At 65.0% G+C, this 55404-nt stretch carries 54 protein-coding genes and 6 pseudogenes (2 of these 60 cut by a window edge); 39 read left to right on the forward strand and 21 right to left on the reverse strand.

Translation table 11 applies throughout. The features are described 5' to 3' along the window. Together NWE53_RS00805 and NWE53_RS00810 are read left to right on the forward strand one after the other, a co-directional pair. Positions 1-107 carry the 3' end of a heme lyase CcmF/NrfE family subunit gene (locus NWE53_RS00805; protein ID WP_265055047.1) on the forward strand. The gene continues 1870 nt to the left of window position 1, outside the view, so 107 of the gene's 1977 nt are visible here — the last part of the coding sequence; its start codon lies off the left edge, out of view; its stop codon occupies positions 105-107. Between the two features lie 4 nt (positions 108-111). Further along, the gene (locus NWE53_RS00810; RefSeq protein ID WP_265052507.1) at positions 112-582 is read left to right on the forward strand and encodes a cytochrome c-type biogenesis protein; all 471 of its coding nucleotides are present in this window, start codon (positions 112-114) and stop codon (positions 580-582) included. Here NWE53_RS00810 and NWE53_RS00815 read toward each other — a convergent pair. After that, complete coding sequence (locus tag NWE53_RS00815; RefSeq protein ID WP_265052508.1) at positions 579-1112, reverse strand: hypothetical protein; 534 nt, start codon at positions 1110-1112, stop codon at positions 579-581. The genes NWE53_RS00810 and NWE53_RS00815 overlap by 4 nt on opposite strands. A gap of 183 nt (positions 1113-1295) precedes the next feature. Between NWE53_RS00815 and NWE53_RS00820 the strand changes: the two genes are divergently transcribed. From NWE53_RS00820 to NWE53_RS00835, 4 genes are all read left to right on the forward strand, one after another. Further along, complete coding sequence (locus NWE53_RS00820; protein ID WP_320109545.1) at positions 1296-2468, forward strand: trypsin-like peptidase domain-containing protein; 1173 nt, start codon at positions 1296-1298, stop codon at positions 2466-2468. Positions 2469-2591: 123 nt separating this feature from the next. Then, entirely contained in the window at positions 2592-3275 is a 684-nt protein-coding gene (locus NWE53_RS00825) for a response regulator transcription factor (RefSeq protein ID WP_265052509.1), read from the forward strand. Continuing rightward, positions 3259-4761, forward strand: a complete 1503-nt coding sequence (locus NWE53_RS00830; protein ID WP_265052510.1) for a HAMP domain-containing sensor histidine kinase — start codon at positions 3259-3261, stop codon at positions 4759-4761. The genes NWE53_RS00825 and NWE53_RS00830 overlap by 17 nt, the downstream gene beginning before the upstream one ends. A gap of 13 nt (positions 4762-4774) precedes the next feature. Further along, a complete protein-coding gene (locus NWE53_RS00835) occupies positions 4775-7729 on the forward strand; it encodes a bifunctional [glutamine synthetase] adenylyltransferase/[glutamine synthetase]-adenylyl-L-tyrosine phosphorylase (RefSeq protein WP_265052511.1) in 2955 nt (984 codons plus the stop codon). Positions 7730-7910: 181 nt separating this feature from the next. Here the strand turns inward: NWE53_RS00835 and NWE53_RS00840 are convergent, their stop codons facing one another. From NWE53_RS00840 to NWE53_RS00850, 3 genes are all read right to left on the reverse strand, one after another. Then, on the reverse strand, positions 7911-10208 hold the full coding sequence (locus NWE53_RS00840) for a PAS domain-containing sensor histidine kinase (RefSeq protein WP_265052512.1): 2298 nt from the start codon (positions 10206-10208) through the stop codon (positions 7911-7913). 227 nt (positions 10209-10435) lie between these two features. After that, positions 10436-13081 (reverse strand): aminopeptidase N, encoded by a 2646-nt coding sequence (pepN, locus tag NWE53_RS00845; protein WP_265052513.1) that lies wholly within the window; start codon positions 13079-13081, stop codon positions 10436-10438. A 181-nt stretch (positions 13082-13262) separates the two neighbouring features. Beyond that, the gene (locus NWE53_RS00850; RefSeq protein ID WP_265052514.1) at positions 13263-14708 is read right to left on the reverse strand and encodes a cation-efflux pump; all 1446 of its coding nucleotides are present in this window, start codon (positions 14706-14708) and stop codon (positions 13263-13265) included. A 92-nt stretch (positions 14709-14800) separates the two neighbouring features. Here NWE53_RS00850 and NWE53_RS00855 point away from each other — a divergent pair, with 92 nt between their 5' ends. The 8 genes from NWE53_RS00855 to NWE53_RS00890 all read left to right on the forward strand — a co-directional run bounded on the left by NWE53_RS00855 (position 14801) and on the right by NWE53_RS00890 (position 20497). Continuing rightward, positions 14801-15250 (forward strand): VOC family protein, encoded by a 450-nt coding sequence (locus NWE53_RS00855; protein WP_265052515.1) that lies wholly within the window; start codon positions 14801-14803, stop codon positions 15248-15250. A gap of 66 nt (positions 15251-15316) precedes the next feature. After that, positions 15317-15562: a type II toxin-antitoxin system VapB family antitoxin gene (locus tag NWE53_RS00860; protein WP_265052516.1), complete on the forward strand. Its 246-nt coding sequence runs from the start codon at positions 15317-15319 to the stop codon at positions 15560-15562. Then, positions 15562-15972 carry a type II toxin-antitoxin system VapC family toxin gene (locus NWE53_RS00865; protein WP_265052517.1) on the forward strand — a complete coding sequence of 137 codons (411 nt, stop codon included), beginning with the start codon at positions 15562-15564 and terminating at the stop codon, positions 15970-15972. The genes NWE53_RS00860 and NWE53_RS00865 overlap by 1 nt, the downstream gene beginning before the upstream one ends. Further along, complete coding sequence (locus NWE53_RS00870) at positions 15962-16873, forward strand: PfkB family carbohydrate kinase (protein WP_265052518.1); 912 nt, start codon at positions 15962-15964, stop codon at positions 16871-16873. Before NWE53_RS00865 ends, NWE53_RS00870 begins: the two co-directional genes overlap by 11 nt. A 119-nt stretch (positions 16874-16992) precedes the next feature. Then, entirely contained in the window at positions 16993-17331 is a 339-nt protein-coding gene (locus NWE53_RS00875) for a hypothetical protein (protein ID WP_265052519.1), read from the forward strand. A gap of 154 nt (positions 17332-17485) precedes the next feature. Next, positions 17486-18358, forward strand: a complete 873-nt coding sequence (locus tag NWE53_RS00880) for a DUF1003 domain-containing protein (RefSeq protein ID WP_442864923.1) — start codon at positions 17486-17488, stop codon at positions 18356-18358. A 261-nt stretch (positions 18359-18619) separates the two neighbouring features. Beyond that, the gene (locus tag NWE53_RS00885) at positions 18620-19657 is read left to right on the forward strand and encodes an ABC transporter substrate-binding protein (RefSeq protein WP_265052521.1); all 1038 of its coding nucleotides are present in this window, start codon (positions 18620-18622) and stop codon (positions 19655-19657) included. Positions 19658-19768: 111 nt separating this feature from the next. Then, complete coding sequence (locus tag NWE53_RS00890) at positions 19769-20497, forward strand: urease accessory protein UreE (protein ID WP_265052522.1); 729 nt, start codon at positions 19769-19771, stop codon at positions 20495-20497. A gap of 168 nt (positions 20498-20665) precedes the next feature. On the opposite strand, the gene uxuA is transcribed toward NWE53_RS00890, so the two are convergent. Further along, positions 20666-21862: a mannonate dehydratase gene (gene uxuA / locus NWE53_RS00895; protein WP_265052523.1), complete on the reverse strand. Its 1197-nt coding sequence runs from the start codon at positions 21860-21862 to the stop codon at positions 20666-20668. Between the two features lie 47 nt (positions 21863-21909). Then, positions 21910-22605, reverse strand: a complete 696-nt coding sequence (locus NWE53_RS00900) for a GntR family transcriptional regulator (RefSeq protein WP_265052524.1) — start codon at positions 22603-22605, stop codon at positions 21910-21912. Positions 22606-22759: 154 nt separating this feature from the next. Between NWE53_RS00900 and NWE53_RS00905 the strand changes: the two genes are divergently transcribed. The 5 genes from NWE53_RS00905 (at position 22760) to NWE53_RS00925 (ending at position 27814) form a co-directional block, all read left to right on the forward strand. Next, positions 22760-23950, forward strand: coding sequence for an extracellular solute-binding protein (locus tag NWE53_RS00905; protein ID WP_265052525.1), 1191 nt, complete (start codon positions 22760-22762; stop codon positions 23948-23950). Between the two features lie 87 nt (positions 23951-24037). Next, positions 24038-25111 (forward strand): ABC transporter ATP-binding protein, encoded by a 1074-nt coding sequence (locus NWE53_RS00910; RefSeq protein WP_265052526.1) that lies wholly within the window; start codon positions 24038-24040, stop codon positions 25109-25111. Beyond that, positions 25108-25998: an ABC transporter permease gene (locus NWE53_RS00915; RefSeq protein WP_442864924.1), complete on the forward strand. Its 891-nt coding sequence runs from the start codon at positions 25108-25110 to the stop codon at positions 25996-25998. Before NWE53_RS00910 ends, NWE53_RS00915 begins: the two co-directional genes overlap by 4 nt. 4 nt (positions 25999-26002) lie before the next feature. After that, positions 26003-26833, forward strand: coding sequence for an ABC transporter permease (locus NWE53_RS00920; protein WP_265052527.1), 831 nt, complete (start codon positions 26003-26005; stop codon positions 26831-26833). A 78-nt stretch (positions 26834-26911) separates the two neighbouring features. Then, positions 26912-27814, forward strand: a complete 903-nt coding sequence (locus tag NWE53_RS00925; RefSeq protein ID WP_265052528.1) for a DUF72 domain-containing protein — start codon at positions 26912-26914, stop codon at positions 27812-27814. 3 nt (positions 27815-27817) lie between these two features. On the opposite strand, the pseudogene NWE53_RS00930 reads toward NWE53_RS00925, so the two are convergent. From NWE53_RS00930 to NWE53_RS00945, 4 genes and pseudogenes are all read right to left on the reverse strand, one after another. Continuing rightward, a pseudogene (locus NWE53_RS00930) lies at positions 27818-28039 on the reverse strand (PPC domain-containing DNA-binding protein); the annotation flags it as partial. 23 nt (positions 28040-28062) lie between these two features. Continuing rightward, positions 28063-28283: pseudogene (locus tag NWE53_RS00935) on the reverse strand (transposase); the annotation flags it as partial. 113 nt (positions 28284-28396) lie between these two features. Then, positions 28397-29191, reverse strand: a complete 795-nt coding sequence (locus NWE53_RS00940) for an IclR family transcriptional regulator domain-containing protein (RefSeq protein ID WP_265052529.1) — start codon at positions 29189-29191, stop codon at positions 28397-28399. A gap of 80 nt (positions 29192-29271) precedes the next feature. Further along, positions 29272-29835, reverse strand: coding sequence for an oxidoreductase C-terminal domain-containing protein (locus NWE53_RS00945; RefSeq protein ID WP_265052530.1), 564 nt, complete (start codon positions 29833-29835; stop codon positions 29272-29274). On the opposite strand from NWE53_RS00945, the pseudogene NWE53_RS00950 reads away from it, so the two are divergent. From NWE53_RS00950 to NWE53_RS00965, 4 genes and pseudogenes are all read left to right on the forward strand, one after another. Then, positions 29807-30417: pseudogene (locus tag NWE53_RS00950) on the forward strand (branched-chain amino acid ABC transporter permease); the annotation flags it as partial. The gene NWE53_RS00945 and the pseudogene NWE53_RS00950 sit on opposite strands and share 29 nt — an antisense overlap. 13 nt (positions 30418-30430) lie before the next feature. After that, a complete protein-coding gene (locus NWE53_RS00955) occupies positions 30431-31420 on the forward strand; it encodes a branched-chain amino acid ABC transporter permease (protein ID WP_265052531.1) in 990 nt (329 codons plus the stop codon). Beyond that, entirely contained in the window at positions 31417-32181 is a 765-nt protein-coding gene (locus NWE53_RS00960; RefSeq protein ID WP_265052532.1) for an ABC transporter ATP-binding protein, read from the forward strand. The genes NWE53_RS00955 and NWE53_RS00960 overlap by 4 nt, the downstream gene beginning before the upstream one ends. Then, positions 32162-32886 (forward strand): annotated as a pseudogene (locus NWE53_RS00965) (ABC transporter ATP-binding protein). The gene NWE53_RS00960 and the pseudogene NWE53_RS00965 overlap by 20 nt, the downstream one beginning before the upstream one ends. 6 nt (positions 32887-32892) lie before the next feature. Here the strand turns inward: NWE53_RS00965 and NWE53_RS29945 are convergent. Both NWE53_RS29945 and NWE53_RS00970 read right to left on the reverse strand, forming a co-directional pair. After that, positions 32893-33014: pseudogene (locus NWE53_RS29945) on the reverse strand (IS481 family transposase); the annotation flags it as partial. A gap of 130 nt (positions 33015-33144) precedes the next feature. After that, the gene (locus NWE53_RS00970; RefSeq protein WP_265052533.1) at positions 33145-33669 is read right to left on the reverse strand and encodes a YybH family protein; all 525 of its coding nucleotides are present in this window, start codon (positions 33667-33669) and stop codon (positions 33145-33147) included. A 108-nt stretch (positions 33670-33777) separates the two neighbouring features. On the opposite strand from NWE53_RS00970, the gene NWE53_RS00975 reads away from it, so the two are divergent. Beyond that, positions 33778-34677: a LysR family transcriptional regulator gene (locus NWE53_RS00975; protein WP_265052534.1), complete on the forward strand. Its 900-nt coding sequence runs from the start codon at positions 33778-33780 to the stop codon at positions 34675-34677. Between the two features lie 439 nt (positions 34678-35116). Here NWE53_RS00975 and NWE53_RS00980 read toward each other — a convergent pair whose 3' ends face one another. Further along, on the reverse strand, positions 35117-35575 hold the full coding sequence (locus NWE53_RS00980; RefSeq protein WP_265052535.1) for a hypothetical protein: 459 nt from the start codon (positions 35573-35575) through the stop codon (positions 35117-35119). A 115-nt stretch (positions 35576-35690) separates the two neighbouring features. Here NWE53_RS00980 and dusA point away from each other — a divergent pair, with 115 nt between their 5' ends. Continuing rightward, positions 35691-36683, forward strand: coding sequence for a tRNA dihydrouridine(20/20a) synthase DusA (gene dusA, locus NWE53_RS00985; RefSeq protein WP_265052536.1), 993 nt, complete (start codon positions 35691-35693; stop codon positions 36681-36683). A gap of 29 nt (positions 36684-36712) precedes the next feature. Here dusA and NWE53_RS00990 read toward each other — a convergent pair whose 3' ends face one another. The 3 genes from NWE53_RS00990 to NWE53_RS01000 form a co-directional block, all read right to left on the reverse strand. Further along, positions 36713-36934 (reverse strand): hypothetical protein, encoded by a 222-nt coding sequence (locus NWE53_RS00990; RefSeq protein WP_265052537.1) that lies wholly within the window; start codon positions 36932-36934, stop codon positions 36713-36715. 196 nt (positions 36935-37130) lie between these two features. Next, entirely contained in the window at positions 37131-38813 is a 1683-nt protein-coding gene (locus NWE53_RS00995; RefSeq protein ID WP_265052538.1) for an isocitrate lyase, read from the reverse strand. A 215-nt stretch (positions 38814-39028) separates the two neighbouring features. Beyond that, on the reverse strand, positions 39029-39247 hold the full coding sequence (locus NWE53_RS01000) for a hypothetical protein (RefSeq protein WP_265052539.1): 219 nt from the start codon (positions 39245-39247) through the stop codon (positions 39029-39031). Between the two features lie 235 nt (positions 39248-39482). Between NWE53_RS01000 and NWE53_RS01005 the strand changes: the two genes are divergently transcribed. Then, on the forward strand, positions 39483-40871 hold the full coding sequence (locus NWE53_RS01005; RefSeq protein ID WP_265052540.1) for a helix-turn-helix domain-containing protein: 1389 nt from the start codon (positions 39483-39485) through the stop codon (positions 40869-40871). Positions 40872-41029: 158 nt separating this feature from the next. On the opposite strand, the gene NWE53_RS29950 is transcribed toward NWE53_RS01005, so the two are convergent. The 3 genes and pseudogenes from NWE53_RS29950 to NWE53_RS01015 all read right to left on the reverse strand — a co-directional run bounded on the left by NWE53_RS29950 (position 41030) and on the right by NWE53_RS01015 (position 43237). Beyond that, complete coding sequence (locus tag NWE53_RS29950) at positions 41030-41413, reverse strand: sensor histidine kinase (RefSeq protein ID WP_442865068.1); 384 nt, start codon at positions 41411-41413, stop codon at positions 41030-41032. A gap of 148 nt (positions 41414-41561) precedes the next feature. Then, a pseudogene (locus NWE53_RS29955) lies at positions 41562-42128 on the reverse strand (HAMP domain-containing protein); the annotation flags it as partial. A 314-nt stretch (positions 42129-42442) separates the two neighbouring features. Next, positions 42443-43237 carry a response regulator gene (locus tag NWE53_RS01015; protein ID WP_265052542.1) on the reverse strand — a complete coding sequence of 265 codons (795 nt, stop codon included), beginning with the start codon at positions 43235-43237 and terminating at the stop codon, positions 42443-42445. A gap of 149 nt (positions 43238-43386) precedes the next feature. On the opposite strand from NWE53_RS01015, the gene NWE53_RS01020 reads away from it, so the two are divergent. The 8 genes from NWE53_RS01020 to NWE53_RS01055 all read left to right on the forward strand — a co-directional run bounded on the left by NWE53_RS01020 (position 43387) and on the right by NWE53_RS01055 (position 48596). Then, a complete protein-coding gene (locus NWE53_RS01020; protein WP_265052543.1) occupies positions 43387-43605 on the forward strand; it encodes a hypothetical protein in 219 nt (72 codons plus the stop codon). A gap of 56 nt (positions 43606-43661) precedes the next feature. After that, complete coding sequence (locus tag NWE53_RS01025) at positions 43662-45128, forward strand: TolC family protein (RefSeq protein ID WP_265052544.1); 1467 nt, start codon at positions 43662-43664, stop codon at positions 45126-45128. Positions 45129-45142: 14 nt separating this feature from the next. After that, complete coding sequence (locus NWE53_RS01030) at positions 45143-46576, forward strand: multicopper oxidase family protein (protein WP_265052545.1); 1434 nt, start codon at positions 45143-45145, stop codon at positions 46574-46576. Positions 46577-46612: 36 nt separating this feature from the next. Beyond that, positions 46613-47095: a cupredoxin domain-containing protein gene (locus tag NWE53_RS01035; protein WP_265052546.1), complete on the forward strand. Its 483-nt coding sequence runs from the start codon at positions 46613-46615 to the stop codon at positions 47093-47095. A 26-nt stretch (positions 47096-47121) separates the two neighbouring features. Beyond that, the gene (locus NWE53_RS01040; RefSeq protein WP_265052547.1) at positions 47122-47400 is read left to right on the forward strand and encodes a copper-binding protein; all 279 of its coding nucleotides are present in this window, start codon (positions 47122-47124) and stop codon (positions 47398-47400) included. Beyond that, the gene (locus NWE53_RS01045) at positions 47397-47690 is read left to right on the forward strand and encodes a hypothetical protein (RefSeq protein ID WP_265052548.1); all 294 of its coding nucleotides are present in this window, start codon (positions 47397-47399) and stop codon (positions 47688-47690) included. Before NWE53_RS01040 ends, NWE53_RS01045 begins: the two co-directional genes overlap by 4 nt. Before the next feature lie 75 nt (positions 47691-47765). Continuing rightward, a complete protein-coding gene (locus NWE53_RS01050; protein WP_265052549.1) occupies positions 47766-48032 on the forward strand; it encodes a heavy-metal-associated domain-containing protein in 267 nt (88 codons plus the stop codon). A 69-nt stretch (positions 48033-48101) separates the two neighbouring features. Continuing rightward, positions 48102-48596 (forward strand): DUF411 domain-containing protein, encoded by a 495-nt coding sequence (locus NWE53_RS01055; RefSeq protein WP_442864925.1) that lies wholly within the window; start codon positions 48102-48104, stop codon positions 48594-48596. A 232-nt stretch (positions 48597-48828) separates the two neighbouring features. Here the strand turns inward: NWE53_RS01055 and NWE53_RS01060 are convergent, their stop codons facing one another. Further along, complete coding sequence (locus NWE53_RS01060) at positions 48829-49962, reverse strand: MlaD family protein (RefSeq protein ID WP_265052550.1); 1134 nt, start codon at positions 49960-49962, stop codon at positions 48829-48831. A 249-nt stretch (positions 49963-50211) separates the two neighbouring features. On the opposite strand from NWE53_RS01060, the gene NWE53_RS01065 reads away from it, so the two are divergent. The 5 genes from NWE53_RS01065 to NWE53_RS01085 all read left to right on the forward strand — a co-directional run bounded on the left by NWE53_RS01065 (position 50212) and on the right by NWE53_RS01085 (position 54752). Next, the gene (locus NWE53_RS01065; protein WP_265052551.1) at positions 50212-50466 is read left to right on the forward strand and encodes a hypothetical protein; all 255 of its coding nucleotides are present in this window, start codon (positions 50212-50214) and stop codon (positions 50464-50466) included. A gap of 158 nt (positions 50467-50624) precedes the next feature. Beyond that, positions 50625-51401 carry an exodeoxyribonuclease III gene (xth, locus tag NWE53_RS01070; protein ID WP_265052552.1) on the forward strand — a complete coding sequence of 259 codons (777 nt, stop codon included), beginning with the start codon at positions 50625-50627 and terminating at the stop codon, positions 51399-51401. A gap of 511 nt (positions 51402-51912) precedes the next feature. Then, positions 51913-52170 carry a hypothetical protein gene (locus NWE53_RS01075; protein ID WP_265052553.1) on the forward strand — a complete coding sequence of 86 codons (258 nt, stop codon included), beginning with the start codon at positions 51913-51915 and terminating at the stop codon, positions 52168-52170. 1016 nt (positions 52171-53186) lie between these two features. Further along, positions 53187-53525: a tRNA-binding protein gene (locus tag NWE53_RS01080; RefSeq protein ID WP_265052554.1), complete on the forward strand. Its 339-nt coding sequence runs from the start codon at positions 53187-53189 to the stop codon at positions 53523-53525. A 48-nt stretch (positions 53526-53573) separates the two neighbouring features. Beyond that, positions 53574-54752, forward strand: a complete 1179-nt coding sequence (locus tag NWE53_RS01085) for an NAD(P)/FAD-dependent oxidoreductase (protein WP_265052555.1) — start codon at positions 53574-53576, stop codon at positions 54750-54752. A 78-nt stretch (positions 54753-54830) separates the two neighbouring features. On the opposite strand, the gene NWE53_RS01090 is transcribed toward NWE53_RS01085, so the two are convergent. Next, positions 54831-55404, reverse strand: partial view of an FAD-binding oxidoreductase gene (locus tag NWE53_RS01090; RefSeq protein ID WP_265052556.1) — the final stretch only. The gene runs 845 nt beyond the window's last position; 574 of the gene's 1419 nt are visible here — the last part of the coding sequence; its start codon lies off the right edge, out of view; the stop codon is at positions 54831-54833.

Raw genomic sequence — 55404 nt, forward strand, 5'->3', positions numbered from 1 at the left:
CGATCATCATGGCCTTCGGCGGTGGGCTTTCGCTGACCGACCGCCGCTTCCGGCTGGCCGCGCCGAAACGCGCCGCGCCGGTCGCTGCGCCCCAGCCAGCGGAGTAGGGCGATGCGGCGGATCGCCCTCGTCATCGGCTTTGCGCTTCTGACGGCAGTCGGCGCTTTTGCCGTGCAGCCCGACGAGGTGCTGCCGAATCCGGCCCTCGAACAGCGGGCGCGCGCCATTTCCGGCGGCTTGCGCTGCCTGGTCTGCCAGAACCAGTCGATCGACGATTCCGATGCCCCGCTGGCGCGCGATCTGCGCCTCCTTGTCCGCGAAAGGCTCGTGAGCGGCGATGACGACAAGGCGGTGGTCGACTTCGTCGTCGCCCGCTACGGCGATTTCGTGCTGCTGCGCCCGCCGGTCAATGCGCGCACAGCCTTGCTCTGGGCGGCGCCTTTCATGATCCTGCTGCTGGCGTTCGGCTTCGTCTGGACGCGTGCGCGCAATCGCCCGGCTTCCGTTGGAGGGCCGCAAGCGCTGTCCCCCGAAGAGCAGGCGAAGCTCGCAGCCCTCATCGATCCCGCCGAGAAACCCTAACGGCTGATCCCGCAGGCCCGGAACAGCTCTTGGGAATAGGAATGCATGCTGGCGCCGGCGATCACGTAGGTTACGTGACCGCGCGGAGCGGGGTGAGGCGAAGCGAAGGTCGCGTAAGTGCGGGCGAAGCAGGCGGCATCGCTACCGGAATAGCCGCGCTCGGCCGCGACCTTCAGCCCGAGCCCATAGACACCGCCGCGTGGGCGCGGAGCACCAGCGGCCCCGAAGCGTTCTGCGCCGCGCCGCATGGCTAAATCCTGCAACCGATCGACACCGCACCGCGAGCGCTGCTCTGCATTGTAGGCGGGCGTCGAAGGCGCGCGCCATCCACGCTGTCCCCGGTCATTCTCGACCACGATGGCATGCTTCGCGAAGACGCGCGCATAGCAATCGGTATTGGCGTAGCCCCGCGTTTGCGCGATCCGCAACCCGACGCCGTAAGCTGAACCCTGCTGCGCGGAAGCCGCGCCACTCAGGCAGGTCGCGACCAGCGCAACGCTCCAGAAAACCCGCCCCAAGATAGTCTGCATGCCAGCCCCCGCCGATCACCCTGTCGAGGGAACTTCCGCGGCCTGGCTTTCGTCAAGGCCAGCGGTGGTCTGTCCACGGCAACCTTACGAAACCGTCATCTTCAGGCCAAAGCCGCGTAAGGCGGCGGGCTTCATGGTCCTCGTCACGAGCAGGGCATCCCTGTCGCTCCACGAGGTTCAATCATGACGACACAGAACGAAACCCGTAAGTCCATCCTGAAGCGCGGCGCCCTTCTCGCCGGCACCGCCGTTCTCGGCATCGGCCTCGCCGCCGGCATCGCCGACAGCGCGCTGATGCAGAACCACAACGCCATCGCTCAGCCGATCCAGCTCTCCGGCGCCCAGGGTTCTCTGCCCTCCTTCGCCGATCTCGTCGAGAAGGTGAAGCCGGCGGTTGTTTCCGTCCGCGTCAAGACGCAGGCAGCGGCCGCCAATGACGAGCAGAATCTGGACGACCTGCCGCCGCAGCTGCGTCGCTTCTTCCGCGAGCCTGGCGAGGGCAAGGCTCCGAGCCGGCCGCAACCGCGTCAGGGCATGGCCCAGGGCTCCGGCTTCTTCGTCAGCCAGGACGGCTATGTCGTGACCAACAACCACGTCGTCGAGAACGCCGTCGAGGTCCAGCTTGTCACCGACTCCGGCAAAACGCTCGACGCCAAGGTCGTCGGCACCGATCCGCGCACCGATCTCGCGCTGCTCAAGGTCAAGGACGCCGGTGATTTCGCCTTTGTGAAGCTGGCGGAAGGCAAGGCCCGGATCGGCGACTGGGTGCTGGCGATCGGCAATCCCTTCGGTCTCGGCGGCACGGTCACGGCCGGCATCGTCTCGGCCCAGGGCCGCGACATCGGCTCCGGCCCGTATGACGACTTCATCCAGATCGATGCGCCGATCAACCGCGGCAATTCGGGTGGCCCGACCTTCAACCAGAACGGCGAAGTCGTCGGCGTCAACACCGCGATCTTCTCGCCTTCCGGCGGCAATGTCGGCATTGCCTTCGCGATCCCCGCCTCGACCGTCAAGCAGGTGGTGGATTCGCTGAAGAAGGACGGCACGGTGGCGCGCGGCTTCATCGGCGTGCAGATCCAGCCCGTCACCGGCGAGATGGCCGATGCCATCGGTCTGAAGGAAGCCAAGGGCGCCCTCGTCGCCGAGGCGCAGGGCGATGGCCCGGCCGCCAAGGCGGGCATCCGCCGCGGCGACACCATCACCGCGGTCAACGGCGAGGCCATCAAGGACGCGCGCGAACTCTCGCGCAAGATCGCGACCTTCGCGCCCGGCGCCAAGACCACGATCACCCTGTTCCGCGAGGGCAAGTCCCGTGAAGTGACCTTCGAGGTCGGCCGCCAGCCGGCGGCCTGAAGCAGGCAGGTTGGTCCCTAAGGTTTCCTGTCGCCCCAGCCCAGGGACCAGCCGTCGCGGCGGCAGGCCGGATGCGTATCCTCCGGCCTGCCGTTTTTTCGTTTGATGAGCTAGGCTCCGCCCATGCGACTCCTGATCGTCGAAGATGATGCCGAGGCTGCGGCCTACCTGACCAAGGCCTTTCGCGAGGTCGGCCATGTCGCCGACCATGCGCCGGACGGGCTGCAGGGCTATGCCATGGCCGAGGGCGGCGGCTACGACGTGCTCGTCATCGACCGCATGCTGCCGCGGCTCGACGGCCTCTCGCTGATCCGCTCCCTGCGCGAGCAGAAGGACGAGACGCCCGCGTTGATCCTGTCGGCGCTTGCGCAGGTCGATGACCGCGTGAAGGGGCTACGCGCCGGCGGCGACGACTACCTGCCCAAGCCCTATGCCTTCTCCGAGCTGCTCGCCCGCGTCGAGGTGCTCGCCCGCCGCCGCGGTGCGCCGGCCTCCGAGCCCACCACCTATCGCGTCGGTGAGCTGGTGCTCGACAGGCTCGCCCATCGCGTCACCCGCGAAGGGCAGGAGATCGTCCTGCAGCCGCGCGAGTTCCGCCTGCTCGAATATCTGATGAAGCATGCCGGGCAGGTGGTGACGCGCACCATGCTGCTGGAGAACGTCTGGGACTATCATTTCGACCCCCAGACCAATGTCATCGACGTGCATGTCAGCCGCCTGCGCGCCAAGGTCGACAAGGGCTTCGAGCAGCCGATGATCCACACCATCCGCGGCGCGGGATATATGGTCCGTGACAGCGCCCGCTGACGTTCCTGCGCGCAGGCGCCAGAAATTCCTGCCGACCCTGTTCCGCACGACGGCCTTCAAGCTGACGGCGGCCTTTCTGGTCATCTTCGTCTTCTTCGCCGCCGTCGTGCTCGGCTATGTCTCGTGGAACGCGCAGCGCCTGCTGACGGATCAGATCCGCTCGACCATCGATGCAGAGATCCAGGGGCTGGCCGAGCAGCAGCGGCAGGGCGGCATCCGCCGGCTCGTCAACATCGTCGAGCGTCGCTCGCGCGGGCCGGGTGCCTCGCTCTATCTCGTCACAACACCGGTCGGCGAGCGCATCGCCGGCAATGTCGAGGCGATCCCGCCGGGAACGCTCGACCGCACGGGCGAAAGCGAGATCGAATACGCCCGTTCCAGCGAGAACGTCGACACGCCGAGCCGCGCGCTCGTCCGCGTCTTCATGCTGCCGGCGGGCTTTCGCCTCCTCGTCGGCCGCGATCTCGAGGAGCGCGACCGACTCGGCATCGTCATCCGCCGCGCCGCCGGCTGGTCGCTGGCGCTGGTCTTCATCCTCGGCTGCTTTGCGAGCTGGTTCGTGGCGCGGCGCGTGCTGAAGCGCGTCGACGGCATGAGCGAGACCGCGCATGGCATCATGGAAGGCGACCTGAAGGGGCGCCTTGCCATCACCGGTACGGGCGACGAGCTCGACCGCCTTGCGCTCAACCTGAACGCCATGCTCGACCGAATCGGCGAGCTGATGGCGGGCATGCAGCAGGTCACCGACAACATCGCCCACGACCTCAAGACGCCGCTGACGCGGCTGCGCAATCGCGCCGAGGAGGCGCTGCGGAGCGCCAAGTCGCCGGATGAGCTGCGGGCGGCTCTCGATGGTTCCATCGAAGAGGCGGACAACCTGATCCGCGTCTTCAACGCGCTGCTCATGATCGCGCGGCTCGAAGCCGGGCGGATCAGCGAGAACATGGCCGAGCTCGATCTCTCGGAGATCGTCTCGGGCATGGCCGAGCTCTACGAGCCATTGGCCGAGGAGGCGGGTCTTGCTCTCTCCAGCGAGGTTGTCCCGGGCCTGCGGGTCTTCGGCAACCGCGAGCTGATCGGGCAGGCGCTGGCCAATCTCATCGACAACGCGCTGAAATATGGCGGCCCCGAACAGGGTGGCGACGGCGTCGTGAAAGTCGCCGCGCAGCGCAACGGTACGGAGATCGAGCTTTCCGTGGCCGATCACGGGCCGGGCATCCCGGAAGCCGATCGCGGGCGCGTACTCGATCGTTTCGTCCGGCTCGATGCCAGCCGCAGCAAGCCGGGCTTCGGTCTTGGCCTGTCGCTGGCCGCCGGGGTGGTGCGCCTGCATGGCGGACAACTCAGGCTGGAGGAAAACGCGCCCGGCCTGCGCGTGGTCATCGCTCTGCCGGTGGCCGAGGCCAAGCCTGTGGACATACAGGCCGTTCCGGAGCCTGAAAGCTCGACAGTCGTCTCAAACCCTGCTGGCGTGCCGTCCCTCTGAGGGAAGGTGCGTGATGGCTGAACGGCTCTGTGACAGGCTGGATGCGGCGCCGGTCTTGCCGGCACGCGCCAAGGCCGAGGCGCTGCTCGCGCGCGAGCTGATCGAGCGGCTGCACGACGAAGCGGCCGCCGAGGCACTCAAGGTGCACTTCGCAGGACACCCGCATAGCGCGGTGCTGGTCGCGGGCGTCCTCGCGCATTCTCCGTTCCTCACCCAAGTCATGCGCTTCGATCCGGAGGCCTTGTTCGCCTGCCTGACGCAGTCGCCGGAGGCGCGCCGCGACGAACTGCTGGCCGGGATCGAGGCCTTCGCGGTCGCCGGTTGCGAAACGGGCGACCTGATGCGCGAGCTGCGCCGTTTTCGTCGCGGCATGGCGCTATTGATCGCGCTTGCCGATATCGGTGGCGTCTGGGATGTCGAGACGGTGACGGCCGCGCTCACGGCGACGGCCGACATGGCGACGCGCCTCGCGACCGATCACGTCTTGCGTCAGGCCGCCGATCTCGGCCGGATCAAGCTGGCTGATGCGGCCAATCCCGGAGTTGGTTCCGGTCTCGTCGTGCTGGCGCTGGGCAAGCATGGCGCCGGCGAGCTGAACTATTCCTCGGACATCGACATCGTCGTCTTCTTCGATCCCGAGGCGGCGGAAGCTGCCGGCGTCGGCGAGCCGTCGAGCTTCTTCGTCAAGCTGACGCAGCAGATCGCCCGCATCATCCAGGAGCGGACGCCGGACGGTTACGTCTTCCGCGTCGATCTGCGCCTGCGGCCCGATCCGGCCTCGACCCATGTCGCGGTCTCGCTGCCATCAGCCTATTCCTATTACGAGACCGTCGGGCAGAACTGGGAACGAGCCGCCATGATCAAGGCGCGCCCTATCGCTGGCGATACGGAGCTCGGCCTGCGCTTCCTCAAGGATCTCGCTCCCTTCATCTGGCGCAAATATTTCGACTTCGCGACCATCGCCGACATCCACGCGATGAAGCGCCAGATCCAGACCGTGAAGGGCCACGAGACCATCGCCGTCGCCGGCCATAACGTGAAGCTCGGCCGCGGCGGCATCCGCGAGATCGAGTTCTTCGTGCAGACCCAGCAGCTCGTCTTCGGCGGTCGCCGCCCGGCGCTGCGGGGGCCGCGCACGCTCGACATGCTGAAGGAGCTGACGAGCGAGGGTTGGATCACGCCGCAGGCGCGCGACGAACTCTCCGAATCCTATCGCTGGCTGCGCACGATCGAGCATCGCCTGCAGATGCGCGACGACGAGCAGACGCAGACCCTGCCCAAGCCCGCCGGGGATCTCGATGCCTTCGCCCGCTTCTGCGGCTATGCCAACGCCGCCGCCTTCGGCAAGGCGCTGACCGCCCATGCGAGGCGCGTCGAGGGGCACTACGCCCTGCTGTTCGAGGAGGGGCCGAGCCTGGCTTCCGAGGCGGGAACGTTGAGCTTCACGGGCTCCGAGCCCGATCCCGAGACGCTCGAGACTCTAGGCAAGCTCGGCTTCCGCGATGCGATGACGGCGGCGGAGACAGTGCGTGGTTGGCATTTCGGTCGCCGCGCCGCCGTCACCAGCGCCCGCGCCCGCGAAGTGCTGACGGAGCTGACCCCTGCGCTGCTGGTCGCGCTCGGCCGCACGGCCGATCCCGATGGCGCGCTTGCCCATCTCGACAATGCTTTCGTCCGCATGCCCGCGGCGGTCGAGCTGCTGACGCTGCTGCGCTCGCATGATTCCCTGTTGACGCTCTTCGCCGAGATACTCGGCAGCGCCCCGCGCCTCGCCAAGGTCGCGGCACTGCATCCCCATGTGCTCGACGGGGTCATCGACCCGGCCTTCGGGCAGGCCGTGCTCGACGCCGACGCCCTGGAGCGCCGCATCCGCAATTTCGTCGGGTCGCCGCCGCCGAGCGTCGAGGATGGGCTCGACCGGCTGCGCGATGCCGCCCGTCAGGAGAATTTCCTCGTCGGGGCACGGCTGCTCTCCGGTGTCTACCCGGCCGAAGGGGCAGGCCAGGCCTATTGCGCCGTCGCGGAGGCCTGCCTGCGCGTCGCCTTCGCCGATACGCGCGCCTCTTTCATGGCCGATCACGGCGTCATCGCCGGGGCCGAGACGGTGGTGCTCGGGCTTGGCCGGCTTGGCGCCGGCGAGCTGACGCCCTCATCCGACCTCGACCTGATCCTGCTCTACGATCGGCCGGAGGAAGCTGGCCCGAGCGACGGCGCCAAGAGCCTCGATCCCGTCACCTGGCATGTCCGCTTCACCCAGCGGCTGGTGGCGGCGCTGACGGTGCCGACGCGGCGCGGCACGCTCTATCAGGTCGACATGCGCCTGCGCCCGACCGGCAACAAGAGCCCGGCGGCGACGCAGTTCGCCGGTTTCGAGGCCTATCATGCGGGCGAGGCCGAGATCTGGGAGGAGATGGCGCTGACCCGCGCCCGCGTCGTCGCCGGCGATGCCGGGCTGGCGCGACGGGCCGAGGCTTCCATTCGCGCCATCCTGTCGCGAAAGCGCGAGCCGGCCAAGGTCGCGACGGCCGTGGCCGAGATGCGGGCGCTGATCGCCAGGGAGAAGGGCGAGAAGGACGCCTGGGACCTGAAGCTGGCCGCCGGCGGCCTGACCGATCTCGACTTCCTCGCCCAGTTCCTGCTGCTCGCCCACGCCAGCGAGCACCCCGCCCTGATCGTCAACGATACGGCCTCGGTCTTCGCCGCCGCCCGCGCCGCGGGCCTTCTCTCGGAGGGCGATGCCTCGGTGTTGCTGGAAGCGCATCGGCTGATCGGCGACGTGCAGCTCTGGCAGCGTTTCACCGTCGAGGAAGCCTTCGACCCCAAGGCGGTGCCGCCGCGCGTGCTACGGAGGATCGCGACGGCCGTCGGGCGTCCCGATGCGAAGGTCCTGAAGGCGGAGCTGGACGAGGTCCGCTCTGGCGTGAGGGCGATCTTCACCCGCATCCTCGGGCAGGCACGGGCTGGCTGAGCGCAGACAGCCGTCTTGGACATCCCGCCATCCCGGGGCTCCGCCTGGACGGAGAACCCGGAAGCCGGAACCGATGCCTCCGCTGGATGCCTGATGGCGAAGCGCTTCGGTTCTGGGTTCCGGGCCAGACCTGAGGCCTGCCCCGGAATGACGTTGGTGTTCCGGCAATCCGCGCCGGGTTCTACGCCGCCTGCGCGGTGACGCGGCCGGCGCCGCCGTCGAGCGGCAGATGGACCATGACGATGGTGCCGGCGCCCATGGCCGAGCGCAGCCTGAGCGAGCCGCCATGCAGTTCGGCGAGCGAGCGGGCGATGGCAAGGCCGAGGCCCGAGCCCTTGTAGCTGCGCACCAGATCGCCCTCGACCTGCTCGAACGGCCGGCCGACGCGGTCGATCTTCTCCTTGGGGATGCCGATGCCGGTATCCTCGATGAAGATGTTGAGCGCACCGGGGACATGGCGCGTGCGCACCGCGATCCGCCCGCCTTCCGGCGTGAACTTGGCGGCGTTGTCGAGCAGGTTGCCGAGGATCTGGTAGAGCGCGTGCGGGTCGGCCTCGATATGGGTGTCGAACGGGCCTTCGAGGCTGAGGACGAGTTGCTTGCGCTCGATCTCCGGCTGCAGCTTGCGCAGTGCCTGGTCCAGCACCGGGCCGATGACGATCTCGCTCTTCTCGAGCCGCATCTTGCCGGATTCGATGCGCGACATGTCGAGGATGTCGTCGATGATGCCGAGCAGGTAGCCGCCGCTGGAGCGGATGTCGCGGACGTAGTCGGTGTACTTGTCACCGAGCGGGCCGAACATGCCGTTCTCCATGATCTCGGAGAAGCCGATGATCGCGTTGAGCGGCGTCCGCAGCTCATGGCTCATATTGGCGAGGAATTCGGACTTGGCGCGGTTGGCGCTCTCGGCGACAGCCTTCTGCTCCAGATAGCGCTCGGCAAGCTCGGCGAGCTGCTGGGCCTGGGCTTCCAGCTTCTGGCGCGAGGCCTTGAGGTCGGTGACGTGCATCAGGAGCTGGTGCTCGGACTGGGTGAGCCGCTCTTCCTGCTGCTTCAGCTTGGTGATGTCGGTGCCGACGGAGACCGAGCCGCCATCCTTGGTGCGGCGGCCGTTGATCTGGAGCCAGCGGCCGTCCGAGAGGCGCGCCTCGTAGGAGGTGGCGCCGGCGCCGCCGCGCTGGACCCGCATCGGCTCCTCGTCGATCTGCGGCTGGGCCGAGCGTGCCATGATCTCGTCATAGCTCGTGCCGGATTGCAGCGCCTCGGCGGGCAGCTGGTGGAGCTGCTGGTACTTGGCGTTGCAGAGCACGAGCCGGTTGTCGGCATCCCAGAGCACGAAGGCCTCCGAGATCGCCTCGACCGCATCGCGCAGGCGGGCATCGGCGGTGGCGGTGCGCTCGGCCATGCGGCGCTGCTCGGAGATGTCGACGACGATGCCGACGAGGTGTCGCGAGCGGGTGCGGCGGTCGATCACCAGCTCGGCACGGGCCTTGAGCCAGAGCCACTCGCCCGAGACGGCGCGGACCCGGAATTCCTGATCGAGATGGCTGGCCTCGCCGCGGCTCACGGCGTCGGCGAGGGCGTAGAGATCGACATCATCATTATGGATGAAGCTGCTGACCTCGCCGAAGGACATGTACTCGCCGGCGCGGTCGTAGCCGAGCAAGGCATACATCGAATCCGACCAGTAGATGCGGCCCCGCGCGAGATCCCAGTCCCAGAGGCCGCAATGGCCGCGGTTGAGGGCGGTGTCGATGCGTTCGCGCACGCAGTCGCAATCCTCGTCGGCCGCGCTGGCGCGCTTCGACTGGAGCATGAAGGCGACGGTGATGACGCCGAGGACGAGCCCGGCGGCGCCGAACAGGATGGAGAGACCGGAGCGGCGAACCTGCCAGACCGAGAGCGCGCGGGAAACCGGCTGCATCACCGCGACCTGGCCGAGCGGGGCGGCGAGGTTGCGCACGCTGGCTAAGACATCGGCGCCGTTCGGAAGGGTGATGCGCATCACGCCGGCCCGGTCGCCGAAGACCGTGAGCGGCTGGGTCTGGCCGAGGAAGTCGGTGAGCGTGCGCTGCGTCTGGCCGATCACCGGCTCGCTGGCGACAACGCGACCGTCGGCGCCGCTGACATGGACGATGCGGCCATGGGCGGCGAGGTGCCGGGCGGTGAGGGCTGCGAGTACGGTCGCCGGCTCCTTGCCGGCCAGCGTCGCATTGTCGAGTTCGCGGGCGACCAGCGCGGAGACCAGGTCCATGTCGCCGGCCGCGTCGACGAGGGCGTCGTCGCGCATGGCGGATGTCTGGATGATCGCGCCCGCCCCGAGGATGACGAGGAAAATCCCGACGAGCACGGGGATGGCTGTCCGAAATGTGGGCTCGAAGCTTTCGAACCGCTGATACAACGGATGCGTCAGCGATCTCGCCACGCCCAGAATCGTATCGGCGCGCACGGATGCGCAATCCGCGTTGGCACGCGACATGCCCGTCCCCCTTCGGAAATCGATTACCGTCAGTAAGATCGGGAGACGTGCCGCATCCCCGCGAATCACTGTCAGTTGAATCCGAGAGTCCTGTTTTGTCTAGCCCTGAGTTGAGTCAGGGGCTCAGAATTCTCCTTTAGGTTGTGGCGTTTATCCGATGAATCCTGTGCGGGTAATGAAACGTTAATGTTTTGGACAGGTCGGTATTAACCATTGGGGAGAACGGCTCAGGCGAGTGCTCTTTCCGCGATGTCGGCGACGTCTCGAGACAGGTTCGGCATCCGCGCGACGGTGCTCAAGGCCTCCCGCGCGAGCCGCTTGCGGCCGGGCTCCAGCATGCGCCAGCTCTTGAACGAGCCGAGCAGGCGCGAGGCGACCTGCGGGTTCGTCTTGTCGAGCGCGATGACGATGTCGGAGACGAAGCCGTAGCCCTCGCCATCGGCCCGGTTGAACTGGGTGAGGTTGGCCGCGAAGCCGCCGATCAGCGCCCTGACCCGGTTCGGGTTGCCGAGCGAGAAGGCGGGATGCTGCATCAGCCGCTTCACCCGTTCCAACGTTTCCGGCTCCGGGATCAGTGCCTGCGCCATCAGCCATTTGTCGAGGACGAGCGGCTCGCGGGCATAGGCTTCCGCGAAGCGGGCAATGAGTGCCTCGCGACGCTCGCCGGGGATCAGCGTCATCGCCGCGAGCGCCGCCAGCCGGTCGGTCAGATTGTCGGCCGTGGCGAACTGCTCCTCGCAGAGGCCGGCGCCCTCGGCAGGGGCTGCGAGCGCCGCCAGCCCGAGCAATTCATTGCGCAGGGCGCGCCGCCCGGCGGAGGCGGCATCGGGCCGGTAGGCGCCGCTTGTCGCCAGCGCCGCGCGCAGGCCCGGGAGATTGCCGAGCAGCGTCTTGCCGATGGCGCCCGAGAGACTGCGATGGGCGGCGAAGATCGCGTCCGGATCGACATCGCCGCCGATCTCGCGCGCGATGTCGGCCGGGGCGGGCAGGCGCAGCACCTGCGCGGCGAAAGCCGGATCGGTCAGCGCATCGGCCTTCACGAAGCCGTCGAGCGCCCGGCCGAGCTCGGCAGCCGTGGCGGTCAGGGCATTCCGATCCGCGCCGGGCTTGCCGGCGGCGGCGAGCGCGCGGGTGGCGACCGTCTGCAGCGACTGCCAGCGGTTGAAGGAATCGCTGTCGGCCGAGAACAGCCGCAGCAATTCGGCATCGGACAGGTCGAGATCGAGCCGCGCCGGTGCCGAGAATCCGCGCATCAGCGAGGGGATCGGCGCTTCCGCCACATCCTCGAAGCTGATCGAGAGGGAGCTGGTGTCGAGCACGATGAGGCCATCGCCGGCATAGGCGTTCGAGCTCGTCTTCAACGACAGGTCGCCATGCGATCCGACGAGGCCGAGCTTGATCGGCAGGACGACGGGCCGCTTCTCGGATTGGCCGGGCGTTGGCGGCGTGCTCTGCGCCAGCTCGAGCGTATAGCGTCTGGCGGCGGCATCGTAGCGGCCCGACGCGACGACGGTCGGCGTGCCGGCCTGCTCATACCAGCGGGCAAAATGGGAGAGATCCCTGCCGGAGCTCTCGGCGAAACAGGCGAGAAACTCCTCGATCGTCGCGGCGGTGCCGTCGCAGCGCTCGAAATAGAGGTCCATGCCCTGTCTGAAGGCCTCGTCGCCGATCAGGACCTTCAGCATGCGGATGACCTCCGCGCCCTTCTCGTAGACCGTCGGCGTGTAGAAGTTGTTGATTTCCTTGTAGGCGCGCGGCCGGACAGGATGGGCGAGGGGGCCTGCATCCTCCGAGAACTGGGTCGAGCGCAGCGTGCGGACATCGGCGATGCGCTTCACCGGGCGCGAGCGCTCATCCGCCGAGAATTCCTGGTCGCGGAAGACCGTGAGCCCTTCCTTCAGGCAGAGCTGGAACCAGTCGCGGCAGGTGATGCGGTTGCCGGTCCAGTTGTGGAAATACTCATGCGCGATGATCGCCTCGATCGAGGCATAGTCGCCATCGGTCGCGGTCTGCGGATCGGCGAGCACGTATTTGTCGTTGAAGATGTTGAGGCCCTTGTTCTCCATCGCCCCCATGTTGAAGTCGGACACGGCGACGACGTTGAACACGTCGAGATCGTAGTTGCGGCCGAAGACCTGCTCGTCCCAGCGCATGCAGCGCACCAGCGAGTCGAGCGCCCAGCCGGCCCGCTCCGCCTTGCCGGGCTCGACATAGACGGCGAGCTCGACCTTGTTGCCCTCGGCGGTGACATAGTCCTGCCGGACATGGTCGAGCGCACCGCCGACCAGCGCGAAGAGATAGGCCGGCTTCGGGTGCGGATCGTGCCAGACCGCGAAATGCCGGTCGCTGCCGGGCACTTCCCCGGTCGCGACCAGATTGCCGTTCGAGAGCAGGACAGGCGCCTCCGCCTTCTCCGCTTCCAGCCTGACCGTGTAGACGCTCATTACGTCGGGCCGGTCGAGGAAATAGCTGATGCGGCGGAAGCCATCCGCCTCGCATTGCGTGCAGTAGACCCGCGAGGAGCGATAAAGCCCCATCAGCTTGGTGTTGGCGGAGGGGTCGATCTCCGTCTCGATCGTCAGTGTGAAGTCATGCTGCGGCGGGGCGGGGATCGTCAGCGCCTGCGCCGTCACCGTATAGGCGGATGCGTCGAGCGGCTTCCCGTCGAGGCTGAGCGATGTCAGCTTGAGCTCGTCACCGTCGAGCACCAGCGGCGGGCCAGGCCGGCCCGCCGGATTGGGGCGCAGGGTCAGCAGGGCGCGCACGCGCGTCTTCTGCGGGTGAAGGCTGAAGTCGAGATCGACCGTGTCGATCAGCCAGTCGGAGGGACGGTAATCCTCGAGGCGGATCAGCGGAGCATCTTCGGTACGCATGGAAACCCTGATGGCGAAGGTCAGGGGGCGTTTCTAGAGCATGCCGGCTTGGGATGGAAACACGGCCGTATGCTCGGGCCTGACCCGAGCATCTCCTGACGAAAAAGACTCCAGCGCCTCGTCCGGCCAGAGATACTCTGATCTGCGCTTCGCTCCGCCCGAGAATGACGGCGGGAACGCCTTAAGCCCCGGCCAGAACCGCCGGCTCCGCATGGCTCACCAGCCTGCAGACCTGGGGGCGGGCGATGCGCACCGCTCTTTCGATCGCATCGACGGCAGCATGCACGGAGGCGACGTCGAGTGCCGGGTCGACCCGGCAATGGTAGTTCACGACGAGCCCCTTGGCAGTCTGGCGCACGCGAACGCTGTGGATGTCGTGGATCGGCCCGGCGAGCTTCGCCGCTTCGCCCGCAAGAGCCTTGCCGATATCCTCGACCGTCTCCCAGGCCGCGTTGTGGCCGGCCGGCTGGCCGGTCTCCATCGGCTCGATATGGGTCTCGACCTCGGTCTCGCCGCCGAATTCGGCCCGGATCGCATTCTCCAGCCGCGTCGCGACCTCGTGTGCCTCGCCGAGCGGCAGGGTCGCGTCGACTTCCATGTCGAGGCTGACCGAGAGCTTGTCGCCGATGCTGTGCACGGTGACGTGGTGCGCCGGGATCTTCAGCTTGAGCGCGATCAGCAGCACGCGCTCGAGCGCGGTCTCGTCATCGACCTGCACCGGATCGGCCGTGATCGTGATCTCGGAGCCCGGCTCGGCCTTCAGCAATGCGTCGCCAAGCTCGGCCTTGATCGCGGTGACACGCTCCAGCGGCAGCGTGCGCGAGACGCTGATGCCGATCTCGCCATGGACGCGCCCGCCGGCCGGGCGAACCCTGAGCCAGTTGATGCCGACCACGCCCGGCACGGAGCGGGCGGCCTCGCGCAGCTTCTCGGTGACGCCTTCAGGCGCCGCGTCCATCAGCGTGTCGAGCACGCGCCGGGCGAGGCGATAGGCCGAGAAGGCGGTATAGGCGGCGATGGCGAAGGCGGCGGCGGTGTCTGCCCGCTCGAAGCCGTACCAGACGCCGATCAGGCCGGCGAGCACCAGCGCCGAGCCGATGAAATCGGCCGAGAAATGCGTCGCTTCGGCGGATAGCGCCTCGCTGCCGGTCTCCTTCGCCACCTTGGTCAGCGAGCGCCAGCGGATGGCGTCGACGGTCATCGAGAGCAGCATCACGCCGATGACCAGCGGGGTCACCGAGACATGCTCGACGATGCCGTTCCACAGCCGGTTGCCGGCCTCCCACAGGATCGCGCCGGCCAGCGTGAACAGGATCGCGGTCTCGACCAGCGCGGCAAGAGACTCGACCTTGCCGTGACCGTAATGATGCTCGTCGTCGGCCGGCTTGTCCGAGGCCTGCACGGCGAACCAGGTGAACAATGTCGAGCCGACATCGACCAGCCCCTGCAGGGCGTCGGTCAGCAGGGCGAGCGAGCCGGAGATGATGGCGCCGAGGATCTTCGCTGCCGTCAGCAGGATCGTCGCCATCACCGAGAGGATCGCCGCGCGCTGCTTGATGCGGGCGATCTGGGCGGGCGTGGCGCGCTGAGGCGGCGCCGTCACCGGCCCGTCTTGCGTTGTCGTCATGGCTCGTCCTGCTTGCCGTCTCTTGGAACGCCGATGCTCTTGCCTGATTTAGGAAACGGATCAACCCTGCAGCCGCTCAACGAGGAAACACGATGCGTTATCTCCACACCATGGTGCGCGTGACCGATCTGGATCAGGCGCTGGATTTCTACGTCAACAAGTTCGGGATGGTCGAAACCCGCCGGATCGAGAACGAGAAGGGCCGTTTCACCCTGGTCTTCCTCGCGGCTTCCGATGATCTCGACGCGGCCCGCGCCGGCGCTTCGCGCGGCCGCCCCACGCTGGAGCTGACCTATAACTGGGATCCCGAAACCTACACCGGCGGCCGCAATTTCGGCCATCTCGCCTATGAGGTCGACGACATCTACGCGACCTGCGACAAGCTGATGAAGGCGGGCGTCACGATCAACCGCCCGCCGCGCGACGGCAACATGGCCTTCATCCGCTCGCCCGACAACATCTCGATCGAGCTGCTCCAGAAGGGCGATGCCAAGGCCCCGGCCGAGCCGTGGCTGAGCATGCCGAATACCGGCGTCTGGTAAGGCCAAACCGGCATTTGGTCCGCGATAGCCTCCATGATATCATCAGGTGATATCATGGAGGCTGCGATGGGTATTCTTGTCCGCGATCCGAACATTGACCGCATGGTCCGCGAGTTGGCGGAGCGCGACGGCATCAGCCTGCAGGCTGCGATCGGCATGGCCGTGGAGCGCGAGCTGAAGCGCCGCGAGGAGCGGCGCCGGCAGGTCGATGAGGCAACCCGCAAGGCCCAGGAAAGGCTGGCGGCTTACCCGACTGTGGGCGATGGCCTGACCCATAAGGAATTCTTCGACCGCGAGTACGGTGACGCCTGATGTTTCTGGATGCATCCGTCATAGTGGCGAACTTGCTGGAAGAGTCCGAAGCTCCCTTGATCAGGGCATCGCTCGTCGACGAGAGCGAGGTCGTGACGTCGCCTCTCGCAATATTCGAGGCATCGACGCGCCTGGCGGCGGTGAAGCGCTTTGGCATCGACGAAGGGTACAGGGTGGTGCGGGACTTTTTGGAGGATGCGAGGATTCGCGTTCTCTCGATCGATGATACGGTCGGCCAGATCGCTCATACTTGTGCAGCCGCCTACCACCATTCGACACGCCATCCTGCGCGCCTCAACATGGGCGATTGCTTCGCCTATGCCTCCGCCCGCGCAGCAGGCCTGAAGCTCGCCTATAAGGGCGACGACTTCGTTCATACCGATATCGAAGGCCAGCGCTTTGGCTCATGAACCCGCGCGCGCCGGCGTCTTCTGCCTCGGTATCGCGACGCTCGACTATGTCTACAGCGTCGAGACCATGCCGACGCGCGGCGAGAAGTATCGTTCGCGCGGGCTTGCGGTTGTCGGCGGCGGCTGCGCCGGCAATGCCTCGGTCGCGATTGCGCGGCTCGGCGGCGCCTGCTGGCTGGCGACGCGGCTTGCCGACGACCTGACAGGCGATCAGATCGTCGCGGACCTGGACGCCGATGGCGTCGATACCGGTTTCGCGCGCCGTGTCGCGGGGTTGCGCTCGCCCGTCTCGGCGATTCTCGTCGATGCCGAAGGCGAGCGCATGGTCATCTCCTATTCCGACCCGGCCATGCCGGAGGATGTCGAATGGCTGCCGCGAGATCTGCCGGAGGCGGCCGGGGCCGTGCTGGCCGATACGCGCTGGGGCGAGGGGGCGCTGGCTGCGCTGAGGCTCGCCCGTGGTGCCGGTGTGCCGGGAGTCCTCGACGGTGACCGCAAGCCGCCGCATCGGGACCTCGTTGGAACGGCGAGCCACGTCGCCTTCAGCCAGCAGGCCTTGCGCGAGGTCTCGGGCGAGGATGATCCGCGCGCCGGGCTCGCCAAGGTCGCGGCCGGCGTGCCGACCTGGCTGGCGGTGACGCTCGGCAAGGAAGGCGTGCTGTTCATAGAGCGTGGCGAGGTCCGGCACAGCCCGGCCTTCCCGGTCGAGACCGTGGATACGCTCGGCGCCGGCGATGTCTGGCACGGCGCCTTCGCCCTGGCGCTGGCGGAAGGGCAGGGCGAAGAGGCCGCGATCCGCTTCGCCTCCGCGGCGGCAGCGATCAAATGCACCCGCTTCGGCGGCCGGAGCGGTGCGCCCCGCCGCGACGAGGTCGAGCGCTTCCTGGCCACCGGCGGATAGCTCCGGACGAACTGCGGCTCTCCTGGCGGCGCCGTGCCGGCGTCGCGTGCCCGTCACGCGGCTCGGGCATCTGACCGGAGCGCGGTCGCGCGCATCGGACAATCTCAGGAGAGAGCATCATGCTGGCAATCCAGGGTCTGAAATGCATCTATGACACCACCGGCCGGGGCTGGTCGATCGAGCTCGTCCTCAAGGCCGATGGCGAGGAGGCCGTGCGCCGCTTCGACGTCGACGGGCCCGACGATGCGGAAATGCTGATCGAAGCCTTCGAAGATTCCTCCGCCAGCGTCTTCGATCCTGAAACCGGCGAGATCGTTTTCGGTTACGAGTATGTGGACCTCGATGCGGACGATGAAGACGAAGACGAGGACACCGCCGAGGACGAATCCGACGAGGATGACGAGGACGAGGATTCTGCGGAAGATGCCGACGAGGACGACGGCAAGGTGAAGGCCTGAACCTTATACCCGGCCGGCCGTCGGCGCTGGCTGCGGGGCACCAGCCCGGAGGAGCGCTTTCCTTCGGGCGATCCCGGTCGATGCCGGGATGAGTGGACATGACCGCGACGCGGCGAAGCGAGCCGCGTGCGATGGAGAAGGGCATGATGCACGCATGACGAGGCACGACAGCGAGGACTTGGAAGGGCCGGCGGTTTCCGTAATCGAAGGCCCCGGTTTACCCGGCGCCATCGGCAAGAAGCGCGGCGTCTGCGCCATCAGCGGGCAGGAGACGGCGCGCAGGAACCTCGTCGAGATCGGCACGCTGCGCCCCGCGCTCGCCGACCATATCCGCAACGATTTCCCGGATCTGCCGGACCACGCGCTGATCAGCCTTAAGGAGCTGGCGCGGTACCGCACGCGCTATGTCGAGGAGATCCTGCGCGAGGAGCACGGCGAATATTCCGATCTCGACCGTGAGGTGGCCGAGAGCATCGCCCGGCAGGAGACCATCGCCGAGAACGTCGAGGATGATTTCGAGGAGCATCGCACGCTCGGCGAACGCTTCTCGGACAATCTCGCGAGCTTCGGCGGCTCATGGGCCTTCCTGATCAGCTTCGGCGTCGTGCTTGTCGTCTGGATGGCGATCAACGCCGCGATCGGGGAGGGCAAGGCCTTCGACCCCTATCCCTTCATCCTGCTCAATCTGGTGCTCTCCTGCATCGCGGCGGTGCAGGCGCCGATCATCATGATGAGCCAGAAGCGGCAGGAGTCGAAGGACCGGCTGCGCTCGCTCAACGACTATCAGGTCAACCTCAAGGCGGAGCTGGAAATCCGCCATCTGCACGAGAAGATGGACCATCTGGTCACCCGCCAATGGCAGCGCCTCGCCGAAATCCAGCAGGTCCAGCTGGAGATGCTGCAGGAAGCGCAGTTGCCCAAGCCCAGGCCGAAGCGGCGCAAGAAGCCGGCCGCCAAGAAGAAGCGGGCGGTGCCGGCCGAGGCACTGCCGGCTCCGTCGCCCGGCAAGCCGAAAACCGAGAGCTAGGGCGCGTTGACTTTCCGTTGAACCACGCCGTCATCCCGGGCTTGATCCGGGATGCATCGAAGGGCGTGGGCACTCTACGATGGATCCCGGATCGCCGCTTCGCTGCGTCCGGGATGACGTGCCTTCATGAAACGCCGCGTATTCGGCACGCGCCGCGCCCTTGCAGCCTTACGGGAAGACGGTTGCCCGACACCTTCCCTTGACTCCCCTCTCTCCCGCTAGTCATTTCGTCGGCAAACGAATCCGACCGGGAGGAAGATGATGTCCGCTTTGCGTTTCGCGCCTGCTGGCGCGCTGTTTGCCGGCCTGGCGTTCGCTGCCGCCGGGCAACCCGCCTTCGCCCAGGGACAGGTGACCGTCTATTGCTCGATCCTGGAAGAGCAATGCCGCGAGGGGGCGGCGATGTTCGAGAAGGCGACCGGCATCAAGTTCTCGATGGTCCGCAAGAGCACCGGAGAGGTCTATGCCCAGGTCAAGGCCGAGGCGAGCAATCCGCGTGGCGACGTCTGGTGGGGCGGGCCGGGAGAGCCGCATCTGCAGGCCGCCGATGAGGGGCTGCTCGACGAATACAAGTCGCCGAAGCTGCCGGAGCTGCATGATTGGGCGCAGCGCCATGCCGAGCAGGCGAAGTTCCGCACCAACGGCATATATCTCGGCGCTCTCGGCATCGGGTACAACACCGAGGTGCTGAAGAAGAAGGGCGTGGCCGCGCCGAAATGCTGGGCCGACCTGCTCGACCCGAAGCTGCGCGACGAGGTTCAGATCGCCGATCCCAGCTCGTCCGGCACGGCCTATGTCTTCCTGGCGACGACGGTGCAGCGTCTCGGCGAGGAGAACGGCTTCGAATTCCTCAAGAACCTGCATAAGAACATCAGCCAGTACACCAAGTCCGGCATCGCGCCGGTCAAGGCTACCGCGCTCGGCGAGACGGGGATCGGCATCGCCTTCATCCACGACATGCTGACGCAGAAGCTGCAGGGCGCGCCGATCGAGACCGTCGCCCCCTGCGAGGGCACGGGTTACGAGACCGGTTCGGTCTCGCTGATCAAGGGCGGCAAGAACCCGGAAGCCGCGCGGAAATTCGTCGATTTCACGCTCTCGCCAGACGCCCAGAACATCAATGCGAAGCTGAAGATCAATTCGATCCCGTCGAACAAGAACGCGCTGCTCTCGCCGGATGCACCGAAATTCGCCGAGATGAAGCTGATCGACTACGACACCCCGCGCTGGGGTTCGCCGGCCGAGCGTTCGCGGCTGCTGAAGAAGTTCGATACCGAGGTCAAGGCGCTGCCGCGCTGAGATTGGTCGCGATCCCGAGAGCTTGGTAGCACGGCCGCCGGTTTGTGCTACTAAGCTCCGATCGGGCTCGGGACGCCCTGCGCTCCGGCCCCAGCCATGGGATCACCGCACATGCTTCGCGCCACCTCCGTCGTTCGCAGGGCCGCCGTCCGCGCCGAGCGCGTCGTCGATACGCTCAGCCTCGGATATCAGGATCGCAACCGCGGCGGCGTTGCCGTGAAGACGGCGGGCGGGCTCGAATTCACGATCGATCTGGACAAGCCGGCGGCGCTGAACGACGGCGATGCGCTGAAGCTAGAGGATGGCCGCCTCGTGCAGGTCAAGGCCGCGCCTGAGAGCCTGCTGGAGATCCGCGCCGAGAACCCGCTGCGGCTGGTGCGCCTCGCCTGGCATCTCGGCGGCAATCACGTCCCGGCGGAAATGACGGCGGACGCGCTCTATATCCCGAACGATCCCGCTTTGGCCGAGCTCGTGCGCGGGCAGGGCTGCTCCATGGCGGCGGTCGAGCGCCCGTTCCAGCCGGAGCAGGAGGTCCATCACCACGCTCATGGCGATGACTGCGGCTGCGGGCACGACCATCATCACCACGGTCATGACCATCACGGCCACGATCGCGGCCACGCGCACCACCATCACGACGACGGCCATAAGCACGCCCATGGGCATGAGCCGCATGGGCAAGAGTCGCATGGCCACGAGCAGCACCAGCATGCCCATGCCGAGCATGTTCATGGCGACAGCTGCGGCTGCGGTCATGACCATCACGGCCACGGCCATCAAGACCAAGGTCACGGCCACGGCGCCGCACACGGCCACAAGGGCCATTCGCACGATCACTGAGACAGAAGCAGCGCGTCATGCTCGGGCTTGACCCGAGCATCTCAGGACGAGAACGCGCCCTTTCCTGCCAGAGATTCTCGGGTCTTAGCCCCGCTTCGCCCGAGAATGACCGCTCTGAACTCTGTTGATCTCTTGCAAAGACGGGCCTTCAGGCCCGCCTTTCTCGTCTCAGGCGACGTAGCCCTTCACCTGGGACAGCGCCGCCATCACGCCGCGCAACTCCGCGAGGCCGCGCAGGCGCCCGACGGCCGGGTAGCCCGGGAAGCTGCCCTTGCCGACATCGTCGAGCAGCTCGTGGCCGTGGTCCGGCCGCATCGGGATGCGCCAGTGCGGGATGCCCGCTGCCCGGCGCCGGTGCTCCTCGGCCATCAGCGCATCGACCAGCGCCACCATGTCGGTGTCGCCGCCGAGATGCTCGGCCTCCATAAAGGAGCCGTCCGGATCCTTGGCGACATTGCGCAGATGCGCGAACCAGATCTTGTCGGCGAAGCGGCGCGCGATCGCCGGCACGTCGTTCTTAGGATTGGCGCCGAGCGAGCCCGAGCACAGCGTCAGCCCGTTCGAGGGGGAATCGACCGAGCCGAGGATGAAGGCGATATCCTCCTCGTCCGAGCAGATGCGCGGCAGGCCGAAGAGCGGGCGCGGCGGGTCGTCCGGGTGGATGCACATGCGGATGCCGACTTCCTCGGCCGTCGGGATGATGGCGTCGAGAAAGCGCTTGAGATTGGCCCGAAGCTTCTCGTGGGTCATCCCGGCATAGCGATCGAGGATGCGGGCGAGGCCGGGCAGGTCGTAGCGGTCATAGGCGCCGGGCAGCCCCGCCATCACGCTGGTGAGCAGCCGGTCGCGATCCGCCTGCGACGAACGCTCGAACCAGGTCTTCGCCTTGTCCATCACCTCGGCGGAATGGCCTTCGTCGGCGCCGGGACGCTTCAGCATGAAATGGTCGAGCGCGACGTATTCGTGCAGGTTGAAGCGCAGCGCCGTGCCGCCGCCCGGCAGCTTGTAGGCGAGCTCGGTGCGGGTCCAGTCCAGCACCGGCATGAAATTGTAGCAGATCACCTGCAGGCCGCAGGCGGCGAGGTTGCGCATCGACTGGCGGTAGTTCTCGAAGATGGTTTCGAGATCGCCTTCGCCGATCTTGACGCTCTCGTGGATCGGCAGGCTCTCGACCACCCGCCATTCCAGGCCAAGGCTCTTGTCGCCACGGACGATCGCCTGGCGCTTCTCGATCTCCTCGACGCTCCAGACCACGCCATAGGGGATCTGATGCAGCGAGTTGACGATGCCGCTCGCGCCTGCCTGCCTGGCCTGCGCCAGAGTCACGACGTCGTCCGGCCCGAACCAGCGCCAGCATTGTTCCATGGTCGCGTTTCCTCAGCAGTCTTTTTCTGGGATGATGGGTCGGCCCGTCAGTCGAGCCGAACGGGCGGGGCCGAGCCGGCAAAGGCGTCGACATGGCTGCGTGCGATGTTCTCGATCGCGGCGAAGACGGTCCGCAGATGGGCGCGCATCGCCTTCTCGGCCTGCGCCTCGTTGCCGTTCATGACGCTTTCGGCAATGCCGCGGTGCTCGCGCATGATCATGCCCGGCCAGGTCGCGCTTTCGAGCGACAGGCAGCGCACCCGGTCGAGCTGCGCCTTGACGCTCTCGATCAGGCTCCAGACGGCAGGATGGCCGGCGAGCCGCGAGATTTCGGCATGGAATTCATCGTCATGGCGGAAGAAGGAGGTCTGGTCGCCGGCGGCCAGGTCGCGCTCCTGCTGGAGGATATGCCGCTCGAGCGTCGCCCTGCCGGCATCGTCGATGTGCCGTGCGGCGAGTATGACGGTGCGGCATTCCAGCGTTTCGCGCACGAACTGGCTGTCATGGACGGAGGCGATGTCGATCGGCGCGACGAAGGTGCCGACCTGCGGCACGACCGACAGGAAGCCTTCCTCGACCAGCCGCTTGAAGGCTTCGCGTACCGGCGTGCGGCTCACTCCGAAGCGGACGGCCATCCGCGCTTCGGACATGGCTTCGCCGGGCCGCAGTGCCGCTCCGAGGATGTCGCCTCGCAGCGCGCGGTAAATCTGTTCTGTGCTCTGCCGTGCTGCCGGGGTGCCCATTGCCAAGCTCTGGTCGACTAGTATACTAGGATACCGAGTAATCCGGCCCGGCGTCAACTTTATACGCCGGGTGGATTAAGGAGCCAGTCCCGGAGGCGGCGACCCGGGACAATAGCCACAACAAAGGCGAAAACCACGTCTGGAGGGACAAACCATGGGTCAGGACAGCATTAACCGGCGTCATTTTATTGGCGGCGTCGCCGGTCTCGGCGTTGCGGCGCATGCGCCGGGCGCCTTCGCGCAACAACTCAAACTGCCGGCATCGCCGCTCACGATCAGCATCATCGACGTCGGTGGCGCCCTTGCGCTGGTGCAGACGCCGCTGGAGAACTACGCCAAGGCGAATCCCAAGGCCGTCTCGCGGATGGTCTTCACCAAGGCGCCGGCTCCCGAATTGCCGGCCAAGCTGAAGGCCCAGCAGAACGCCGGCCGTTCCGACATCGATTTCGTCATCGGCGGCCTCGACGTGCTCTCGGCCGGTATCGACCAGAAGCTCTGGGTCGAACTGTTTCCGCGCCATGCAGCCGAGCTGCCGAAGCCCGATGACGTTCTCCTGAAGCCCGCGCTCGCGATGCACAATCTCGGGCAGGGGCAGGCCATGGCGATGGTCTATTACCCCTCTGGTCCGCTGCTCGAATACATGCCGGACAAGGTGAAGAAGGTGCCGACCACGGCCGAGGAACTGCTGGCCTGGTCGAAGGAGAACAAGAACCGCTTCCTCTATGCCCGCCCGGCCAATTCCGGCCCTGGCCGCACCTGGATCATGGGCCTGCCCTACATCCTCGGCGACAAGGACCCGAAGGACCCGGAGAAGGGCTGGGACAAGACCTGGGCCTATCTCAAGGAACTCGGCGAAAACGTCGAATACTACCCCGGCGGCACGGGCGCGACGATGAAGGAGCTCGGCGACGGCACGCGCGACATCATCATCAGCACGACGGGCTGGGACATCAACCCGCGCGTTCTCGGCATCGTGCCGAAGGAAGCCAAGATCCAGGCGCTCAAGGGCTTCCACTGGGTCACCGACGCCCAGTACATGATGATCCCCAAGGGCGTTTCCGAAGAGAAGCTCGGAGTGCTGCTCGATCTCATCCGCCACATGCTGACGCCCGCGCAGCAGGCCTTCACCTATGACGAAGGCTATTTCTATCCGGGTCCGGCGGTGAAGGACGTGCCACTCTCGATGGCTCCGGCCTCCAGCCAGAAGGCCATCGCGGAGTTCGGCCGCCCGGAATACGAGAAGCTGATCGCCGACAACCCGATGGAGACCCCGCTTAACCCGGACAAGATGGTGATCGCCTTCCGCATCTGGGACGAGCAGGTCGGCGGCGCCAAGAAGAAGTAAGACTGCCGAGCGGCGGCGGATTTCGGTATCGAACCGAGGTCCGCCGCCCGGCATCCATCGACATCGCTCTCAGCATTTCCGGAAGCCATGACCATCAACGCAGCGAACTTTCGCGAGCTTCGGCTCGATCGTTTGAGCCGTGACTTCGGCACCCACAATGCTCTCAAGGACGTCTCGCTGACGATCGGCAAGGGCGAATTCATCGCTTTGCTCGGACCTTCGGGCTGCGGCAAGTCGACCACGCTGAACCTGATCGCCGGGCTCCTGCCCGCGACCGGCGGCGGCATCTGGCTCGACGACAAGCGCATCGACCCGCTGCGGCCGGAAGAGCGCGGCTTCGGCATGGTCTTCCAGAATTATGCCCTGTTCCCGCATATGAGCGTGAACAAGAACATCGGCTTCGGCCTCAAGATGCGCGGCGTCCCCAGGGCCGAGATCGACAAGCGCGTGGCCGAGGCCGCGGCGCTGGTGCGTCTGCAGGGCCAGACCGAGAAGCTGCCCGGCCAGCTTTCGGGCGGCCAGCAGCAGCGCGTCGCCATCGCCCGCGCCATCGTCGTCGAGCCCCCGCTGGTGCTGATGGACGAGCCGCTCTCCAACCTCGACGCCAAGTTGCGCCTGGAGATGCGCGCCGAAATCCGCCGCATCCACAACACGCTCGGCGCCACCACGATCTACGTCACCCACGACCAGGAAGAGGCGCTCTCGCTCGCCGACCGCATCGTCGTGCTGCGTGACGGCCAGGTCCGTCAGGTCGGCACGCCGGAGGATCTGTTCTCGCGGCCCGACCATCTCGACGTCGCCGAGTTCATGGGCTTCCGCAACAAGGTGAAGGCCAAGGTCGTCGCAGCCGGCGAGGGCAGGGCGACGCTCGCCGTCGGCGATGCGCAGCTCTCCGGCCGCGCGCGCAATGCGGTCTCCGTCGGCGCCGATGGCCATCTGGCGATCCGGCCCGAGGATCTGCACCCCGTCGCCGCCGGCAGCGCCGGCCTCAAGGCGCAGGTGATCTCGACCGAGTTCCGCGGCCGTGAGTTCGTCGGCTTCGCCCGCATGGCAGACGGTACGGACATCTCCTTCCTTGCCCATGACAAGCTGTCGCCGGGCGAGACCGTCACGCTCGCCGCCGATCCCGACCGCGTCCTCGTCTATGGAGGAGAGGCGTGAGCACGGACATCTCCTCCATTCCGCTGAAGCAGCGGCTGGCGGCGCGCGGTTTCGACGGGCTGACGCTGCTCGTCGTGCCGGCGATCCTGTTCCTGCTGGCGCTGTTCATCTATCCGTTCCTCTACGGGCTCGTGCTCTCCTTCGAGCCGAAGCAGGGCGGCATGTTCGCCAACTATCAGCGCTTCTTCTCCGACCGCTTCCTTTACGGGACGATCGCGACGACGCTCTGGCTCGCTCTGCCGGTGACGATCGCCACGCTGCTGCTGGCGATCCCGATCGCCTTCCGCGTCCGGCTGATGCAGAACCAGCGCCTGCTGACCACGATCCTCGTGATCCCGATCACGCTCGGCACCGTTCTGGTCGCGCAGGGGCTGCTGAACTATCTCGGCCCGCAGGGCTGGTTTAACCGCACGCTGTTGACGCTCGGCATCATCTCGACGCCGGTCAAGCTCCTGCACAACTACTGGGGCGTGATGCTCTCGCTGGTCATCACCGGCTTTCCCTTCACCTTCCTGCTGACGCTGTCCTATCTTTCCGGCATCGATCCGGCGCTGGAGCAGGCGGGCGCGACGCTGGGCGCCGGCCCCTGGGAGCGCTTCAAGCACATCCTGCTGCCGCTGCTGCTGCCCGGGCTCGCTATCACGTTCTGCCTGAGCTTCGTCCAGGCCTTCTCGGTCTTTCCCTCGGCCGTGCTGCTCGGCGCGCCATCGGGGCCGACGCGCGTCATATCGATCGCGGCCTATCAGGCAGCTTTCGAGGAATACGACTACTCCATGGCTTCAGCCGTCGCGATGATCATGGGCATGGTGCAGCTTGCCATCGTCGTTCTGGTGCTGGCCGCGCGCGGCCTGCTCTATCGCGGCCCTGCCGGCGGCGGAAAGGGCTGAACCGATGGTCAAGGACACCCGTCTCTCGACGAAGCTCTGGGCGGCCGCCAACTGGACGCTGATCGGCTTCTTCATCGTCAACCTCTTCGCGATGATCGCGACGGTGGTGACGTCATCCTTCTCGACGCGTTGGCTCGGCACCTGGCTGCCTGCCGGCTGGACAACGCGCTGGTATTCGGCCGCCTGGGCCGAGTTCCAGCTCTCGGACGTACTCTCCGTCACCTTCCAGATCGTATTCCTGGTGGTGGCGATCTCGGGGCTGATCGGCGTGCCGGCAGCCTATGCGCTGGCGCGGCGGGACTTTCCGGGCAAGCGGCTTGTGATGCTGCTCTTCCTGCTGCCGCTGCTGGTGCCGCCGATCACCTTCGGCATTCCGCTGGCGACGGTGCTCTACCAGACCGGCTTCGCCGGCCAGATGTCGGGCGTCGTGCTCGCCAACCTCGTGCCGACGGTACCCTTCGTCATCCTGGTAATGATCCCCTTCATCGAGCAGATCGACACCAAGATCGAGTCGGCGGCGCGCGTCTTCGGCGCCAACACCTTTAAGCTCTTCGTGCATGTGCTGCTGCCGCTGCTGATGCCCGGCATCCTCGCAGCGCTTCTGCTGGTGCTGGTGCGCACGCTCGCCATGTTCGAGCTGACCTTCCTGACGGCTGGCCCGACCAGCCAGACGCTGGTCGTCGCGCTCTACTACGCGGTCTTCGCCGCCGGTGTGCGTGCGGTGCAGTCGATCGACGCCATGGCGGTGATCTACATGGTCACGACGCTGATCTGGCTGATCATCGCGCTGCGCTTCGTCAACCCGACGCAGATCGTCGCCCGCGCGAAGAAGTAAGACAGCGGCGCGGCCGGAACAGGCCGCGCTGCTGCCGCATTGTCCGGACACCGGTTCGACCGGTGTTCGGGAGGGCGAATGCAGCGCGGCACCGTCAGGATCGGCATCTCCGGCTGGGCCTACCTGCCCTGGCGCGGCGAGTTCTATCCCAAAGGCCTGCCGCAGAAGCGCGAACTCGCCTACGCCGCATCGCTCTTCCCCAGCATCGAGATCAACGGCACCTTCTACGGCCTGCAGACGCCGGCCAGCTTCGCGCGTTGGGCAGACGAAACGCCTGATGGCTTCGTCTTCGCGGTGAAGGCGCCCCGCTACATCACCCATGTCCTGCGCCTCGATGACATCGAGACGCCGATGGCCAACTTCATGGCATCGGGCCTGCTGCGCCTTGGCGCCAAGCTCGGCCCGATCCTCTGGCAGTTTCCGCCGAGCCTGCGCTTCGGCGCAGAGCAGATGGAGCGTTTCCTGTCGGCGCTGCCGCAGGATGGCGAGGCTGCCTCTGCCTGTGCCCGCCGCCATGACGACCACATCAAGGCCCGCGGCTGGCTGACGGCAGACGGCATCGGGAGGCTGCGTCATGCCGCGGAGGTTCGCCACGAGAGCTTCCGCGATCCGGCGTTCATCGAGCTTCTGCGCAAGCACGGCGTCGCGCTGGTCTGTGCCGATGCGGTCGATTGGCCTCGGCTGACCGATCTGACGGCGGACTTCGCCTATGTCAGGCTGCACGGCTCCGAGGAGCTCTATGCGAGCGGCTATGACGAGAAGGCTCTGGATCGCTGGTCCGCGCTGATCTCTGCCTGGGCGGACGGGCGCGATGCGGGAGCGGGCGAACGCATCGTCGAACAAGCGCCCGGCATTGAGCGGCCCCGCGACGTCTACGTCTATTTCGACAACACGATGAAGCCTCGTGCACCGCGAGACGCACTGGCGCTGATGAAGCGCCTCGGTCTTGGTCCGAGCGAGAACGGCAACCGGGAGGGATGAAAGTCAGGCGAGGTCGATCAGCGCGATTCCGAGTTCCGGCCGCTTGCGGCGGCAGAGTTCGGTGGGCGCTTCCATGATCGTGACTTCGAGCGTCGGCCGCACGATTCCGCTGAGAAAGTGGCCGCCCTTGGTCGAGCCGTCACGCAAACCGAGCACCACATGCAGGTGAAGGCTCGCCTTGTCGTTCTCGTCCCGGGCGATATCGCCGATCAGGCTCAGCACTTCGCGCGTCGCCCCACCTGCGAAGTCTTGAGCTTGGCCGCCATGTCCGTCGTCAGGCCGGGCTTGCGGCTGCTATCGACCTCCGCCTTCTTCACCCACTCGTTCAGCGTTTGCGCCGTGCAGCCGATCTTCCCGAGATCGACATGATCGTGGCCCAGCGTGACTGATGCTCGGCCTCGTGATCCAGCACCACCCGCACTGCCCGCGAACGGACCTCAGGCGAAAACTTGTTCGTCTTGCTCGTCATAGCCCCGTCCTCTCAAGAGTTGGGGCCTCCGACAACCCGGGGGCGGTTCAGGCCACCTCAGGCGACGCTCCTATCGGCCAGTCGATCTGCGAAATCCATCTGATTAGCGACTGTCACAGTAGCAGTGACCGAACGGACGCCACTTCCGTATTCAGCAAGGGTAGAAAGCGGTCGATCATTTCGCCGGTCGAGATGCGGTCGACATGGGCTCCAATGTTGACAGCCGCAATGATGGCGCTGTCATAGCGCCGCACGGGAACGGAAATCGACCGAAAACCCAGCTCCGCCTCCCTGTCGACGAGCGAGTATCCTTTGCTGCGATCAGAGATGATGGTCGCCAGCAGGATTTCCTTGTCCGTGATCGTGAACGGAGTCATCGCCTCAGGCTTAACTGCCTCCAGGAAATCGGCCAAAGCCTCGTTCTCGAGGCGACTTAGCAAAACACGTCCTACGGCTGTGCAGAATGCGGGCAGCCGATAGCCGATGTCGATGCCGGCCGAGAAGACTCTGGCGGGGCTGGCCCGGGCGATGAAGACGGCCTCGCTATTGTGCAGGATGGCCAGCGAACAGACTTCCTGAGCCTGCGCCGCTACCCGGTCCATCATCGGCTGGAGTACTGCGACGACCTGATTGGACGACAGATAGGCAGTCGCCAAGGAGAGCACGCGCGGTGTGAGCGAGAACAGCTTACCGTCTCCCTCGACGAAGCCCATCTTCGCCAAAGTATGCAGAATGCGCCGAGCTGTGGCGCGTGGCAGATCGGCCGCCTTGGCCATGTCACTCAAGGTGGCGGGCCGGGGCGCGGCAGCAAAAAGTTGGAGCAGGCGCAGGCCGCGTTCCAGACTTTCGATGATGTCGGGGCCGTCACGTCGGGATTCGTCTTCGGGACTTCTTCGCAATTTCGGCATCGTCCGTCCGTGGTCGATCTCGCTGGTCGCCGGACGTCGCACCGGAAACCTGATGGGGTAAGGTAAAATGCCTTACCCCATCAGGGGGCGCTAACCAAATGCCTCAGATCAAACGCCGAATCCTCCACCTGGAGCCGTGTGGGAGAAACCGCATCGGCCAACCTGCGAGAGATCATCTGCTCGCCCGGCCGGTTAACGCTTTCGACACTGAGCAAGCGGCCGTGCTGAAAGGAGAAAATTGAGAACCGGCCGTCCTCGATCGATCCGCGCACCACCTGCTCGTCGTCGCGGGAGACGAGTCCGACTATCTGCAGCTTGGCCTCGTATTGGTCTGACCAGAAGCGCGGAACGCTGGTATAGGGCAGCGGCGAGCCGGCGATGGTCGATCCGACCGAGCGGCCCTGATCCGTGGCATTCTGAACCGATTCCAGCCGCAACCGCAGGCCCGCGAAGTGGTTGGGATGGTTGGTACAATCGCCGGCTGCCCAGATATTCGGATCGCTGGATTGACCAAATTCGTTGGTGACGATGCCGTTGGTGCAGGTGATGTCGGCGGCTTGCGCCAGTTCCTGATTGGGAATGCCGCCGATGCCGACCACGACGAGGTCGGCAGGGAGGCGCTCGCCCTGGGCCGACCCGCTCATTCAGGTACTGATGACCGTCGGCGTCACATTCGTCATCATCGGTCTCGCCAATTTCGTGTTCGGGCCAACGATGAAGCCGATCCCGCTGCCACAGGCCTTGAGCGGCCCAATCGACATCGGCTTCCGCACGATGCCGACGCACCGCCTCTTCGTCATCGCCTGCGGACTCGTCACGGCGCTCGCACTCTGGCTGGTGATCGAGCGGACCGAATTCGGTGTCAAGCTGCGCGCCTCGGTCGACAACAGTGGCATGGCCGATGCGCTCGGCATCCGCACCGAGATTATCTACGCCGTGACGTTCGCGTCGCAGTCGGGCTCGGAGCGTTCGGCGGCGTCATCGGGGCCGAGATACTGCCTATCGAACCCTTTTATGCGCTTCGCTACATGGTGACCTTCCTGGTCGTGGTCTCGGTCGGAGGCGCTGGCTCGATCCTGGGCGCTCTCTCGGCGGCGCTGCTGCTCGGGCTCGCCGATACGACGGGCAAGTACCTTGCGCCGGAATATGGCGAGTTCTTTTTCTATCTCGCCGTGATCGTCGTCGTCAGCGCCTTCCCCCGCGGCCTGCTCGGACGGGCTCATTGACATGAACGCGCCGATGCGAACCCCGCCAACGCCCACACGCACATGGCCGCTCGGTACCGAGTTGGTCTCCGGCCTGCCGGTCCTCGCAGTCGGAATGCTGGGCTACATCTTCTTTCCCGACGATCTCGCCTTCCTCGTGCGGATCGTCAGCCTCGCCTTCCTGGTCGTCTCGCTCGATCTCGTCATCGGCTATTGCGGCGTGGCAACGCTCGGCCATGCCGCCCTGTTCGGGGTTGCAGCCTATGCCGCCGGCCTCGCCTGCACGAAAGGCGTGACGGAGCCATTCTTCCTCATGGGCATCGGAACACTTGCCGGCGCGGTCACGGGCCTGCTGGCGGGAGCTTTGATCACGCGTTTTCGCGGCCTGCCGCAGTTGGTGATCTCGATCGCCTTCGGCCAACTCGTCGCGGCGCTGGCCAACAAGCTGTCCTGGATCACCGGGGGCAGCGATGGCCTATCGGGCATCGAGCCCGCGCCGATCCTCGGGCTCTTCGCCTTTGACCTCTACAGCCGCACTGGCTTCATTCTATCGCTGTGCACATTGACGGTCGTGGTCATGCTGCTCGCCCGCTTCGTGCGATCGCCATTCGGGCTGATGTGCCGCGGCATCAAGGACGACGATCTGCGCGCCCGCATGATCGGAGCCGCCGTCTATCCGCGACTAGTGGTCATGTATGGCGTCTCCGGCGCCGTCGCCGGTATCGGCGGCGCGCTGAACGCGATCACCACCGGGGTCGTCGGGCTCGACAGCCTCAGCTTCGAGCGCTCGGCGGAGGCGCTGGTGATGCTGGTGCTCGGCGGCGCCGGCCACCTCTGGGGTGCACTCCTCGGTACTATCCTCTTCCAGGTTTTCGAGCATATCGTCTCGGCCGCCAATCCGTTCCACTGGATGACGATGGTTGGCCTTCCGCTCTTCGGTATCGTCCTGTTCGCGCCGCAAGGGCTGGTGCCGCTCGTTCGGAGATTCTCCGCGCGTGTCCTGAGGTGGAGGAGCGGCCGGTGACCGATCTCCTCGATGCCCGGGTACTTTCGAAGTCCTATGGCGGGCTCAAGACCAATAAGGACATCTCCTTTCGTCTGGCGATGGGCGACCGTGTCGCGCTGATCGGGCCCAACGGCGCGGGCAAAACCACGCTGATCAATCTCATCACCGGCAACGTTACGCCGACATCCGGCCAGATTATCCTCGGCGGCGAGGACATCACGCATCTCGGTGTTGCCGAACGGGTCCATCGGGGGTTGGTGCGGACTTTCCAGACGACGCGGCTGTTTCATCGCCTGACGGTCGCGGAGAACGTCGCACTCGCGGTGATGCAGCCGAAGCGGATCAGTCGCAGCTTCTTTTCGCGCGCCACGGAATTGCCGGAGGTCCGCGCGGCCTGGATGGAGCAACTCGCAGTCCTGAATATCGCCCATCTCGCCTATCGCCAGGTGGCGGAACTGGCCTATGGCCAGCAGCGCCTGATCGAGATGGCGATCGGCCTAGCGCTTCGCCCCAGGGTTCTGCTGCTCGACGAACCGGCAGCCGGCGTCCCTCATGACGAAGCGCCGAAAATCCTCGAAGCGATCGAGCGGCTACCCGCCGACATCGCGATCCTGATGATCGAGCACGACATGGACCTGGTGTTTCGCTTCGCTAAGCGCGTGCTGGTCCTGGCGAATGGACAACTGATCTGCGAAGGCTCGCCGGCCGAGATCACCGCCGACCATGAGGTTCGCCGCGCCTATCTCGGGAGCTATGCCGATGCCCGCCGCACAGCTTGAGATCGAAGGATTGTGCGCTGGCTACGGCCCGACGCGGATCATCGAGGATATTGCCTTCACCGTACGGGCCGGCGAGCGGCTCGCGGTGCTCGGTCGCAACGGCATGGGCAAGACGACCCTGCTGGCAACGCTGATGGGGCTCTCCAGCTATCATACGGGGCGAATCCCGATCGATGAGCAGGACATCACCCATCAACGGACCTCGATGCGAGCCAGGCACGGCTTCGGCTATGTTCCGCAGACGCGCGACATCTTTCCCTCTCTGACTGTCGAAGAGAACCTGCGAACCGGCTTGAAGGGCCGCCCACCAAGCGCGACTGAGGAAGCTTATGCCCAGTTTCCGCGCCTCAGGGAGCGGCGGCGCATCTGGGTCAGCAACTCTCCGGTGGCGAGCAGCAGATGCTGTCCATCGCGCGGACATTGCTCGGCCGACCCTCGATCCTTCTCCTGGACGAGCCGCTGGAAGGGCTTGCTCCCGTGATCTGCGATGAGATCATGGAAAGGTTGGCGACACTGGCGGCGTCGGGCGGCATCACCATTCTTCTGGTCGAGCAGCAGATCGAGCGTGCTCTCGATTTCGCCGACCGCGTTCTCGTCATGGAGCGCGGCCGCGAGAGCTGGTCGGGAGCGCCCTCGGTCCTGAAGTCCGATCGTGTCCTGGTCGATCGCCTGATCGGTATCGGGTTGGACCAGACGTCACGCTGAAGCACATCAAACGCCGTGACTGTTTAGTCCCGGCATTTGAGAGATTGGGTTGAGCGTGAACTTTTCAGGTTCGATTGTCCATCGTTTGCAGATGAATTCGTAGGCGTGAGGCCTTTCAACGTCTTCATGTGATTCAGCACTGAAGTTTGACCCCTTTCGGCGCCGAAGATTGAGTCAGACCCAAATCAAAGTGCGACGAGACTGCTAACCCGCCGCGGCCGATGGTGGCGGCCAGCCAACTGGAAGGCGGCCGTGCGTTCACGGCCGCCTGAGCGGGGTCGTGGTCGAGAAGATGTAGCGCGCGATGCGCCACTGGCCGCCGTCGTCGCGGCGCAGGAGGAAAAGCTCCTGATTGGCTTCCGGGCTCGCCGGCTGATTGCTGGCGAGGACCTTCACCGTCCCGTCCGACCGCGTCCTGGCGAAAGCCCAGTCCTGTGAGAGGGGACGGATCTCGTCGATCTGGAACGTGATCTCGAGCTTGATGGCACTGAAGATGTGTCGATAGGCAGCGCGAACCGCCTCGCGGCCTACGACCGGCATAGCGTGCGGGGGCATGAACACGACGTCTTCCGTGTAGAGCTTCATGACGCCGTCGAGATCCGAGACGTTGAGCGCCTGTTCGTAGCTTTTGAGCTGCTTCGTGATGGCAGCTTCAACAGATGCGTCGGCGCCGTGCGCGACTGCCACCGTGCCCAGGGGCAGCAGTGCGGCAAGGGCCAGCGTTGCGGAACGGCGGGTGACGGACGTGGACACGTCGGTGGGCTCGACAGCATGGGGTTTCATGGCGATTCCTTCAGGTGCGGCTCGTTTGAATCCTATCTAGGCCGACCGGATATGGAATTGAATGAGCCAAACTGGCAACCAGCCTATCAGATATGATAGGCATGCCGCATGGATTTCAATGCCGCGCGCATGTTCGTCGCCGTCGTCCAGGTCGGCAGCCTCTCGGCCGCAGCCGAACGTCTCGGTATCCCGCTTCCGACCCTGAGCCGCCGAATCCGGGAGCTGGAGCGGCAACTCAAGGTGCAACTGCTGGAGCGCTCGGCGCGGGGCACGAAACTCACCGAGGCCGGGACGAGGCTGTACGAGCATGCCGGTCGCGGCATCGAAGCGCTGCTCGAGGCCGAACAGGCCGTCGTCAGCGAGCAAGCCTCTCTGAAGGGGCGACTGCGGCTGTCTTTGCCCCAGTCGTTCGAGCCCTGGTGGGACCTCTTGGCAGCCTTCCAGCGGCGCTATCCCGATATCCAGGTTCACGTCTACTCGACCGAGCGCCGCGTCGACCTGATCGAGGACGGAATCGATGTCGCCCTCCGCGTTGGCGCCATCGTTCACGAGGCGATGGTGGCACGCCACGTTCTATCCTATCGCCACATCCTCGTGGCCAGCCCGAAACTGCTGGAGCAGGCAGGCGTGCCGGCGCAGCCGAAGGCGCTGCAGCGCATCCCCTGCGCGGGCTGGGCATCAGCCGCGGACATGCCCATTCGATGGAACTTGGGCGGACAGGTCGTCGAGCCCAAGGTCGTGCTGTCAGCCAATGACTATCATCACCTGCGCCGGCGTGCGCTCGCCGGCGATGTCGTTACGGAACTGCCGCCCTTCCTCGCAGCTGATTCCATCCGGGAGAAGCGCCTGCTGCCGCTGCTGCCGCAGCACCCCTTGCCGGAACAGCAGATCAACCTGATCTATCCGCGTCACCGTCACCCATCCAGCATCGTCCGGACATATCTGGAATTCTGCCAGAGCTACCTCCCGCAGATCCGTCAGGCCTGCGAGATCAGGGTCTCGGCTTGAATGTGGCTGCGTTCCCCGACCGCTCCAATCTGGTTCTAAGGACAGTGGCGGAGCACGTCCGCAAGCGGCCAAGAGGGGCCGTCGAAAGCTGCAGCGGGAGGAGGGCGGCCGCATCTGCAAGGGAGGGAAGGGTGCTTCTCTGCTCTCAGAATGGGGCCCGTGAAGCTAGCCTTGTACAGTCGCGTTTTGCCATCCGTCGGGCAGCAGGTTGCCAGGTCGGAGTGCGTTCGTAAGCCCGTCATTTCAGAGGCGATTTAAATCGAAGCGTGATTCATCGTGATTCAGAATGCCCGTGGGATACCGAGCGCAAAGCGGATTATCCGTCCGATCGGAGCGATTTGACGGGGATTTCCATCGAAGTGCGCGATCAACCGATCGAGTTCATCCTGTGTTGGGCGGCGGTCTCGCTCCTCGCCTTTGCCAACGAGCCCAAGCCGCTTCAGAGCGATGCGGGCGAGATCATCGGCTCGACCTTTACCGGCAGACCGTGCACGGCCGCCGCATGAGACAGAATGAGCTTGATCGTCCCGATATCGATGCCGAGAGTTACTGGACCTGCACCTTGCGCCGCGCGGTCGCGACCGAAGCGAATGAGCCGCTCGCGATCGAGCGATGCCATGTTGCACTTTTCGAGCTGCCGCTTCAGCAACTCCAGAGTGGCGGCCTTGGAGCGCAAAGGAGCCTTGCCGACGTCGCACATGTCGTCGATATGAAGATCGATGAGTTCCCCGAGTGTTTTCAGCCGCGCGATGCGCGACTCGTTCGGAGCCTCGCCACGATCAACCTGGCGCTCGGCCTCGATGGCCCAGCGTCGCGCGTCATCCCGGCGCAGAAAGGTCTCGCTCACGTAGCGTCCCTTGCGTCGGATCTGGACGGAGAGCTTCGTGAAGGTGGCCATTTTTCGTGCGCTCCGTGTGCACTCAGCCGTCGAAACGTAGCGAAACACGTCGCATCACGGCGTACTTTCGTGTGCACTTGGTACGACCTAACGATCTGATGTTGTAGAAAAAACTATGAGATATCAAGAATATAGATTCTCCGTCGCGCCGATGATGGACTGGACCGACCGCCATTGCCGGGTCATCCATCGCCTGATGTCGCGCCATGCGCTGCTCTACACCGAGATGGTGACGGCGCAGGCGGTGATCCGCGGCGATCGCCAGCGCCTGATCGGCTTCGACGCCGTGGAGCATCCGGTCGCGCTCCAACTCGGTGGCAACGATCCCAAGCTGCTGGCCGAGGCTGCCAGGATCGGCGCCGATTTCGGCTATGACGAGATCAATCTGAATTGCGGCTGCCCGTCCGACCGCGTCCAGGGTGGGGCGTTCGGCGCCTGCCTGATGCGCGAGCCCGCGCTGGTCGGCGATTGCGTTGCCGCGATGAAGGCGGCCGTTGCCATCCCCGTCACGGTCAAATGCCGCATCGGCGTCGACGACCAGGACCCGGAAGTCGCGCTCGATGCGCTCTCCGCCTCGGTGCGCGCGGCGGGCGTCGATGCGCTGATCGTCCATGCCCGCAAGGCCTGGTTGCAGGGCCTTTCGCCGAAGGAGAACCGCGAGATTCCGCCGCTCGACTACGAGCGAGCCTATCGCCTGAAGGCTGCCAATCCCGACCTGCCGATCAGCCTCAACGGCGGCATCAAGGCGCCGGCCGAGTGGCTGCCGCATCTGGAGAAGCTCGACGGTGTCATGATCGGCCGCGAGGCCTATCAGAATCCGGAAGTCCTCCTGCAGGTCGATTCGCTGCTCTTCGGCGCGGAGGCGCCGGTGCCGGATGCGTTCGCCATGCTCGAGGCTCTGGAACCGTATATCGCCGCCCATCTGGAGCGGGGCGGGCGGCTGCATGCCTTCACCCGCCATCTCGTCGGCCTGTTTCCGGGCCGGCCCGGCGCGCGCCCTTTCCGCCGGCACCTCGCCGAGCGCTGCGTCGGAGCCGACGCGACGCTGGACGACCTCCGTATGGCCGTGACGCATCTCTCCCGCCACGAAACCGCGAATGCGGCCTGACAGAACCTTTCGGTCCGTGAGGCCTAACGTCAGCCGGCGTCGTCCCCATGCGCCGTCTCGTTGATGACCATCGACGGCATCTTGGAGAAATCGACCGCCCGAGGGCCGGTTGGTCCTATGGCGAGCTGAAGGGTTTTGATCACGTGAAGGAGGCGTCTCACCGTCTCCTGCGCCGCCGGAGAGTTCTCGTTCAGGTCGAGTGGCTTGAGGCAATACTCTATAATTTGCCTGGGGCGTTCATGTTGGGTCATTCGATCTCTCCTCGTTCTGGTGCGCCAGCGCGACAGGGAGTGGAAAGGAGCTCTCCCTCTCTATCGGGCGATGTTGGACCCGATGGTTGGAAGGCAGCTCAGCCACCGTCGGCGCTGCGTTTGCGCCGCGGGTTCGCGCCGCATTTTCCGGTTTGCTGAACGGGCCGGCGCCAAGGGTGCCGGCCCGTCATCAGCCTTAGGCCGCTGCGAACTGGTTCATGGTGTTGGCATGACCGCCCGCTTTCAGGGCGCGGTCGCCTCCGACCATTTCCTTGAAGGTGTCGCCCAGATCCGAGCCGACCTCGTGCTGGTGTTTGACAGCCGAGACGCCACGCCGGATTTCTTCTCGCTGCACGGTGTTCACATAGGCCTTCATGCGGTCCGATCCGAAGTAACCCGTCGCCAGCTCGTCGACGCTCTTCGCCGTGAGATGGAAGGTCGGCAGCGTGATCAGGTTGTGGAACACGCCGGCCTTCGCCGCGATGTCGACCTGGAACCGGGCAAGGCGCGCATCCGCTTCACGCCCCAGCTCGCTGTCATCCAGAGCCGCTGCCATAAGTGCGTTGCCATCTGGATAGGCGTCGGCGCCGATGCGCCCTTCGGCAAGCCATTCCGCGCGAATCTGCTTGCGGATGCTCAGCGTCCAGTTGAACGAAGGCGAGTTGTTGTAGGCGAGCTTGGCTGACGGGGCCGCCTTGCGGATTTCGGCTACGATCGAAGCGATTTCGTTCACGTTCGGCGTGTCCGTTTCGATCCAGAGCAGATCTGCGCCGCCTTCGTTGATCGAGGCGATGCAATCTTCAATGACGCGGGCCCGCCCCGTCTCTTCGCGGAACTTGAAAAGACCGTTGGCGAGCCGGCTCGGCCGCACGAGCTTGCCGTCCAGCCAGATCGCGACTTCGCCTTCGCCGAGGGGAGAGGCGTTCGTCACCGGCTCCGTCTTGAGCCACTTCGTGTATTCGGCGGCCAGATCGCCCGGCTTCTGGCTGACCGGGATCTTCTGGGTGAGGCCTGCGCCAAGGCTATCCGTCCGGGCGACCACAAGGCCGTCGGAGACGCCGAGCTCTTCGAAGGCAAGCCGGCACGCGCGCAGCTTCTCGATGAAATCCTCACGCGGAACGGTGACCTTGCCATCCTGGTGACCGCATTGTTTCGCGTCGGAGACCTGGTTCTCGATCTGCAGGCAGCACGCGCCAGCCCGGATGAGTTCCTTCGCGAGCAGATAGGTCGCATGCTCATTGCCGAAGCCGGCATCGATATCGGCGATGATCGGCACGACATGGGTTTCGAAACCGTCGATCGCGGCGATCGCCGCCGCCTCCGCCTTGGTGTCGCCAGCGGTGCGGGCATCCTTGAGAGCCTTGAAGAGGTCGTTGAGCGCGACCTCGTCCGCCTGCCGCAGGGAGACGTAGATTTCCTCGACGAGATCGACCACAGCCGTCTTCTCGTGCATCGACTGATCAGGGAGATGCCCGAACCGGTTGCGCAGCCCAGCGACCATCCAGCCCGACAGATAGACGTAGGCGCCCTTTGACGAGCCGCCGCGCTGGCGCTTCACGGACTTGATCATCTGCTGCGCGTGAAATCCGGACCAGCAGCCGAGAGACTGCGTGAACTTGGAGGAGTCGGCGTCGTACTCCGCCATATCGCGGCGCATGACGGTCGCCATCGCCCGTGCGATATCCAGATGCGTGTCGAAGGTGTTCTGCAGACGCAGCTGAGCGATGTCGTCGATAGCCACGCCCCCGGGCGCAAAGCCTGACGGGAAACGCTCCAACAGGTCAGTTCTCAGTTCCGCATAGGTGGTCTTCCTGTCGTTGGACAGAATAGAGCCCTTGATCGCTCTTCCATTCGTAGGCTGTTTAACGATCGAGTTCATGGCAGTCTCTTCCTTGTCCGTAGAACGTTTCGATTAAGCTGAGTTGTCAGAGGTATCTCGGTCGCTTTCCGCTGATTTGTGCGGCTCATTCCCGAGTATCCGAATGCGATCGATGCGGGCCGAACCACAATCTTCGGAACGTGATCAATGGGCTGCGAACCCCACCCGGCGCCGGCCGGTCATGACAGTCGCCTGAGAGCCGTGATCCTTGACGCTCAGGCCTCATACCCATGGGCGGTCTCGTTGATCACGATCGCCCGCATCTTGAAAAAATCGGCGTGTGGAATGCCGATCAACCCGGCGTCCAGCTGAAGCGACTTGATGGCATCGACCAGGCGCCGCACCGCCTCTTGTGCCGCCGGCGACTGCTCATTCAAGCCAAGTGGCTTGAGGCAATGCTCGATGATCTCCCGCGGCTTCTGATGTCTGGTCATCGGATGTCTCCTGCAACGCTTGGCTCGGGTATCTGGGTGGGGAAGGAGGGCTTCCGCAGCGCGATGCGATGGCGTTGCCATCTGGCGCTCGATTTACTCATTCCCACTCTCAGGCCATGTTGACAGCGCGGCGATGCGAAGCAAGAATTACTTGTAAATCAACGTGTTAATATGAAAATCGATGTCAAGTTTTTTGCTATATGAGTCAATGGTGTAAAGGTTCGAAGTGCAGCAAGTGAACGTCCAGATCGGCGGTCGGATCAAGCGGCTCCGGCGACAGCGAAAGGTGAGCCAGGCGGCCTTGGCGGAGGCGCTTGGGATCTCGCCGAGCTATCTCAATCTGATCGAGCACAATCGGCGTCGTGTAACGGTCCCGCTCCTTTTCAAGGCTGCGAGCTATTTCGGCGTGCAGCCGGGAGATCTCGCCGAAAGCGAGGAGCCCAGGCTTGCCGGCGACCTGATGGAGCTGTTCGGCGACGATCTTTTCGTCGATTGCGACCTGACGAACCAGGACATCAGCGACCTCGCGACCTCAAACCCCGCGGTCGGCCGGGCGATCATGCGCCTCTACGATCGATATCGGGCATTCGGTGCCGGCGGCAGCCCCGCAAAGGCCCAGATCGAGGCAGGCGATTCCGTGACGACCGATGCGGTCTCGGATTTCCTGCAGGCAAATGCCAACCATTTTCCCATCCTCGAGGTCGCCGCCGAGCGCATTCGCAGGGACATCGACAGTGCGTCGGATTCGTTCGAACACGGGCTGCGGACTTACTTGCACAACGTATTCGGATTGCAGTGGCGCTCGGCGGCTCTCCCGCTCGGGATGGCCCGGAAGGTCGACAACGCACACGGAGAGATATTGACGGCTGATCTGCTGCCCGCCGAGACGGCAGCCTTCACCGTGGCCCAACATCTCGGAAGGCTCGGCGCGGGCAGCGCGATCGAGCAATTGATAGCAGAGGCCTCTCTTCCGGAGGAAGCGGAGGCGGTGGCGCGAAACGCGCTGACGGCTTACTTCGCCGCCGCGCTGATCATGCCTTACGAGTCCTTCCTGCTCGCCTGCAAAGAGACGCGTTACGACATCGAGCGTATCGGCCGCCGCTTTCGCGCGAGCTTCGAACAAGTCTGTCATCGAATGACCACGCTGCAGCGGGCCGGGCGCACAGGCGTGCCGCTTCACCTCGTCCGCACGGATATCGCCGGCAACATTTCCAAGCGCTTCTCCCTGTCGGGCATTCACATCCCGCGCCACTCCGGGGCCTGTCCGCGATGGAATGTGTATGGCGCCTTCCTTCACCCTGATCGGATAAACGTCCAGATCAGCCAGATGCCCGACGGGCAGCGTTTTTTCTGCATCGCAAAGGCGGTGACCAAGGGCGGCTACCGGCATAACGAGCCGAAAAGGCATCTCTCGATCGGCCTGGGCTGCCACGTCGCCTACGCGAACGAGCTCGTATACTCGGACGGCGTCGACGTCTCCAACATGGACCTGGCTGTTTCCATCGGTGTCGGTTGCCGCATCTGCCCTCGCATCGGCTGCGCACAGCGCGCACATCCAGCCGCTGGCCATCGGATGACATTCGACGAGAGCGAACGGTCGGAGAACTTCTTCGCCAGCAGCTAGGTGTGCTTGCGGATCGGTCGGCGGGAGGTTCGGCGCTTCCGGGAGGATCAGCTTGCGAAGTTGGCCCATTCCGGATGGTCGGGGCGTCCGGTTTCGGGTCGTCCCCTGCCGTTACCGCGATCGGGGCGTGGTCGATGCTTCGTTCCAGAGCAACGGCATCACCCCTGAACGGCTTGCCCATTCCCGATGGCTGGATCGACGGGGCAGGCGCCGCTCCGAGACGGGCTATCGAGACTTGGCAAGAATACCGTAACGCAAAGACCTCCTTCGGCCCGGTTTTCCAATGCGATGGACCCTTCATGAGATCGAGCGACGGCCTGGGCGATGGTGAGGCCAAGCCCCGAGCCGCCGGTCTCGCGGCCACGTGATTCCTCCAGCCGCACGAAGGGATGGAAGACGCGCTCCATATCGGCCGGCGGGATCCCTGGCCCTCTGTCCTCGACCAGAACGATGAAACGGCCATCGGCTTCGATGATGCTGATCTTGGCCGAAACGCCATATTTGACCGCATTGCCGATGACGTTCGAGAAGGCGCGCTTCAGCGGCGAGGATCGGGGCGGCGTTCAAGCCCGTCAGCGTGACGCTGTGTCCCTGGTCGAGATGCTCGTCGACGATGGTTTCGATGACCGAGGCGAGATCGATCGGTCGGGCCGCCTCGCTGGAGACGCCGCCGCGCAAATATTCCAGTGTCGAGTCGATCATCGCCTCCATCTCGCCGAGGTCGGCATCGATGAGGCGGCGCGTCGCATCGTCGTCGAGCAGTTCGGAGCGCAGCCTCAGGCGGGTGATCGGGGTGCGCAGATCGTGCGACACCGCGGCCATCGCCTGCATGCGCTCGGCGACGAGGCGCTGAATGCGTTCGCGCATGGTGTTGAAGGCGCGTGCGGCACGGCGCACCTCGGCAGGCCCGTCTTCCGGCAGCGACTGCGGCGCCTGATCGAGGCTGAAACGCTCCGCCGCAAGGGCGAGGTCGCGCAGCGGCCGCGTCGCCCAGCGCAGCAGGAGCAGCGCCACGACGACGATCGCGACGGCGAAGCAGATCATGATCGCCGTCACGCTCCAGTCGGGATGCTGCGAAGCACCGAGCGCGGAAGAGGAGAAGTTGACCCAGCTTCCATCCTCGAGCCGGACAGAAACCAGCATCATGTGCCGATCGGCATCGGCGGCGCCGGCGGCGGGCCCTCCGTCATCCGCCAGTCCGACCCGGAAGGAGGCTGCCACAAGATCGGGCGCGAGCTGCCTCAACCGTGCCTCCATCGTGCGCGTGCGCTCCGTAGCCGTTGCCCTGCCGAGGACGAGGCTGACTTTGCTCCAATGCACCTCGAGGCTCGCGCTGGACAGGTCATGCGCGACACGGTCGCGCTCCGCACCGTCGGGCAGACTCGCGATCGCACGCTTGATCGAGACGATGCGCTCGGCGAGCCCGCTGTCGCGCCCGGCCGAGGCGAGGCTTTCCACTCCGACGCGGAAGGCCCAGTAGCCGAGCAGATGAAAGGCGAGCAGTGCCGCGAACAGGATCAGGATCGCGCGGCTCGCCACCGTGTCGGGCCAGAACCGCTTGAGCAGTGTGGTCAAGCGGGCGCCCCTCCGCGATGCCCGACCGTGGAAGCGAACATATAGCCCGCGCCGCGAACGGTCTTGATCAATTGGTTGCCATTGGCGTCGGCCTCGAGCTTGCGGCGCAGGCGGCTGATCTGGACGTCGATGGTCCGGTCGAAGGGATCATGGCTCGTCCGCGCCTTGGCGAATTGCATCAGCGCCTCGCGCGATAGCACGCGGTTGGCATGCTCGACGAAAGCGGCGAGCAGATCGAATTCCCCGGTCGAGAGATCGACGAGCGTTCCCGCCGGCGATTGCAGCTCGCGGCGGCGCAGATCCATCGTCCAGCCGTCGAAGGTCACGACACCGCTCGGCTGCGTCAGAACGGAGCCCTGCGCCGCCCGCGCACGGCGCAGCAGCGCCCGGATGCGAGCCAGCAATTCGCGCGGGCTGAACGGCTTGGTGACGTAGTCGTCCGCGCCGCCTTCGAGACCGGTGACGCGGTCGCTCTCTTCGTTTCGGGCCGTTAGCATCACGATCGGAATCTGCGAGACCGCACGCACGTCGCGGCACAGTTCGACACCGGAGCGTACGGGCAGCATCAGATCGAGGACGATCAGGTCGATGGCGCTGTGCGCCAACGCCTCCATCATCGCGCGGCCGTCCGGCGCGCCGGTGACCTGATAGCCATAGCGCTGCAGGAAGCGCGCGACGAGCAGCCTGATCTGCGGGTCGTCGTCCACCACCAGGATATGGCCGTGATCGTCGGCGATCGGCGCGACAACTGCCTGGTCGATCGCGTGCTGGGCGTTGCCCGAACTATCCATGCCTTCCGAGCAGGGGCTCTCCTCATCGATTTGAGCTCACCATAACGCGCCCATGGCCCGGTTGCCGGCACAGATCTGCAACAATTTGTAACGGACGTCCGCGGAACCGCGTTGCTACTCCTGCTCCATCGAAACAGGGGAGCCGAGTCGTGACGTTGGTGAAGGTGCCGTTCCTCGCGGCGATCGGATTGGCGCTCGGCGCGTGCACGATGTCAGAAGTTCCAGATCACCTGGCCAGGCCGGCCGATCCAAGCGTCCGTGTTCCTGCCATCGCGTATCGCAGCGTGACTGCCAGTGCCGCAACGCTGCGCCCGGCCGATCCCAAGGACTGGCGCGAGCTCAACCGTCAGGTCGGGCCGAAGTCATGACACTGCCGAACCACTTATTCGCTTCGCCATTGCACGCCGTCCCCGAAAGGCCGGGCTTGGCTGCTTGCGCCGCCCACAATGCCCGCCGCCTGCTGCGCTGGAGCCTGCTTGCCGGCGTTGCCGCGATACTCGGCGGCTGCGCGGGCTTTTCGGCCGATGGCGGGATGGGGCCGATCCAGACCGCGACATACGCCGATATCGGCAAGGATGTGGTCAAGATCGGCGACGACCAGATGGCGCTCACGGCGAAGGCGCGTGTCGAGCAGATCCTGCGCCGCCCGCTGACGGCGGACATTGCCGTGCAGGTCGCGCTGCTCAACAATCGCGGCCTGCAGGCTGCGTTCAACGAGCTCGGCATCGCCGAAGCCCAGATGGTCGCAGCCAGCTTGCCGCCCAATCCGCGACTGGGCATCTCCAAGCAATCGGGCCGTTTCGAGATCGAGATCGAACGGCAGATCGCGGCCAGCCTGCTGGCGCTCGCGACCCTGCCGGCCCGGGCTGAAATCGCGCGCGACCGGTTCCAGGCGGCGCAGCTCCGGACGGCCGAAGCGGTTCTCAGGCTCGCTGCCGATACGCGCCGCCAGTATTATCGTGCGGTCGCGGCCAATGCCCAGGTCGGCTTCTACCAGGAGGCCAAGGCATCGACCGACGCGGCGTCCGAGCTGTTCAAGCGGCTCGGCGAATCCGGCGGCGTCAACAAGATCGACCAGGCACGCGAATTCGCCTTCGAGGCGGAGCTCACCGTGCAACTCGTCCAGGCGCGCCAGCAGCAGCGCCAGGAGCGAGAGCGGCTCGTCCGCCAGCTCGGCCTCTGGGGTGACGATCTGAAGTTCAGATTGCCTGACACGCTGCCGCCGCTGCCGCGGCTGCAATCGGTCAAGGCGGTCGAGGCCGAGGCCCTGCGCAAACGTGTCGACCTGCGGGTCGCGCGCGCCGAGCTAGACACGCTGGCAAAATCGCTGGGGCTCACTCAGGCAACACGCTTCGTCAACGATGTCGATCTGCTGGGGCGCCGCACCTACGACCGTGGCCGGAGCATCTCCGAGGACGGTCATGTCGAGCGCGAGACGAGCCGCAGCCGGACGCTGGAACTCGAGATCGACATCCCGATCTACGATTTCGGCCAGTCGAAGGTCGCTCTGGCGGAGCAGACCTACATGCAGGCCGCCAACAAGCTGGCGGAGAAGGCGGTCAATATCCGCTCGGAAGCGCGCGAGGCCTACACCTCATACCGCGCCAAATACGACATCACGCGTCGGTATCAGGACAACGTCCTGCCGTTGCGCAAGATCATCCAGGACCAGTCGCTGCTGCATTACAGCGGAATGTTGAGCGACGTGACGGATCTCATCACCGATGCCCGCAACCGAATCCTCTCGAATGTCGCCGCGATCAATGCCCGCCGCGACTTCTGGATCGCCCATACCGACTTCAAGCACGCCCTGATCGGCGGGGGTAGCGGAGGCGGTGGCTCGGCCACTGTCGCGGCGGCTGGCGGCGGCGACGCCGGCGGCGGGCACTGAAGGAGCTTCCCGACATGACATCCCTATCCCGCAGAGGCTTCATCGGTTCATCCGGGCTCGTGCTGGCCGGCGCGGCCGCCGTATCCGGGCGCACCGCCTTCGCCGCCGTGCCGGAGGCGCCGACCATGGCGGAGGCGGCGACGCAGGCGCCGCTGGTGCCGACCACAGGGCCGGACTATCAGCCGGTCGCGACCCTGAACGGCTGGTCGCTGCCCTGGCGGATGAACGGCGACTGGAAGGAATTCCATCTCGTCGCCGAACCTGTGGTGCGAGAGCTCGCTCCCGGCATGAAAGCCTATCTCTGGGGCTATAACGGCCAGTCGCCGGGGCCGACCATCGAGGCGGTCGAGGGCGACAACGTCCGCATCTACGTCACTAACAAGCTGCCGGAGAACACGGCCGTCCACTGGCACGGACAGCGCCTGCCCAATGGCATGGACGGCGTCGGCGGGCTGACCCAGCCGCATATCCCGCCCGGCAAGACCTTCGTCTACGAGTTCCTGCTCAGGCGCTCGGGCACCTTCATGTACCACCCGCACTCGGACGAGATGGTGCAGATGGCGATGGGCATGATGGGCTTCTTCGTCGTCCATCCCAAGGACCCGGCCTTCCGCCGAGTCGATCGCGACTTCGTCTTCCTGCTCAACGCCTTCGATATCGAGCCCGGTTCCTATGTGCCGCGCGTCGCGGAGATGACCGAGTTCAACATGTGGTGCTGGAACAGCCGCGTGTTCCCGGGCCTCGATCCGTTCGTCGTCGGCAAGAACGACAAGGTCCGCATCCGCTTCGGCAACCTGACCATGACGAACCATCCGATCCATATGCATGGCTACGAGTTCAAGGTCTCCTGCACCGATGGCGGCTGGGTCGACCCGGCCGCGGCCTGGGACGAGGTCTCGATCGACGTCGCAGTCGGCCAGATGCGCGCCTTCGACTTCGTCGCCGACGAGCCGGGCGACTGGGCGATCCACTGCCACAAATCGCACCACACGATGAATGCCATGGGGCATTCGGTGAAGAATTATATCGGCGTGAACAAGAAGGATCTGGCGAAGCGCATCGCCAAGATCGCGCCCGGCTACATGCCGATGGGCTCGAACGGCATGGGCGAAATGGGCGCGATGGAGATGCCCCTTCCCGAAAACACGCTGCCGATGATGAGTGGCTTCGCGCAATTCGGCCCGGTCGAGATGGGCGGCATGTTCTCGGTGGTGAAGGTCCGCGAGGGGCTGGCGAAGAACGACTACAAGGACCCCGGCTGGTTCAGGCACCCGGAGGGAACCGTCGCCTACGAGCTCAAGGGTGCGAAGCTCGGCGAAGCGCAGCGCGCGAGCCCGCCCGACAGCGGCGTCCAGCCTGCCGAATGGCGGGCCAAGGACCCCCGCAAGCCGAGCCTCGGACCCAACGGCAAGCCGCGTGCCGCCAAGAACCCGCATTCCATCCACTGAAGCAGCAGCGAAGCACACTCACTCCTGGAGCGCTCCATGAAGACAGCAACGTTCAAACTGGCTGTGATCGCCGTCTTGATGTCGGCCGGCGCAGCCTTGGCCGGCCCCGGCGCGGGCGGCCACAGCCATGGCGACGAGACGGCCTATGGCAAGCCCGGCGACCCCAAGAAGCCCGCCCGCACCGTGCAGGTCGTGATGAGCGAGAGGGACGGCAAGATGGCCTTCATTCCCGACCGGGTCGAGGTCCGGCGTGGCGAGCAGGTCCGCTTCCAACTCCGCAACAATGGCGAACTCGATCACGAACTGGTCCTGGCGACGCTGGAGGAGAACCTCAAGCACGCCGTCGAGATGCAGAAGAATCCCGACAGGGAGCATGACGACCCGAACGCCAAGCGGCTCGCGCCGAAAAAGACCGGGGAGATCGTCTGGGCCTTCACCAAAGCGGGCGAGTTCGACTTCTCCTGCCTGATTCCCGGCCATCGCGAAGCCGGCATGACCGGCAAGATCATCGTCAAGTGAACGAGCTCAGACAAAGGAAAGTCCCCATGCTGAAGACCGCCGCCATCCTGACTTTCCTGGTTACCGCGCTACCGGCCGCCGCACAGTCGGTCAGCGGCACCGTCACCAAAATCGACGAGGCCCAGGGCAAGCTCACCATCAATCACGGCCCGATCAAGAATCTCGACATGGACGCCATGACCATGGTGTTCCGCGCCGGCGATCCGGGCATGCTGAAAGGGCTGAAGGCCGGAACCAGGATCAAGTTCGACGCCGACCGCGTCAACGGCCAGATCACCGTGACCAAGCTCCAGAAAGCGAAGTGACGGGGCACGAGCCAGGCGGGCGGTCTCGATACGCCCGCCCTTCTCGCGTCGTTCCGATCATCCTGGGTGCGCTTGCAATCGGCTCTGCGGCTCTGGCCTCCGATGGTGATCTGCAAAGGCTCCTGCTCGAAAACGGCTGCATCGAGCCGCGGATCGAAATCGCCATGCAGCAGCGCGATCTCGTGGCCTATCGGGCCAACTGCCTCGGCACCTCGCACAAGACCATCGTCATCGTCTGCAGGGGAGGTCGATGCAGTCCGAGCCCCACGATCAACGACCGCGATCGCTAGCAGAAGCTGCTTGACCTTCCTACGATGGGAAGGAGCAAGCTCCTGCCATCGCCATAACGAAAGGATGATGCAGAGATGTCCTGCTGCCAACAGCATGCGAAACCCGCAGCCGAGACGATCGCGCCGTCCGGCGACGCCGTGACCTTCCAGGTCGAGGACATGACCTGCGGCCACTGCGCCGGCACGATCAAGGGCGCCATCGAGACCAGGCTGCTGGGAACGAGCGTGACCGCCGACCCCGGCTCCAAGCGCGTGAGCGTGCTGGGCTCGAGCGACTACGCCGCGATCAAGGCCGCCGTCTCCGCGGCGGGCTATACGCCCGGCCCTGAACGGATCGGTTGACCTCAAGCGAGCCGGCCCAAGCGGCCGGCTCGTCAACAAGGCAGAAATGATGACAGAACAAGAAAGATCATGGTGATGAAGGAAGTTGCGCTCTCCCGTCGCGCGTTGACCCTTGGCCTGGCACAGGCGGCCGCCGGCTTCTTGCTGTGGCGTCCCGCCATCGGTGCCGAGGCCTTGCCGAAGATGATCGTCACACGCGATCCCAATTGCGGCTGCTGCGGCAATTGGGTTGCGCATGTAAAGGCCGCCGGCTTCCCGGTCGAGGTGATCGAGATCGCGGACGTCGCACCGCTCAAGACGAAGCTCGGCGTGCCCGACGCTCTCGCCTCATGCCATACCGCGGAGATCGGCGGCTATGTCGTGGAGGGCCACGTGCCGGCCGAGGCGATCAAGCGCCTGCTGGTCGAGCGCCCCAGGGCGACTGGCCTCGCCGTCGCGGGCATGCCCGTCGGCTCGCCCGGTATGGAAGTGCGCGGACAGGCGCCCGATACCTACGAGGTCGTCATCTTCTCGGCCGGCACACAGAGCGTTTTCCGGCGCTACCGGGGGCTCGCGCCGATCTGAACCGAGCGATCAGTCCTCCGTCCCCACTTGCACGACGGATCTCCAGCGTCTCGACGAAATGCCAAGCGAGCAGAAGCGCTCGATTCTTCAAATGAAAGATGCCAGGCCGGCACCGGGCATTGATCCCCAGTTGAGCTGAATCGATTTTCGGTCATGCGGACACGGGAACTCTGGAAGTCTGCCTTCGGGCGGAGCGCCGGCTTCCTTTGAGTTATGGCGGAGATCCCCTGCATCAGCGCGGGCCGTTGTATTGAGGAATCTGGGGCTTACTGCCAAAAATTAGGCCCTGCGGATTCCGATCTACTTCGCGCAAGGTGCGGCTAAAGCCCTTAAGTCTGCGCCCGCCGTCTGTCGTCAAATTTTCGATACTCTGCAGCGCGCCGCCGGCGAAGCGGGCAATTTCGGCGGTAATCTCTGCGCTGCGCTTATCGAGGCTATCCGCGAGCGCACGGATGGATTTCGCGGCATCGGCGACGTCGTCGAAGGCGCTCCGCCCGTTCTGGCCAGCGGCGGTGTTGAGAAAGGACTGCGCGCCTTTCAATACGCCGTCCACTTGGTCGGCTGCCCTGTTGAGCTTCTCGCTCACGGATGCGACGTTCTTGAGCGTCTTGCTCACATCGGTAGCGGCACCCTCCAGGGTTGCGGTAAATTTCTCGGACCTTTCGATAACCGAGACGATATTATCTCGGTCAACCGATCGCATAGTCTCTGTTACGCCTTCGCTGAAAGCCCCGAGCTTATCTGGAAGCGGAGCGATGAACTCCGCGACAGCGCCGATGTTTTTCATCAACTTGTCGACGCTCTCCGAATTGTCGCCCAGTGCAGCCGAGAACTGTTCCACGTTTTTGATCGTGTCGCCGACCGGTCCGGCATTTGCCTCGATAGCGCTCTCGATGCCGCCAATCGCCCCGTCGACGCTCTTCGCAATCGAGTTCACCTTCTCAAAGATGTCGTCGGAAGGTTCGGCTATGATGATGGGCAGGGCTTGGCCTGCCTGTACGGTCAATGCAGCGGAGTGCGGATCGCCGCCGCGGAGCTGAACGGCGACGACCCCGGCCAGCCCCTGCCCTTCGAGACGGGCGCTTGTATCGACCCGCAACGGCGCCGATCGATTGACTTTGATCACGGCAGAGATCTGGCGCGGATTATCCGGCTGAATTTCGATCTGTGTCACCTCGCCAACTCGCAGCCCATTGAAGAGCACGCTCGATCCCCGCCCCAAACCGGAAACCTTGCCGTTGAAGATCAGACGAACGTTGACGGTCTCGTTGCCACCGCTGCTGAACCAATAGGCGCCTCCCAACAGCGCAGCCACGAACGCGAGCGTGAACAATCCGATCAGCGCATGACTCGCTCGCGATTGCATAGTCCAAGTGTTTCCCGTTGCTCCAGCGGCAGGCGGGCGGGGCCCGCACGCGGCAAGTCTCGCGAGTCGCTAGCATAAGAGCATCGCCAGTCGACTAGAAGGGCACCAGACCAGTGTCCCTTGATAGAATCCAAAGTGGTCCGCGATGGCGCGGAGATAGATGAGCCGGCCGGAGAGGGAACAGCCGATCGGCGCTTTGGTTTGCATTGAAGCGCACTGCTTCACAGCGCAATCTGACGGAGACCGAGAATGACGACGGATACAGCGTTCGACGTTCTTCGCGAGCACGGCAATACGGAGTGTACGGCCCAGTTCTGGGTGTCGGAGACACCTGCCCGGCACTTCGCGTCACTGCGGGAGTGTCTGCGGTCCCTTGCGGATGAAAACCGCGATGAGCCTTTGCCGGATGTGCATATCCACGCTGCAACCGGCGATATTGCGATCAACGGCCCCCAGCTTGAGAGCCTGACACGAATTGCCAATCCCGAGGGGAGGGCAGCTTGAGGTGCATCCGACCGGAACGGCGCCTGAAAGAGCGGGGAACGGATGTCCGACAAGTCGGTCAACCCGGATAGATCGCACCCAGCACGGCGGTAGGCACGATCAACCGAAAGGCCCGCGCCTTATGCAGTCGAACGGCCAGAGTCGGAACCGGCGCGCCGATGAAAATCGCCACCTTTAACGTCAACGGGATCAATGGCCGGCTCTCCGTGCTGCTGCGCTGGCTGGCCGACGCAGAACCCGATGTTGTCTGCCTTCAGGAACTCAAGGCCCCGCAAGGCAAGTTTCCCGAAGCTGCGATCCGCGATGCCGGATATGGCGCAATCTGGCATGGCCAGAAGAGCTGGAACGGCGTCGCGATCCTTGCCCGTGGGGCAGATCCTATCGAAACGCGCCGGGGCCTGCCTGGCGACGAGGAGGATACGCAGAGCCGATATATTGAAGCTGCTGTGAAGGGGGTCTTGATCGGCTGCCTGTATCTGCCGAACGGCAATCCGGCGCCGGGGCCGAAGTTCGACTACAAGTTGCTCTGGTTCGAACGTCTGACGGTCTACGCGGCCGAGTTGCTGGCGCATAAGATCCCCGTCGCATTGGTCGGCGACTTTAACGTGATGCCGACAGAGCTCGACGTCTACAAGCCGGAGCGCTGGCTCGACGATGCGCTATTCCGGCCAGAGGTACGGCAGGCATTCCACGATCTCGTCGCACAGGGGTGGACCGACGCCCTGCGCAAGATGCACCCCGGCGAGCGCATCTATACGTTCTGGGACTATTTCCGAAACGCGTGGGGCCGGAACGCCGGCCTGCGGCTCGACCATCTGCTGCTTAGCCCCGAACTGGCTGAGCGCCTCGAGGCGGCGGATGTCGATCGTCATGTGCGGGGCTGGGAGAAGGCGAGCGACCACGCGCCGGTTTGGATGAACCTCGTCGAGGACTGAGCCCGTTGCCAGGATTGAACGACGATGCGAACCAGCGCTTATGCGAGCCATGCCCGCGAAGCCTGCAGTTGAGGTCCCCGTCGTCAGCGGCAATAAACTCCTCTCCCTCTCATCGTGCACATGGAAACGCGGCGCTCTTCGAGAGGTAGAGGGCGATAGGTGCGCATGCTGTCGCGCGTGACGACTACCGTACTCGCTTCGTTAGGCGCGCCATAACTTGCGCATCCGGCAAGCAAAGCACAGAACGCGGTTACAAAAAGCGTCTTCATGCGCAGAACCCCTCAGCTCTAACGAGCTCCGTTGGAAAACCTGATCATCCGCTCCATGAACTCCGCCGCGGGCAACTTGCTCCGATATCGTTGCCGACCATTTGCACCCCGCGCCCGGTGAAGACGGTTAGGCCGGCTATGGCGGTTCGGGGCAGGGGGCGCCGCAGATGTCCTCATGGCCAATAGAGCGACAGGCGCGCACGAACTACAAGCTTTCATCCTCACTGCCCGAGATCCGCTCGATGACTCGGATCCAAGAGCGCGGCCGCGCGCGACTGAAACTGCGTCTGCCTGGCTGGCGGGTTCGTTTTGAAGTCGCCGCTAGCCAGTCATTCCTGGACGTTTGCGAGGCCTATGAACTGGCATGGATGGCGCTCGAGTATTGGGCGAAATCCGATCGGCCGATGAGCATCGCCGTGGTCGCGGATTATCGGGAACTGGTCGCCCATCTGGAACTTGACGCCCAACGCTGCGCAACTGGTGACATTGGTGCGCCATAGCGCCCGCCGGGCAGCTGGTAGCTCTACTCGCAACCCAAGTCAGGCATTCCGATCATAAGCATAAGGCCCGGCCCTCCATTCGGAATGCCGGGCCTGTGACCGTCATCGCGCCCGGCGAACGGCCGTTGCAATGTCCTGGTCTACCGGCCGATCGGGCGCTGCCGGTACATCCGCGGCTCGCCTCCTGATCGGCGGTAGAAGAAGGGAGCCGACACGTGTCGGTGGATGCCGGCTGCCTTCGATGATCATCTTGGCAGAGAACCATCGCTGCCGTCGCCTGGTAACAAGCAGCGGTAGCGCTGCCACAACGGGGTAAGCCGCAGGCGAGTTCCGCCGGCGCAAACGCTCACGCAACAGGGGATCGTCGATATCGCTCGATCGCCCGCAGCGTCAGATCGTCCTCAGCTACACCCCGCGCGCAGGCAACCACGGTGCTCAATGATCTGCGCGGATATCTCGGCGACAGAATTCTACGACGTTTGAGGGAGCAGCCGGGACTTGCAGTTGTGTCAAATTGACTAAAGCGAATTCAATGACCCTGCGCAGACGTTCGTCTTCAATTGTGCGCCCGGTTAAGCAGAAAAAGGCACTCAGAAGATGGACGCCGCACTCATCGTAGTTCGATTTGGAACGATCTTGATCTTGTTTGACCGGCATGGTGGCCCCGCACAGTACACAAATGTCCAAAAACGGTTCGGCACAGGCACAGTAGGCAACAAGAGCGCAAGGTCGGGGCCAGCGCGTCGTTCGAATGGAGGGCGCGTTAGTGCTGAGCTCCTCGACATATTCAAGGGTGGCTATTTTTGCGGTTCCTCGCCGAGGCGCTTCCGGATCGCGGGAATCTGTTTGATCGACGAGAAGACGGCCGACGCCCGCAACATCGCTTCGCTGACCCGCGGCACGATCTGCTGAAAGGGGCGCCGACAATGATCGCAAAACGCGAATAGGCCTTCGCTTCTTGCCGATCCCGCCGCGCAAGCCATGCACTCTGTAAGGCGAATACGCGAGGCTGGAAAATGACCAAGGATCAGATCGTCTACGAAGATTTTTCGAAGATCGACATTCGGATCGGCCGCATCGTGCAGGTTCTACCGTTCGAACGCGCCCGAAGCCCTTCCTACGAGGTCGAGGTCGATTTCGCGGATATCGGCAGAAAGTGGTCGAGCGCCCAGATCACCAGTTATGCCGCCGAGGAGCTCATGGGCTGTCTGGTGTCCTGCGTCGTCAATATGCCGCCCCGGAACATCGCAGGCTTCCAGTCGGAAATCCTGATCCTTGGCGCGCGGGACGCTGCCGGCGACGTGAAACTGCTGTCGCCGACCCATGAGGTCGGGCTTGGCGAGCAGGTCTTCTGATCCGCTTGTCCGGGCGAGGGTGGGTCTGAGAGCATTCGGAGCGAAACCATGGAAACTGCGGATTTCATCGTCATTGGCGGAGGCATCGCCGGTGCTTCGGTCGGCTACGAGCTGAGCCTCCACGGTAAAGTTGTCGTGCTGGAGATGGAAGCTTCCGCCGGCTACCACTCGACGGGCCGGTCGGCGGCCGTGATGTCCGAGAACTACGGCCCGGCCCTATGGAGCAGGCTCGTGACGGCGTCGCGGGCCTTTCTGGAGACGCCTCCTGATGGCTTCGCCGACGTACCGCTCGTCACGCCCCGCGGCGCGCTCTTCCTCGCGCGGGACGGGGAGCAGGCTCGGCTTCTGGATCAGGCGGAGGAAATGCTCCGCCGTGGCGCGGCGATCGAAATGACCACGGCCCGGGAGGCCCTCAGGTTCTGCCCTGTCGTCCGAGACAGCGAATTCGTATCGGCGCTTTACGAGCCGGACTGCAAGGACATCGATACGAACGCTCTCCTCACGGGCTACCTGAGAGCGCTCCGAAAGAACGGCGGGACATTCATCCCCGACGCCCGGGTTCAGTCCCTCCAGCACTCGCAAGGGACATGGCAGGCCTCCAGCCCTCGGGGCAACTTCGAGGCTCCGGTGGTGGTCAATGCCGCCGGCGGGTGGGTTCAGGAGATTGCCGAACTCGCTGGTCTCTCGTTCCGGAATGTCGTGCCCTTCCGCAGAACCGCCGTCGTGTTCGATCCGCCGGCTGGAAGCGCGATCCAAGGCTGGCCGATGACCTTCGACGTCGCCGAGACGTTCTATTTCAAGCCTGAAGCGGGCCGGATCATGGTGTCGCCCGTCGATATGGCTCCTTCTGCTCCCTGCGACGCACAGGCCGACGAATTGGAAGTCGCCGTTGCGATCGATCGAATCCACCGCTGCACGACGATGGAGGTCAGGACGGTCAGCCACAAATGGGGCGGGCTGCGCACATTCGCACCGGATCATGAACCCGTCATCGGACGAGACCCGGAGCAGCCCAGTTTCATTTGGCTGGCCGGGCAAGGCGGCAATGGCGTGATGGCAGGCGCGGCTGCCGCGCGCCTCGCCGCGAGCTTTGCGCTGGACGCCGCCATCCCGGCCGACCTCGTTGGCCTCGGCATGACCGCCGAGAACGTTTCGCCGGGGCGTGTCTGCGTGGTCGATCCCGACGCCGCAGCCCCGGTCGTCGGCAAGCTGGAAGATTTCGCCTGACGAGAACTCGCCTCGTTTCACCAAGTCATGGAGCATGCGCGCGAGCGCGGCCTTCCGGTGATCAAGTGCGGTGGGGCCTCAGTTGAAGCTCGGTATCACTTTTCCTGGATTCATCAGACCCTTCGGATCCAAAGCCTGCTTGACGAGGCGCATAATGTCGACCTTCGACGCGGCGCCGAGCCGGGCGAGCAGATCGAGCTTCACTCGTCCGATTCCATATTCAGCGCTGAAGGTCCCGCCCATGTCGAAGGCGAGCTCGTAGATCTTCGGCGAGACCTCCTCCTCGAACCGAGCCTTGAATTCGGGCGCGGAAACTCCCCTCGGAGCGACGACGTTGAAATGGACGTTACCGTCACCAACATGGCCGTAGACGGATAGGATCGCCCCGGGGCGGTCCTCGTTCGCGATTTTTGAAGCCGCTTGAACGAATGCCGCAAGACGGGACGTACGAACGGCGACGTCGTGTTTGACCGAGCCTCCGTGATGGACTTCGGCTTCCGGGATATTCTCCCGCAATCGCCAGAAGTCCGCGGCCTGTTGTCCGCTCGTGGCGATGGTTCCGTCAGTGACGAGGCCGCTTTCCATCAATGCCGCGAGCAGTTGGGTGCTCGCCTCCTCGAGGTTGAGCGCCGACGACGAGGTTGAAGCCTCC

It is taken from the genome of Bosea sp. NBC_00550 (genome assembly GCF_026020075.1).
Classification (GTDB): Bacteria; Pseudomonadota; Alphaproteobacteria; order Rhizobiales; family Beijerinckiaceae; genus Allobosea.

Excerpts from the sequence above, each read along its gene's own strand:
- NWE53_RS00815 (WP_265052508.1), bottom strand. The coding sequence starts at position 1,112 with ATGCAGACTATCTTGGGGCGGGTTTTCTGGAGCGTTGCGCTGGTCGCG.
- xth (WP_265052552.1), top strand. The coding sequence starts at position 50,625 with ATGAAAATCGCCACCTTTAACGTCAACGGGATCAATGGCCGGCTCTCC.
- pepN (WP_265052513.1), bottom strand. The coding sequence starts at position 13,081 with ATGCGTACCGAAGATGCTCCGCTGATCCGCCTCGAGGATTACCGTCCC.
- NWE53_RS01055 (WP_442864925.1), top strand. The coding sequence starts at position 48,102 with ATGGTGATGAAGGAAGTTGCGCTCTCCCGTCGCGCGTTGACCCTTGGC.
- NWE53_RS00885 (WP_265052521.1), top strand. The coding sequence starts at position 18,620 with ATGTCCGCTTTGCGTTTCGCGCCTGCTGGCGCGCTGTTTGCCGGCCTG.
- NWE53_RS01065 (WP_265052551.1), top strand. The coding sequence starts at position 50,212 with ATGACGACGGATACAGCGTTCGACGTTCTTCGCGAGCACGGCAATACG.
- NWE53_RS01080 (WP_265052554.1), top strand. The coding sequence starts at position 53,187 with ATGACCAAGGATCAGATCGTCTACGAAGATTTTTCGAAGATCGACATT.
- NWE53_RS00975 (WP_265052534.1), top strand. The coding sequence starts at position 33,778 with ATGGATTTCAATGCCGCGCGCATGTTCGTCGCCGTCGTCCAGGTCGGC.
- NWE53_RS00910 (WP_265052526.1), top strand. The coding sequence starts at position 24,038 with ATGACCATCAACGCAGCGAACTTTCGCGAGCTTCGGCTCGATCGTTTG.
- NWE53_RS00995 (WP_265052538.1), bottom strand. The coding sequence starts at position 38,813 with ATGAACTCGATCGTTAAACAGCCTACGAATGGAAGAGCGATCAAGGGC.
- NWE53_RS01075 (WP_265052553.1), top strand. The coding sequence starts at position 51,913 with ATGACTCGGATCCAAGAGCGCGGCCGCGCGCGACTGAAACTGCGTCTG.
- NWE53_RS01060 (WP_265052550.1), bottom strand. The coding sequence starts at position 49,962 with ATGCAATCGCGAGCGAGTCATGCGCTGATCGGATTGTTCACGCTCGCG.
- NWE53_RS01040 (WP_265052547.1), top strand. The coding sequence starts at position 47,122 with ATGCTGAAGACCGCCGCCATCCTGACTTTCCTGGTTACCGCGCTACCG.
- NWE53_RS00810 (WP_265052507.1), top strand. The coding sequence starts at position 112 with ATGCGGCGGATCGCCCTCGTCATCGGCTTTGCGCTTCTGACGGCAGTC.
- NWE53_RS00860 (WP_265052516.1), top strand. The coding sequence starts at position 15,317 with ATGGGTATTCTTGTCCGCGATCCGAACATTGACCGCATGGTCCGCGAG.
- NWE53_RS00825 (WP_265052509.1), top strand. The coding sequence starts at position 2,592 with ATGCGACTCCTGATCGTCGAAGATGATGCCGAGGCTGCGGCCTACCTG.
- NWE53_RS00980 (WP_265052535.1), bottom strand. The coding sequence starts at position 35,575 with ATGGCCACCTTCACGAAGCTCTCCGTCCAGATCCGACGCAAGGGACGC.
- NWE53_RS00835 (WP_265052511.1), top strand. The coding sequence starts at position 4,775 with ATGGCTGAACGGCTCTGTGACAGGCTGGATGCGGCGCCGGTCTTGCCG.
- NWE53_RS00990 (WP_265052537.1), bottom strand. The coding sequence starts at position 36,934 with ATGACCCAACATGAACGCCCCAGGCAAATTATAGAGTATTGCCTCAAG.
- uxuA (WP_265052523.1), bottom strand. The coding sequence starts at position 21,862 with ATGGAACAATGCTGGCGCTGGTTCGGGCCGGACGACGTCGTGACTCTG.
- NWE53_RS00970 (WP_265052533.1), bottom strand. The coding sequence starts at position 33,669 with ATGAAACCCCATGCTGTCGAGCCCACCGACGTGTCCACGTCCGTCACC.
- NWE53_RS00905 (WP_265052525.1), top strand. The coding sequence starts at position 22,760 with ATGGGTCAGGACAGCATTAACCGGCGTCATTTTATTGGCGGCGTCGCC.
- NWE53_RS00920 (WP_265052527.1), top strand. The coding sequence starts at position 26,003 with ATGGTCAAGGACACCCGTCTCTCGACGAAGCTCTGGGCGGCCGCCAAC.
- NWE53_RS01015 (WP_265052542.1), bottom strand. The coding sequence starts at position 43,237 with ATGGATAGTTCGGGCAACGCCCAGCACGCGATCGACCAGGCAGTTGTC.
- NWE53_RS01085 (WP_265052555.1), top strand. The coding sequence starts at position 53,574 with ATGGAAACTGCGGATTTCATCGTCATTGGCGGAGGCATCGCCGGTGCT.
- dusA (WP_265052536.1), top strand. The coding sequence starts at position 35,691 with ATGAGATATCAAGAATATAGATTCTCCGTCGCGCCGATGATGGACTGG.
- NWE53_RS00850 (WP_265052514.1), bottom strand. The coding sequence starts at position 14,708 with ATGACGACAACGCAAGACGGGCCGGTGACGGCGCCGCCTCAGCGCGCC.
- NWE53_RS00820 (WP_320109545.1), top strand. The coding sequence starts at position 1,296 with ATGACGACACAGAACGAAACCCGTAAGTCCATCCTGAAGCGCGGCGCC.
- NWE53_RS00900 (WP_265052524.1), bottom strand. The coding sequence starts at position 22,605 with ATGGGCACCCCGGCAGCACGGCAGAGCACAGAACAGATTTACCGCGCG.
- NWE53_RS00940 (WP_265052529.1), bottom strand. The coding sequence starts at position 29,191 with ATGCCGAAATTGCGAAGAAGTCCCGAAGACGAATCCCGACGTGACGGC.
- NWE53_RS00875 (WP_265052519.1), top strand. The coding sequence starts at position 16,993 with ATGCTGGCAATCCAGGGTCTGAAATGCATCTATGACACCACCGGCCGG.
- NWE53_RS00855 (WP_265052515.1), top strand. The coding sequence starts at position 14,801 with ATGCGTTATCTCCACACCATGGTGCGCGTGACCGATCTGGATCAGGCG.
- NWE53_RS00945 (WP_265052530.1), bottom strand. The coding sequence starts at position 29,835 with ATGAGCGGGTCGGCCCAGGGCGAGCGCCTCCCTGCCGACCTCGTCGTG.
- NWE53_RS01000 (WP_265052539.1), bottom strand. The coding sequence starts at position 39,247 with ATGACCAGACATCAGAAGCCGCGGGAGATCATCGAGCATTGCCTCAAG.
- NWE53_RS01030 (WP_265052545.1), top strand. The coding sequence starts at position 45,143 with ATGACATCCCTATCCCGCAGAGGCTTCATCGGTTCATCCGGGCTCGTG.
- NWE53_RS00925 (WP_265052528.1), top strand. The coding sequence starts at position 26,912 with ATGCAGCGCGGCACCGTCAGGATCGGCATCTCCGGCTGGGCCTACCTG.
- NWE53_RS00840 (WP_265052512.1), bottom strand. The coding sequence starts at position 10,208 with ATGTCGCGTGCCAACGCGGATTGCGCATCCGTGCGCGCCGATACGATT.
- NWE53_RS00865 (WP_265052517.1), top strand. The coding sequence starts at position 15,562 with ATGTTTCTGGATGCATCCGTCATAGTGGCGAACTTGCTGGAAGAGTCC.
- NWE53_RS01035 (WP_265052546.1), top strand. The coding sequence starts at position 46,613 with ATGAAGACAGCAACGTTCAAACTGGCTGTGATCGCCGTCTTGATGTCG.
- NWE53_RS01050 (WP_265052549.1), top strand. The coding sequence starts at position 47,766 with ATGTCCTGCTGCCAACAGCATGCGAAACCCGCAGCCGAGACGATCGCG.
- NWE53_RS00890 (WP_265052522.1), top strand. The coding sequence starts at position 19,769 with ATGCTTCGCGCCACCTCCGTCGTTCGCAGGGCCGCCGTCCGCGCCGAG.
- NWE53_RS00880 (WP_442864923.1), top strand. The coding sequence starts at position 17,486 with ATGACGAGGCACGACAGCGAGGACTTGGAAGGGCCGGCGGTTTCCGTA.
- NWE53_RS00955 (WP_265052531.1), top strand. The coding sequence starts at position 30,431 with ATGCGAACCCCGCCAACGCCCACACGCACATGGCCGCTCGGTACCGAG.